The 57,671-nt window shown below is 37.5% G+C and carries 58 protein-coding genes and 6 tRNA genes (2 of these 64 cut by a window edge); 20 read left to right on the forward strand and 44 right to left on the reverse strand.

Features of this window, described 5'->3' with window-relative positions; translation table 11 throughout:
* The 11 genes from NITER_RS06885 to NITER_RS06935 form a co-directional block, all read right to left on the reverse strand.
* On the reverse strand, window positions 1-692 hold the beginning of the coding sequence (locus NITER_RS06885) for an NADH-quinone oxidoreductase subunit G (RefSeq protein ID WP_084275243.1). 1,795 nt of this gene lie to the left of the window's left edge; the window shows 692 of its 2,487 coding nt (coding positions 1-692); its start codon is at window positions 690-692; its stop codon lies beyond the left edge, outside the window.
* Entirely contained in the window at window positions 689-2,962 is a 2,274-nt protein-coding gene (locus tag NITER_RS06890) for an NADH-quinone oxidoreductase subunit G (protein ID WP_084275242.1), read from the reverse strand. Before NITER_RS06890 ends, NITER_RS06885 begins: the two co-directional genes overlap by 4 nt.
* Window positions 2,963-2,971: 9 nt before the next feature.
* Complete coding sequence (locus NITER_RS06895) at window positions 2,972-5,014, reverse strand: FAD-dependent oxidoreductase (protein ID WP_084275241.1); 2,043 nt, start codon at window positions 5,012-5,014, stop codon at window positions 2,972-2,974.
* A gap of 12 nt (window positions 5,015-5,026) precedes the next feature.
* Entirely contained in the window at window positions 5,027-5,269 is a 243-nt protein-coding gene (locus tag NITER_RS06900) for an NADH-ubiquinone oxidoreductase subunit E family protein (RefSeq protein WP_084275240.1), read from the reverse strand.
* A gap of 18 nt (window positions 5,270-5,287) precedes the next feature.
* Window positions 5,288-6,520, reverse strand: a complete 1,233-nt coding sequence (gene nuoD / locus NITER_RS06905) for an NADH dehydrogenase (quinone) subunit D (protein WP_084275239.1) — start codon at window positions 6,518-6,520, stop codon at window positions 5,288-5,290.
* Window positions 6,521-6,530: 10 nt separating this feature from the next.
* The gene (locus NITER_RS06910) at window positions 6,531-7,322 is read right to left on the reverse strand and encodes an NADH-quinone oxidoreductase subunit C (RefSeq protein WP_143779627.1); all 792 of its coding nucleotides are present in this window, start codon (window positions 7,320-7,322) and stop codon (window positions 6,531-6,533) included.
* Complete coding sequence (locus NITER_RS06915; RefSeq protein WP_084275237.1) at window positions 7,322-7,831, reverse strand: NuoB/complex I 20 kDa subunit family protein; 510 nt, start codon at window positions 7,829-7,831, stop codon at window positions 7,322-7,324. Before NITER_RS06915 ends, NITER_RS06910 begins: the two co-directional genes overlap by 1 nt.
* On the reverse strand, window positions 7,813-8,202 hold the full coding sequence (locus NITER_RS06920) for an NAD(P)H-quinone oxidoreductase subunit 3 (RefSeq protein WP_084276565.1): 390 nt from the start codon (window positions 8,200-8,202) through the stop codon (window positions 7,813-7,815). Before NITER_RS06920 ends, NITER_RS06915 begins: the two co-directional genes overlap by 19 nt.
* Window positions 8,203-8,341: 139 nt before the next feature.
* Complete coding sequence (locus NITER_RS06925) at window positions 8,342-10,075, reverse strand: AAA family ATPase (RefSeq protein ID WP_084275236.1); 1,734 nt, start codon at window positions 10,073-10,075, stop codon at window positions 8,342-8,344.
* Window positions 10,075-10,923: a deoxyribonuclease IV gene (gene nfo, locus NITER_RS06930; protein ID WP_084275235.1), complete on the reverse strand. Its 849-nt coding sequence runs from the start codon at window positions 10,921-10,923 to the stop codon at window positions 10,075-10,077. Before nfo ends, NITER_RS06925 begins: the two co-directional genes overlap by 1 nt.
* Window positions 10,920-11,420 (reverse strand): hypothetical protein, encoded by a 501-nt coding sequence (locus NITER_RS06935; protein WP_084275234.1) that lies wholly within the window; start codon window positions 11,418-11,420, stop codon window positions 10,920-10,922. The genes nfo and NITER_RS06935 overlap by 4 nt, the downstream gene beginning before the upstream one ends.
* Between NITER_RS06935 and NITER_RS06940 the strand changes: the two genes are divergently transcribed.
* From NITER_RS06940 to NITER_RS06955, 4 genes are read left to right on the forward strand one after another with little or no spacing between them, the layout of a single operon-like run.
* Window positions 11,419-11,727 (forward strand): hypothetical protein, encoded by a 309-nt coding sequence (locus tag NITER_RS06940; protein WP_084275233.1) that lies wholly within the window; start codon window positions 11,419-11,421, stop codon window positions 11,725-11,727. The genes NITER_RS06935 and NITER_RS06940 overlap by 2 nt on opposite strands.
* Window positions 11,724-12,974, forward strand: coding sequence for a Vi polysaccharide biosynthesis UDP-N-acetylglucosamine C-6 dehydrogenase TviB (tviB, locus tag NITER_RS06945; RefSeq protein ID WP_281847546.1), 1,251 nt, complete (start codon window positions 11,724-11,726; stop codon window positions 12,972-12,974). Before NITER_RS06940 ends, tviB begins: the two co-directional genes overlap by 4 nt.
* Window positions 12,974-14,056, forward strand: coding sequence for an aminotransferase class V-fold PLP-dependent enzyme (locus tag NITER_RS06950; RefSeq protein ID WP_143779626.1), 1,083 nt, complete (start codon window positions 12,974-12,976; stop codon window positions 14,054-14,056). Before tviB ends, NITER_RS06950 begins: the two co-directional genes overlap by 1 nt.
* Window positions 14,029-15,795, forward strand: a complete 1,767-nt coding sequence (locus NITER_RS06955) for a polysaccharide biosynthesis protein (protein WP_084275230.1) — start codon at window positions 14,029-14,031, stop codon at window positions 15,793-15,795. The genes NITER_RS06950 and NITER_RS06955 overlap by 28 nt, the downstream gene beginning before the upstream one ends.
* Here the strand turns inward: NITER_RS06955 and NITER_RS06960 are convergent.
* The 4 genes from NITER_RS06960 to NITER_RS06975 are packed head-to-tail and all read right to left on the reverse strand — an operon-like array spanning window position 15,743 to window position 18,342.
* Window positions 15,743-16,225, reverse strand: coding sequence for a Mut7-C RNAse domain-containing protein (locus NITER_RS06960; RefSeq protein ID WP_084276564.1), 483 nt, complete (start codon window positions 16,223-16,225; stop codon window positions 15,743-15,745). The two genes, NITER_RS06955 and NITER_RS06960, sit on opposite strands and share 53 nt — an antisense overlap.
* On the reverse strand, window positions 16,204-16,941 hold the full coding sequence (locus NITER_RS06965; RefSeq protein WP_084275229.1) for a metallophosphoesterase: 738 nt from the start codon (window positions 16,939-16,941) through the stop codon (window positions 16,204-16,206). Before NITER_RS06965 ends, NITER_RS06960 begins: the two co-directional genes overlap by 22 nt.
* Window positions 16,938-17,675 (reverse strand): GGDEF domain-containing protein, encoded by a 738-nt coding sequence (locus NITER_RS06970; protein ID WP_084275228.1) that lies wholly within the window; start codon window positions 17,673-17,675, stop codon window positions 16,938-16,940. Before NITER_RS06970 ends, NITER_RS06965 begins: the two co-directional genes overlap by 4 nt.
* A gap of 10 nt (window positions 17,676-17,685) precedes the next feature.
* Window positions 17,686-18,342 carry a S24 family peptidase gene (locus tag NITER_RS06975; protein WP_084275227.1) on the reverse strand — a complete coding sequence of 219 codons (657 nt, stop codon included), beginning with the start codon at window positions 18,340-18,342 and terminating at the stop codon, window positions 17,686-17,688.
* Between the two features lie 95 nt (window positions 18,343-18,437).
* Between NITER_RS06975 and NITER_RS06980 the strand changes: the two genes are divergently transcribed.
* On the forward strand, window positions 18,438-19,718 hold the full coding sequence (locus NITER_RS06980) for a DNA polymerase Y family protein (RefSeq protein WP_084275226.1): 1,281 nt from the start codon (window positions 18,438-18,440) through the stop codon (window positions 19,716-19,718).
* Here the strand turns inward: NITER_RS06980 and NITER_RS06985 are convergent.
* Window positions 19,715-19,984 (reverse strand): RNA-binding regulator, encoded by a 270-nt coding sequence (locus tag NITER_RS06985; protein WP_084275225.1) that lies wholly within the window; start codon window positions 19,982-19,984, stop codon window positions 19,715-19,717. The two genes, NITER_RS06980 and NITER_RS06985, sit on opposite strands and share 4 nt — an antisense overlap.
* A gap of 282 nt (window positions 19,985-20,266) precedes the next feature.
* On the opposite strand from NITER_RS06985, the gene NITER_RS06990 reads away from it, so the two are divergent.
* Window positions 20,267-22,156 (forward strand): methyl-accepting chemotaxis protein, encoded by a 1,890-nt coding sequence (locus NITER_RS06990; protein ID WP_159445307.1) that lies wholly within the window; start codon window positions 20,267-20,269, stop codon window positions 22,154-22,156.
* 2 nt (window positions 22,157-22,158) lie between these two features.
* The gene (locus NITER_RS06995; protein WP_084275223.1) at window positions 22,159-23,466 is read left to right on the forward strand and encodes a chemotaxis protein CheW; all 1,308 of its coding nucleotides are present in this window, start codon (window positions 22,159-22,161) and stop codon (window positions 23,464-23,466) included.
* On the opposite strand, the gene NITER_RS07000 is transcribed toward NITER_RS06995, so the two are convergent.
* From NITER_RS07000 to cheB, 3 genes are read right to left on the reverse strand one after another with little or no spacing between them, the layout of a single operon-like run.
* Window positions 23,463-24,284 (reverse strand): CheR family methyltransferase, encoded by an 822-nt coding sequence (locus NITER_RS07000; protein ID WP_084275222.1) that lies wholly within the window; start codon window positions 24,282-24,284, stop codon window positions 23,463-23,465. The two genes, NITER_RS06995 and NITER_RS07000, sit on opposite strands and share 4 nt — an antisense overlap.
* Complete coding sequence (locus NITER_RS07005; RefSeq protein WP_084275221.1) at window positions 24,277-24,801, reverse strand: hypothetical protein; 525 nt, start codon at window positions 24,799-24,801, stop codon at window positions 24,277-24,279. Before NITER_RS07005 ends, NITER_RS07000 begins: the two co-directional genes overlap by 8 nt.
* On the reverse strand, window positions 24,776-25,858 hold the full coding sequence (gene cheB / locus NITER_RS07010; RefSeq protein WP_084275220.1) for a chemotaxis-specific protein-glutamate methyltransferase CheB: 1,083 nt from the start codon (window positions 25,856-25,858) through the stop codon (window positions 24,776-24,778). Before cheB ends, NITER_RS07005 begins: the two co-directional genes overlap by 26 nt.
* A gap of 568 nt (window positions 25,859-26,426) precedes the next feature.
* On the opposite strand from cheB, the gene NITER_RS07015 reads away from it, so the two are divergent.
* The 6 genes from NITER_RS07015 (at window position 26,427) to NITER_RS07040 (ending at window position 29,402) form a co-directional block, all read left to right on the forward strand.
* Entirely contained in the window at window positions 26,427-26,687 is a 261-nt protein-coding gene (locus NITER_RS07015) for a type II toxin-antitoxin system Phd/YefM family antitoxin (RefSeq protein WP_084275219.1), read from the forward strand.
* Window positions 26,662-26,937: a type II toxin-antitoxin system RelE/ParE family toxin gene (locus tag NITER_RS07020; protein ID WP_084275218.1), complete on the forward strand. Its 276-nt coding sequence runs from the start codon at window positions 26,662-26,664 to the stop codon at window positions 26,935-26,937. Before NITER_RS07015 ends, NITER_RS07020 begins: the two co-directional genes overlap by 26 nt.
* A 35-nt stretch (window positions 26,938-26,972) precedes the next feature.
* The gene (locus NITER_RS07025; RefSeq protein ID WP_084275217.1) at window positions 26,973-27,716 is read left to right on the forward strand and encodes a site-specific integrase; all 744 of its coding nucleotides are present in this window, start codon (window positions 26,973-26,975) and stop codon (window positions 27,714-27,716) included.
* Complete coding sequence (locus NITER_RS07030; protein WP_159445306.1) at window positions 27,689-28,078, forward strand: tyrosine-type recombinase/integrase; 390 nt, start codon at window positions 27,689-27,691, stop codon at window positions 28,076-28,078. Before NITER_RS07025 ends, NITER_RS07030 begins: the two co-directional genes overlap by 28 nt.
* 16 nt (window positions 28,079-28,094) lie before the next feature.
* Window positions 28,095-29,042, forward strand: a complete 948-nt coding sequence (locus tag NITER_RS07035) for a hypothetical protein (RefSeq protein WP_143779625.1) — start codon at window positions 28,095-28,097, stop codon at window positions 29,040-29,042.
* Window positions 29,043-29,186: 144 nt separating this feature from the next.
* Window positions 29,187-29,402, forward strand: coding sequence for a helix-turn-helix domain-containing protein (locus NITER_RS07040; protein WP_084275214.1), 216 nt, complete (start codon window positions 29,187-29,189; stop codon window positions 29,400-29,402).
* Window positions 29,403-29,518: 116 nt separating this feature from the next.
* On the opposite strand, the gene NITER_RS07045 is transcribed toward NITER_RS07040, so the two are convergent.
* The gene (locus NITER_RS07045; RefSeq protein ID WP_143779624.1) at window positions 29,519-29,782 is read right to left on the reverse strand and encodes a helix-turn-helix domain-containing protein; all 264 of its coding nucleotides are present in this window, start codon (window positions 29,780-29,782) and stop codon (window positions 29,519-29,521) included.
* Between the two features lie 157 nt (window positions 29,783-29,939).
* Here NITER_RS07045 and NITER_RS07050 point away from each other — a divergent pair, with 157 nt between their 5' ends.
* The 7 genes from NITER_RS07050 (at window position 29,940) to NITER_RS07080 (ending at window position 35,761) form a co-directional block, all read left to right on the forward strand.
* The gene (locus NITER_RS07050) at window positions 29,940-30,368 is read left to right on the forward strand and encodes a hypothetical protein (protein WP_084275213.1); all 429 of its coding nucleotides are present in this window, start codon (window positions 29,940-29,942) and stop codon (window positions 30,366-30,368) included.
* Window positions 30,355-30,579 carry a hypothetical protein gene (locus tag NITER_RS07055; RefSeq protein WP_084275212.1) on the forward strand — a complete coding sequence of 75 codons (225 nt, stop codon included), beginning with the start codon at window positions 30,355-30,357 and terminating at the stop codon, window positions 30,577-30,579. The genes NITER_RS07050 and NITER_RS07055 overlap by 14 nt, the downstream gene beginning before the upstream one ends.
* Complete coding sequence (locus tag NITER_RS07060; RefSeq protein ID WP_143779623.1) at window positions 30,542-30,841, forward strand: hypothetical protein; 300 nt, start codon at window positions 30,542-30,544, stop codon at window positions 30,839-30,841. Before NITER_RS07055 ends, NITER_RS07060 begins: the two co-directional genes overlap by 38 nt.
* Window positions 30,834-31,682, forward strand: a complete 849-nt coding sequence (locus NITER_RS07065) for a hypothetical protein (RefSeq protein WP_084275210.1) — start codon at window positions 30,834-30,836, stop codon at window positions 31,680-31,682. Before NITER_RS07060 ends, NITER_RS07065 begins: the two co-directional genes overlap by 8 nt.
* A complete protein-coding gene (locus NITER_RS07070) occupies window positions 31,679-33,181 on the forward strand; it encodes a DNA primase family protein (RefSeq protein WP_084275209.1) in 1,503 nt (500 codons plus the stop codon). The genes NITER_RS07065 and NITER_RS07070 overlap by 4 nt, the downstream gene beginning before the upstream one ends.
* Before the next feature lie 776 nt (window positions 33,182-33,957).
* Window positions 33,958-35,010 carry an integrase core domain-containing protein gene (locus NITER_RS07075; protein ID WP_281847556.1) on the forward strand — a complete coding sequence of 351 codons (1,053 nt, stop codon included), beginning with the start codon at window positions 33,958-33,960 and terminating at the stop codon, window positions 35,008-35,010.
* 514 nt (window positions 35,011-35,524) lie between these two features.
* Entirely contained in the window at window positions 35,525-35,761 is a 237-nt protein-coding gene (locus NITER_RS07080) for a hypothetical protein (protein WP_084275208.1), read from the forward strand.
* A 414-nt stretch (window positions 35,762-36,175) separates the two neighbouring features.
* Here NITER_RS07080 and NITER_RS07085 read toward each other — a convergent pair.
* From NITER_RS07085 to NITER_RS07200, 24 genes are all read right to left on the reverse strand, one after another.
* A tRNA-Arg gene (locus NITER_RS07085) sits at window positions 36,176-36,249 on the reverse strand.
* Window positions 36,240-36,530, reverse strand: coding sequence for a cupin domain-containing protein (locus NITER_RS07090; RefSeq protein ID WP_084275207.1), 291 nt, complete (start codon window positions 36,528-36,530; stop codon window positions 36,240-36,242). The genes NITER_RS07085 and NITER_RS07090 overlap by 10 nt, the downstream gene beginning before the upstream one ends.
* Window positions 36,523-38,601, reverse strand: a complete 2,079-nt coding sequence (gene fusA / locus NITER_RS07095; RefSeq protein WP_084275206.1) for an elongation factor G — start codon at window positions 38,599-38,601, stop codon at window positions 36,523-36,525. Before fusA ends, NITER_RS07090 begins: the two co-directional genes overlap by 8 nt.
* A gap of 99 nt (window positions 38,602-38,700) precedes the next feature.
* A complete protein-coding gene (gene rpsG / locus NITER_RS07100; protein ID WP_084275205.1) occupies window positions 38,701-39,171 on the reverse strand; it encodes a 30S ribosomal protein S7 in 471 nt (156 codons plus the stop codon).
* 103 nt (window positions 39,172-39,274) lie between these two features.
* Window positions 39,275-39,646, reverse strand: a complete 372-nt coding sequence (gene rpsL, locus NITER_RS07105; RefSeq protein WP_084275204.1) for a 30S ribosomal protein S12 — start codon at window positions 39,644-39,646, stop codon at window positions 39,275-39,277.
* 91 nt (window positions 39,647-39,737) lie between these two features.
* Window positions 39,738-44,261 carry a DNA-directed RNA polymerase subunit beta' gene (rpoC, locus tag NITER_RS07110; RefSeq protein WP_084275203.1) on the reverse strand — a complete coding sequence of 1,508 codons (4,524 nt, stop codon included), beginning with the start codon at window positions 44,259-44,261 and terminating at the stop codon, window positions 39,738-39,740.
* The gene (gene rpoB, locus NITER_RS07115; protein WP_084275202.1) at window positions 44,239-48,399 is read right to left on the reverse strand and encodes a DNA-directed RNA polymerase subunit beta; all 4,161 of its coding nucleotides are present in this window, start codon (window positions 48,397-48,399) and stop codon (window positions 44,239-44,241) included. The genes rpoC and rpoB overlap by 23 nt, the downstream gene beginning before the upstream one ends.
* Before the next feature lie 116 nt (window positions 48,400-48,515).
* Window positions 48,516-48,899, reverse strand: a complete 384-nt coding sequence (gene rplL / locus NITER_RS07120) for a 50S ribosomal protein L7/L12 (protein WP_084275201.1) — start codon at window positions 48,897-48,899, stop codon at window positions 48,516-48,518.
* Between the two features lie 20 nt (window positions 48,900-48,919).
* Window positions 48,920-49,432: a 50S ribosomal protein L10 gene (gene rplJ, locus NITER_RS07125; protein ID WP_084275200.1), complete on the reverse strand. Its 513-nt coding sequence runs from the start codon at window positions 49,430-49,432 to the stop codon at window positions 48,920-48,922.
* A 75-nt stretch (window positions 49,433-49,507) separates the two neighbouring features.
* Window positions 49,508-50,215, reverse strand: a complete 708-nt coding sequence (rplA, locus tag NITER_RS07130) for a 50S ribosomal protein L1 (protein WP_084275199.1) — start codon at window positions 50,213-50,215, stop codon at window positions 49,508-49,510.
* Window positions 50,216-50,271: 56 nt separating this feature from the next.
* On the reverse strand, window positions 50,272-50,697 hold the full coding sequence (rplK, locus tag NITER_RS07135) for a 50S ribosomal protein L11 (RefSeq protein ID WP_084275198.1): 426 nt from the start codon (window positions 50,695-50,697) through the stop codon (window positions 50,272-50,274).
* 18 nt (window positions 50,698-50,715) lie between these two features.
* Complete coding sequence (nusG, locus tag NITER_RS07140; protein ID WP_084275197.1) at window positions 50,716-51,246, reverse strand: transcription termination/antitermination protein NusG; 531 nt, start codon at window positions 51,244-51,246, stop codon at window positions 50,716-50,718.
* Between the two features lie 12 nt (window positions 51,247-51,258).
* Window positions 51,259-51,438 carry a preprotein translocase subunit SecE gene (gene secE, locus NITER_RS07145; RefSeq protein WP_084275196.1) on the reverse strand — a complete coding sequence of 60 codons (180 nt, stop codon included), beginning with the start codon at window positions 51,436-51,438 and terminating at the stop codon, window positions 51,259-51,261.
* Window positions 51,439-51,453: 15 nt separating this feature from the next.
* Window positions 51,454-51,529, reverse strand: a tRNA-Trp gene (locus NITER_RS07150).
* A 38-nt stretch (window positions 51,530-51,567) separates the two neighbouring features.
* On the reverse strand, window positions 51,568-51,720 hold the full coding sequence (rpmG, locus tag NITER_RS07155) for a 50S ribosomal protein L33 (protein WP_084275195.1): 153 nt from the start codon (window positions 51,718-51,720) through the stop codon (window positions 51,568-51,570).
* Between the two features lie 39 nt (window positions 51,721-51,759).
* Window positions 51,760-52,959 (reverse strand): elongation factor Tu, encoded by a 1,200-nt coding sequence (gene tuf / locus NITER_RS07160; RefSeq protein ID WP_084275194.1) that lies wholly within the window; start codon window positions 52,957-52,959, stop codon window positions 51,760-51,762.
* Between the two features lie 88 nt (window positions 52,960-53,047).
* Window positions 53,048-53,122, reverse strand: a tRNA-Thr gene (locus NITER_RS07165).
* A gap of 87 nt (window positions 53,123-53,209) precedes the next feature.
* Window positions 53,210-53,286, reverse strand: a tRNA-Gly gene (locus NITER_RS07170).
* Between the two features lie 4 nt (window positions 53,287-53,290).
* Window positions 53,291-53,376: transfer RNA gene (locus NITER_RS07175), tRNA-Tyr, on the reverse strand.
* Window positions 53,377-53,406: 30 nt separating this feature from the next.
* A tRNA-Thr gene (locus NITER_RS07180) sits at window positions 53,407-53,483 on the reverse strand.
* A 45-nt stretch (window positions 53,484-53,528) separates the two neighbouring features.
* The gene (locus NITER_RS07185; RefSeq protein WP_281847559.1) at window positions 53,529-54,587 is read right to left on the reverse strand and encodes an integrase core domain-containing protein; all 1,059 of its coding nucleotides are present in this window, start codon (window positions 54,585-54,587) and stop codon (window positions 53,529-53,531) included.
* A 79-nt stretch (window positions 54,588-54,666) separates the two neighbouring features.
* Window positions 54,667-56,607 carry a transketolase gene (gene tkt / locus NITER_RS07190; RefSeq protein ID WP_084275193.1) on the reverse strand — a complete coding sequence of 647 codons (1,941 nt, stop codon included), beginning with the start codon at window positions 56,605-56,607 and terminating at the stop codon, window positions 54,667-54,669.
* Entirely contained in the window at window positions 56,600-57,472 is an 873-nt protein-coding gene (locus NITER_RS07195; protein ID WP_281847561.1) for a polyprenyl synthetase family protein, read from the reverse strand. The genes tkt and NITER_RS07195 overlap by 8 nt, the downstream gene beginning before the upstream one ends.
* Window positions 57,473-57,671: the 3' portion of a YbaB/EbfC family nucleoid-associated protein gene (locus NITER_RS07200; RefSeq protein WP_084275192.1), read on the reverse strand. The gene runs 113 nt beyond the window's last position; 199 of the gene's 312 nt are visible here — the last part of the coding sequence; its start codon lies beyond the right edge, outside the window — the gene reads right to left on this strand; its stop codon occupies window positions 57,473-57,475.

A 57,671-nucleotide genomic window follows, 5' to 3' on the forward strand; every position in this document is an offset into this window, starting at 1 on the left:
TAGTGATAATCTTCGCTTACTAAAGCACCCACTGGACATACACTGATACACTCACCACACCAGGTACAATCAAGCTCATCACCAGCTACTGCACCAATGATTGATTTTTGGAGCTTATTCCACATGGCGTATGCATCTTTTGGCATCTGCTCTTTCCATGATTTATCAAGTGCATCACCACCTCGTGGAACAGTTTTGAGTGCTGCATCACCTATCATATCTTTACACACAGTTACACAACGCTCACATACAATACACAAAGAGGAGTCATAATGGATAAAGTTCCACTTTTTCACTGGGCGATATGTATCGCGTATAGCATAGTGCTGTTCATCCACTCCCATCTCAAGAGTATAATTTTGCAGCTCACACTCACCACTTTGATCACACACACCACACTCAAGCGGATGGTTGACATCATACACTTCCATGATAGCGCGGCGCTCTTTAATGATATTTTCTGTCACTGTCACAATACTCATACCATCTTTTGCTTTAGCGTTACATGCATATACCTGCTTACCATCAGCTTCTACAAGACAAAGCCTACAAGCAAGTGTTGGTGAGCAGTTTGTCAAATAGCAAATAGCCGGTATAAATATACCGTTAGCTCTTGCTACATTGAGTACATATTCACCTGCAACCGTTTCACACTCTTTACCATCTATTGTAATTTTAATTTTCTCACTCATAGCTCATCTCTCTTTGTGATTTTTACTTTTTCATAGCGATATGAATCTTGCATTGCAAAATACTTCTCACCCATATCACTTACACCCAATAGTGCAATAGTCCCTTTGAGCTTTTTATCAATTTTAAATTTTTTATATATCTCTCCATGGCGTGAATGAATCACTACATGATCGCCATCTTCTAATTTCGCTGCTACACTAAACTGCTCAGAGCCTACTAAATCGCACTCCCATGCAAGCTGATGCGCTTTGTTCGTAAAAGGGCTAAACTGTAAAACAGGTTCACATCTATAGATTACTGTACCATTAAATTCTGGCAACTCCTCTATTGGCTCTGCATTTTTTCTTGATAGATTCACTTTTTGTATCTTTAATACATACCCTCTTTGCTCTGTCCCATCATTCAAAAACTCATTTGGCAAGTCATCAAATGCAACTTCTTGATACCCTTTTTCTTGCGGAAGCTCCTGGGTAAACTCTATTGTATACTCTTTATCACTCACTCCCAAAGCTCGTGCTATATCATTAAGTACATACCCCTCATATGGCAATGCAACATTTGTTGGTACTACTCGCTTATCGATATTTGTAAATGTACCCTCTTGTTGATTGAGTGCTGGCATATCAAGATCCCCATCTCCCAAAGCACTCAATGTAAAATCGCCTTTTATGTTATAGCCTATTGTATACTCCCCTGCCTCATCATCAAGTTCACATATTAATGCTACTCCCAAGCTATTTGTCTTTGGTGGTATAAGCATCACTTGAAAATCTGTAAATCTCTCTATTATCCCAGCCAACTTCGCTATATTCTCTGCCCTCGGATGAGTGTAGAGATCCTCGCCAAGAATGAGTGTAAAATTTGTTTCACGTAAACGTTTTTTTCTTTGCAGCCTTGCAATAATTTCACCAATCTCTTCTTCACCTACGCTTGACTCTGCACTCAAGTAGCCAATATCGAGACTTTCAAACCACTTTTTCCCTACTTTTTTCTTTGCTTCATTATCAAGCAATGCATCAAGTAGCATCGCCAAGACCGCTTCTTCACTTCCCACTTCATATTTGACAAATTTTGTCACAATAGGTTTAAGAAGATCATCTTCAATCGGATGCATATTGATAATTTCAGCTTTACGATGTTTATGAGCAACAGTATAAGCGTAGCGTACAGCAGGATTGTCTGAAGAGCTAAATGTTCCAAGAAGTATAATAAAATCACTTTTCTTTATACTTTCTAAATCTGCTGTATAGAGGCTTTTCCCACTATAAGATCCGTAGTTTTGTAAAAATTTTTGATATGCACGTGCCTCTTTATTAATGAGCTTATAACCAAATTTCTCTTTCAATTTTTGCAAAATGAAGGCTTCTTCATTGGTAATGAAAGAAGTAAACTCTATGGTATCTGCTTTTTGAAAAGCTGCTATTGCATTTTCGAATGCTTTTTCATCTTTTTTTGCTCTATTTTCAAAATCAAATCCAAATCTACCTGCACCACAAAGCGTTGCAAATTCAAACTCATTTTTTACACGATAGATTTTTGGATCTGGGTTGAATATAGAATCGTGCTTAACTTCATAATAGAGATGGCAAGCTGCACTACAATGCGCACATGAAGCTGGAATACGTCTGAGTTCCCAAGCGTTTGAAGTGTATTTGAAATCTGAGCTAATAAGAGCTCCAACAGGACATACCGCTATACACTCTCCACAAAAAGTACAATCGAGAGTTTCGGCATTTTTTGGAATGATATGTGATTTATATCCCCCAAAGTAGATATCAATCGCATCATCACCTATAACTTCGTTGCAAACATGCACACACTTTTCGCACAATATACAAAGACTTGGATCATACTGGATATATTTCCAATATTGTATAGGACGATACTGATCTTTTGCTGTAAATTCTTGTGAACCAACGTTAAATTCCAGAGTTTTATTCTGCAGATCACACTCGCCGCTTTTGTCACATACACCACACTCTAGTGGATGGTTGACATCATAGAGCTTCATAATATTTTGTCTATGCTCATACAGCTCGGGCGAGTTAGTTATTACATTAATATCTGGTGTTACAGGAGTTTGACAACTCAGTACAAATCCATCCACTCCCTCAACCTCTACAACACAAAGTCTACATGACTCAATTGGCTTCACTTTTGAGAGATAGCACATTGTAGGGATATAAATGCCTTCCCTTCTGGCTACCTGTAAAATAGTTTCGCCCTTTTGTGCTACAACCTCTTTGCCATCTATATAAAATTTCACCATCATCAGCCCTTACACTGCAACCATTGCTATATAATAACACCGCATGCATCGCTCTGCTTCGGCGATCGCTTGCTCTTGTGTAAAACCGAGATTGACCTCTTCATTTGTATATTTACGTTCATCAACTGTGAGTTTTTCGCTCACTTGGCGAGGAATTCCAGGCAGCCAGCCTCGAATCTTCTCTTTTTTATCATAAACTTTGAGTGCTCTGAGATGATCTTCCATAATTTCCTCATCAGTTAAACTCACCTCACCTGTGAGAACATATCTGCTTATAACACTTGCAGCTCTCTTTGCCTGCCCCACAGCGTTAACAATTGTCATTGGGCCATATTCGCAATCACCTGCTGCAAAAACGCCTTTACGTGAACTCATATAGGTTTTACCATCTGTTTTTATTGTACCCCAACTTGTAAGCTCTATCTCCCACTCTTCTGGAAGGTGTGAGAGATCTGCACTCTGGCTTACTGCAGGCACCAGATAGTCACACTCAATAGTAAAATCTGCACCCTCAATTTTTTGTAGTTGCGGCCTTCCACCGTTTGGATCAGGGATGAGCTCAAAGCGGTTAACTTTTAATGCTTTGAGATTATCATTTTCATCAGTAATAATCTCTTCTACTGCAGAGTAAAATATAAATTCAACTCCCTCTTCTACAGCTTCATGGTACTCTTCATATGTTGTGTTACGAATAATTGTAGCTTCATCACGGCGATAGAGCATAATTACTTTTTTCGCATTAGCTCTTACCGCACAACGTACAACGTCCATAGAAGTAAATCCCCCACCAACACACACAAGGGTTTTTCCAGTCAGATCCACATACTCTTTATCGAGATGCTGCTGTTTTCTAATCTCCTCAGGGACTGGTATTCCATACTTCACATAGAGATTGATACAGTCAAGAAAGTTAATAGCCGGCCAGTATCCTTTGATTTCTGGGCGCTCATTTTTTGCTCGCACTTTTTTACTAATTCTCGTTCCAGTGGCAACCAATATAGCATCATACTCTTTTTCAAATTTTCTCATATCCTCAGCAGTAACGCGTTTACCTGTGATAAACCGCACACCTTCAAGGGAATGAACCGCTTCGATATCTTTGTTGTATTTATCAACAGGCATACGATACTCTGGTACCCCAACAGCAACTTCGCCACCTAGTACCGGTAACTCTTCATATACATCGCATGCTACACCTTCAAGCGCCATATAATATGCACCTGCTAATCCTGCAGGGCCTGCTCCAATGACAGCAACCTTTTTGCCATTAAGCGGCTTTTGCTCCTTTGGATGAAGCCAGAAAAGACCATGCTCATCCTCAAAATCAGCCCCAATTCTTTTGAGTTCCATAATAGAAATAGGCTCATCAAGATTGGCTCGCCTACACTCATCTTCACATGGATGGGGGCAGACGCGCCCACATGTATGTGCTAGAGGCATAGTCTTTCTTGTTGCTTTGAGACTATCGTCATAGCGCAAATCGCGAACACCCTCAATGTAGGCTGGAATATCAACATGAGCAGGACATGCATCCATACAAGGTGCAGTAACTTTTGCAATATAGCTAATCTCAGGATTGTTATAGTACTTTGATGGTTTTTTATTTGTTATAAGATCATAAATCTCATCAGAAAAGTGTGTCAAAATATCAAGAAGCGGCTTTGGAACAGTGCGTCCAATTTCACATTTACTTGTCTCCATCATAGTGCGAGAGACCTCTTTGAGGTGCTCTACGTCGCTCTCTTCGCCCTCACCTCTTGCAATCTTGTCAAAAAGATCATATAAAATTCTTCCACCCCATCTTCCTGGAGCACATCTTCCACAAGCTTCAGAATAGATTTGATATTGGGCAGCATATTCAGTTGCGAGTTTTACCACATCTACATCTTCATCGAAAAGAGCAAAACCTGCCCATCCAATAAATGCTTTGGATGCAAGATCAATATTGTAGTTGACCGGAAAATTATAAGCAGATTCTGCCCACTCTTCCTGTGGTTTTCCTCTGTTGTCGATCAACTCATCTTTCCAGCATGAAAAGTATACTTTACTCACAATACTACCCTCTTATTTTTTTCTGACAACTATCGTCCAGTCAACCTCATTGAATTTCAATGAATTAAGAAGTTCATGCCCTTGCTCTTTGATAACATCAGCACTTTTTTGTACTGCATCAAAATTGCTTTTGCCATTTGTTACTACTTCAAAGAGAAAAATTGCTACTTCTCCACTCTTTACATTTTTATCAAGAAGTTCTACCATACGATCATAAAAGTCCTCATGGAGATGTCTCAAATCATATCTGACCATAACTGTTCCTTATGCGCTTTATCTATCAATCTCACCAAATACTATATTAGTCGAACCAATAATTGTTACCACATCTGCAAGATAGTGCCCAGGTAAGAGATCTTGTAAAATACCTGTATGCCAAAAGCTTGGTGCTCTAATTTTTAAGCGGTAAGGATATGGCTCTCCTTCACTACGTATAAAAAATCCAAGCTCTCCTTTAGGCGATTCTGTTGGTACATAGACCTCTCCCACTGGTGGACGCATACCCTGCGTCACCAATACAAAGTGCTGCATCAAAGAGTAGTTCTGCGTCATAATGTCCTCTTTTGGAGCACTTATATATTGTGGTACATGCGCCATGAGTTGCGGCTCTGTATCTTTATACATTGGGATGAGTTGGCGAATAATTTTTATACTTTGACGCATCTCTTCCATATAAAGAAGGTAGCGGCCATAGCTATCGCATCTATCACTTACAGGAATATCAAAATCAACTTCATCATAGAGCTCATACGGCTCCTCTTTGCGTATATCATACTCTATTCCACTTCCTCTGAGCATAATTCCACTACATGCCCACTGCTTTGCCATTTCTGGTGGAATAACTCCCACCTCTTCAAGACGCATTCGCCAGATGCGATTTTGTGTAAGGAGTCCTTCATAGAGTTCAATCTGCTCAGGAAGTTTATTTAAAAACCAATTAAGACGTTCCATCCAGCCTTCTGGCAGATCAAGAGGTACTCCTCCAATGCGTACAGAACTGTGAGTAAGCCTTGCACCACAGTAATCTTCGATTAAATCCATTGCATGTTCACGCTCTCTAAAACAGTACAAAAAGACACTCATCGCACCTACATCAAGGGCATGTGTTGCAAGCCAAAAAAGGTGTGAAATGATTCTATTGAGCTCAAGCAAAATCATTCGGATAACTTTAGCTCTGCGTGGCACCTTATCTTCTATACCAAGCAGACGCTCTACTGCTAATGCAAAAGCGTAGTTATTGGAAGTTGCAGCAATATAATCCATACGATCTGTTGTAGGCAAAAACTCATTGTAAATCATGTTTTCGCCCATCTTTTCCATACCACGGTGCAGATATCCAATATCAGGAACTGCCTTGGTTATCTGCTCTCCATCCATCTCAAGAATGAGTCTGAGCTGTCCGTGGGCAGATGGATGCTGTGGTCCAAAGTTTATGATCATTTTATTGTCATCACGCTCGAAAACCAGGTTTTCAAAATATGGCTCTAATCTATTTCTTTGTTGCATATTCAAGCCCTTATCGTGTTTTATCTACTATTTTTGCTTTTTTAAGATCAAATGTCTCAACAAGTGGCGCATCCTCATTGAAACTCTCAATCTGCTCTGGCTCACTATTTGGATCTGCACATCTTGGCACTTCATGATAGATTCGTGCAAAATTGCAGGTATCTGTTGTGCTGATATAAGCCGGATCTCTTTGCTCCGGACCGATTACATCTCGATACTCTTTTCCAAAAATCTTATCCACTTCATACCATTGTGCTGCCTCATCACCATGGAGTGGATATGCTTTGCGTAAAGGATGACCAACCCAATCTTCAGGCATTAAGATGCGTTTGAGATATGGATGGTTGTTGACTTTGATGCCAAACATATCATACATCTCTCGTTCACTCCAGTCTGCACTGCGAAAAAGAGGCTCGACACTCTCAATGGCCTGATCCTCTTTAATACGACATTTTACGCGCACACGTTTTCGCTTACTCATTGCAAGAAGTTGATAAAAAATCTCAAACTCTCCATCTTTTGCTAAGTAATCGATTGCGCTCATTTCAGAAAGAACATCATAACCACACTCTTCTTTGAGATGTTTAAGCGTAGCTACATTATCCTTTGCATCAACAATGATTACCATCTGCCCCCGTTCAATATAGGCATCTTTGACTTTTACACTTTTTTTGAGACTTGCTAAATCAGCTTTAAAAACTTCATCTTCTACCGGCTCATGAGGAATTTTTGGAGCCACCCAAAAGCGATCGGTATAGTACGATTTTTTTTGTACGTTATCTTTTGGTCTATAAGGTCTCATTATACAAGCCTTTTAGGTTTTTGTTTTTGAAAAATAGAGCGCTTGCGCAATTTTTTTTGTAAAAGCATTACAGCGTACTGCAACGTTTCTGGTCTTGGAGCACAGCCAGGAAGATAGATATCTACAGGGATTACTCTATCTACCCCTTGTACAGTTGCATAAGTATTAAACATCCCACCAGTATTTGCACAGCTACCCATAGATATAACCCATTTTGGCTCTGCCATTTGATCGTACAGTCTACGAATAAATTCAGCATGCTTTTTCGTAAGTGTTCCAGCAACAATCATAACATCAGATTGGCGAGGACTAGCCCGAAAGATTACACCAAATCGGTCAAAATCGTATCGGCTTGCACCACTTGCCATCATCTCGATAGCACAGCACGCAAGTCCATAGGTAAGTACCCAAAGAGAATTGGTACGTCCCCAATTGACTAATTTGTCTACAGTTGTGAGTGCAACGGGTAAACCCGCATTTGAAGCAAAATTTACTTGATGCTGTGCCATTCCAAAGCTCCTTTCTTCCATGCATATACAAAACCTATAGCCAAAAGCAAAATAAAGAGTATCATCTCAGCAAACCCAAACCAACCAAGTATTTTAAAGTCTATCGCCCAAGGAAACATGAATATAATCTCAACATCAAACAGAATAAAAAGAAGTGCAATGAGATAAAATTGCGCAGAGATTCTGTTTGGTTGCTTATCGGGCTCAGGACCACACTCATATATTGCAACTTTGAGTTTTTCTGTATCAAGACGTGCCAATCTTCTACTGACAAATCTCGCAGCTGCAGTTGTGGCCGTAAAGGCTATAGCTGTTATAACAAAGAGTAAAAACGCACCAAAATAGGGATGCGCCACATCCATATGACTCATCATCTATGCTCCTTTAGTAAATGGGCAGTCGCCTAATATATCTATCTGCAAGTGTAACAAAAAGAATTTTAAAAGAGTTTGAGCATTCTTTTCTATTCAAAAAGATAATATTGTCTGTTTCTGAATGTTACATAGATTACTATCTATGCAAAAACCCCATCGATTTTTCATCACCAAAAGCTGAGATTTTCTCTTTTTGGATCTCTTCTATAAAATCACTCATAGTAAAAATCGGCTCCTCTTTGATAGCCACTTTATATGCAGTATTTTTTATAATGATATTAATTTGTCCACCAGTAAGATCATATTGTGCCAAAGTATTTATATCAAACCCTTGCTCATAATCTGCTTCTTTGGGTAACATCATCTCCCACAGCTTCACACGCTCTTGAAAACTTGGTTTTTTAAACTCTATTTTATAGTTAAAACGGCGAGAAAATGCACTATCGATTGTCTCAAGCAGATTTGTTGTAGCAATAAGCACTCCTTCAAAATTTTCAATCTGCTCTAAAAAGATGTTTTGCATCTGGTTATGCATTTTATCAGCACTGCTTCCAGGAGATTGGCTACGAGCACTTAAGAATTGATCTGCTTCATTGAGTAGAAGTACCGGCTCACTTTTGGCTTTTTGACTAAGATCCCTATAGGTATCAAAAATCTTGCGTACATTTTTTTCACTCTCACCCACATACATAGAGAGAATTTTAGAGCAATCAAAACTAAGAACTGGCTTTTTAAGAGATTTTGCTAGTGAAAGCGCTGTAAGCGTCTTTCCCGTTCCTGGAGGACCATAAAAAATGATCCTTGCATCAACGCCTCGTTTTTTTGTTTTAATACCCCACTTTTTGAGTCTCTCAGCTACGCGTCTATCCATCTGTCGCAAAAGGGCATCGAGAGTTTTTCTCGTCTCGGGATGCAATACCACATCATCGAGGGTAGTTTTTGGCTCAATGAGCTCAAAAATATCTTGCTCTTTTATGAGGTTTTGGAGTTTGAGTTTTTTACTACGCTTACGATCTGGATGGACTATGCGCTGCATGATATCTTCTACAACAAAAAAGCTTCGAGAGAGATTACCAAAAGGGGTAAGCACCTCATCATAATCAATGAGCCCATTGGCTATAAGTTTTGCATGCTCTTCAAGAAGGGATCTATTTTCTATACGTTCATACTCATTAAAACTAATAAGATCAATAAGTGCATTCATCTCTCTTAAACCACCCTCGTTCCCTGCATACTCCTCTTTAAGTAGAGCCAAAAAAATAATCTGCTCTTTTTGTGAAAGAGCATACTCTTGGAAGAGTTTTTCTACCTCAAGCTCTTTTGTTGTTACTTGCAATCTCTCTTTGATACGGTTTTCTAAAAGATTGAGTTTGTTTTTGAGTCTATTAATTGTAGGAGCATCTGTGCTGTAATTTTGGCGTGCCTGTGCAATTTTTTGATAGATCTCTATGCGAAAAAATTGATCCTCAAAATATTCAAGATGATCCTCATAAGGCTTTATTTCAGGCAAAGCAAGCTCTACATTACCCTCTTCCAAAAGACGCAAAAAGGGAACACTCAGAGCAATTTCACTATGAAGAAGCTCTAACTTCGTAAAGTCATTGGATTTGAGTGAGCCAAACCCACCTTGTACTATCCATCCTAAATCTAGTAGATTTTTTATCAAATGGAGCTTATCAAGATAGATAAACCTCTCCTCTCCATAAATGTCATTCAAAACATCAAAAACATTTACCTCATCTTCACCATTGATGTACTCTTTGGTAAGATATTGCAAAATTTTCGCTTCCTCTTCACTCACCTTGAGGTGCGGGAAAATTTTGGCTTTTTTTACATCTTTGACCTGTAAAAAATCTTTCAAAAATTCCATTAACTCTCCATAAAAGAATATAAAAGTGCTATCTCTTTGTCCCAGATAGTATCATCAATCGTTTCTAAAATCAAGGGGATATCTTTGATGCGCTCATCTTGCATGATAAAACGAAATGCATCAAGACCGATCTCCCCTTTGCCAAGAGAGTGGTGGCGATCTACTCGGCTTGCAAATTTGGCTTTAGAATCGTTAATGTGCATTCCCCGTAGATACTGAAATCCAACAATCTTATCAAACTCTTGCATTGTCTTTTCATAAGCCTCTTTTGTGCGCAAATCATACCCAGCTGCAAACATATGCGCAGTATCAAGACATACTCCAACACGTGATTTATCAATAGATTTATCGATAAGATAGCGTAGATGTTCAAATTTGTATCCTAAATTGCTTCCCTGTCCCGCTGTATTTTCAATCACAAGTGTCACAGAGCTACTTTGCTTGAGCGTCTCATTCATAGCCTCACTAATACGATCCAAACACTCCTCTTCACTTATCTTTTTAAGGTGACTTCCGGGATGAAAGTTGAGCTTATCAAGTCCTAACTGCTCGCAACGTTGTACTTCATCTATAAATGCATCTAAGCTCTTTTGCCACTTCTCATCTTCTGGATGGCCTAGATTAATGAGATAACTATCATGTGGCAATATATGTTTTTTTTCAATACCAACCTTTTCCACATACTCATTAAATTTTTCAATACTCTCACTTGTCAAAGGTTTAGCTTTCCACTGTCGCTGATTTTTTGTAAAGAGTGCAAAGGCTTTCGCACCTATCTTTTGTGCATTTTTAGGAGCATTTTCTACTCCTCCACTGGCACTTACATGCGCACCTACAAATTTACTCAATCCAACTCCTTTAGCTTTATCAATATTTTATTTTTACTATCTTTAAAATACACACCCTTTTTAGTGACCCGGTAGATTATAGCAAAGCGCTCATCCAAGATCTCTTGGAAAAATCCATCACCTCTTTTTTCTAAGTTTTTACCAGCAAATATTGGCTTACTTTCTAGAATATTACGTATAATATAAGACGGATAAAAGGGAGAAAGCACTTTTTCATTAAACATCGCATAGGACATGCACCGTCCATTTATACAGACTCTTTTACCTAAAATAAGCTCAAACAGAGGCTGTCCAGCACCATATGCTTGGAGTTTGAGACTTCTTCCTCGTTGCAAAAAACCACTAGCAGCAACTTTTATACTTTTCGTTTTAAAAACAAAACGCACTGGCTCACTTGTAAACTTTTGCTTTATAGCACATCCACTAAAAAATAAAACAATTATCATCAATATATTGAGAGAGTTTTTGCTATAATGCGAAGAAAAAAGATGTGGCATGAGCAACCTTGAGTTTTTTTTCTATCTCTTTGTTTATAGTTTCATTTTAACATATCTTGTTTTAGGCTTTATCATTAGTTTTGAAGCAATGCTAGCCCTCTATAATGTAAAAAGCGCAATTGAGTGGATACGCGAATGGCATAAACCTTCAACGTTTAAAACTATGCTTATTATTTTTTTACCAATGCTCCATCTTGCCTACTTTTTTCTTGAACTCCTCCCATATCTTTTAGGAATCAATAAAGATATCCGCCCTTTTGATCTTGATCGCATTTTTAATATTGTTTTTCCCAAGGAGAGTTTTTGAAACTGGCCATCATCGGCCTCGGTTACGTAGGCCTGCCATTAGCAGTAGAGTTTGGCAAAAAGTATAAAACTATTGGATTTGATATTAATGTCAAGAGAATCGAAGAGCTACAAAACGGCATAGATAGAACATTAGAAGTAAGTAAAGAAGAACTCCAAGAAGCTAAAAACCTCTCATTTACCTCTTCAATAGATGAGATTAAAGATGCAAATATCTATATCATCACTGTTCCAACCCCCATAGATGAGCATAAAAATCCAGATCTTACTCCTCTCATCATGGCTAGTAGAACAGTTGGCAGAGTATTGAAAAAAGGTGATATTGTTATCTATGAATCTACTGTCTTTCCAGGATGTACTGAAGAGGTGTGTGTACCAGAATTAGAGCGTGAAAGTGGTCTTATATTTAATAAAGATTTTTTCTGTGGCTACTCTCCAGAGAGAATCAATCCAGGAGATAAAAAACATCGCCTTCCAACTATTAAAAAGGTAACAAGTGGCAGTACTCCAGAAATTGCAAAAAAGGTAGATGAGCTCTATAAAAGTATCATCACAGCCGGAACTCATCTAGCACCAAGCATCAAAATAGCAGAGGCTGCAAAAGTGATAGAAAATGCTCAAAGAGATATTAATATCGCATTTGTTAATGAACTGGCTTTAATTTTTGATAGATTAGATATAGATACACTCGATGTATTAGAAGCTGCTGGCACAAAATGGAACTTTCTACCCTTTCGTCCAGGTCTTGTTGGAGGACACTGCATTGGAGTAGATCCCTATTACTTGGCTTATAAAGCAAAAGAGGTAGGATACCATCCACAAATAATACTTGCTGGTAGAAGAACCAACGATGAGATGGGCATCTTTGTAGCCAATAAAGTAGTAAAACTCCTCATCCATAAAGGACACAAAGTAAAGGGGAGCAAAGCATTAGTACTTGGAATAACCTTTAAAGAGAACTGTCCGGATATTAGAAATAGTAGAGTCATTGATGTCATTAACGAACTGCAAGATTTTGGCATTGAAGTAGATGTATATGATCCTTGGGCAGAGAGTGAGGAAGTCAAAAGAGAATATAACCTTGAGCTTTTAACAAACGAGCCAAACTTTGCAGAGTATGACTCAATTGTTTTAGCTGTAGCCCATGAGCAGTTTAGAAAGCTTGATTATCAAAAGATACCGAAATCAAGTGTGGTTTTTGATATTAAGGGTGTGCTGCCAAAAGATATAGTGGATAAAAGGCTTTGATGAAAATCTATCTCTCCCCTCCTCACATGAGCGGTAAAGAGCTTGCATATATTGAAGAGGCTTTTGCAAGTAACTACATTGCTCCAGTGGGAGAATTTATCGATCGATTTGAAGAAGTAGTCAAAAAATATACAAAAGCTCCTCATGCTCTTGCACTTTGCAATGCTTCTGCTGGCATTCATTTAGCTCTTAGAACTCTTGGAATCAAAGAGGGTGACAAGGTAGCAGTAAGCGATTTTACATTTATAGCATCTCTCTCACCAATTCTTTACCAAAAAGCTACACCAATCCTCATAGACTGCGATACAAGCTGGCAGATGGATCCAGAAGCACTAGAAATAGCACTCAAACGTGAGCACCCCAAAGCTGTGATAGTTACCCATCTCTATGGGCAGAGTGCAAATATAGAAGAGATTGCGAATCTATGCCAAAAGTATGGCGCGTACCTCATCGAAGATGCCGCAGAATCACTCGGTGCAACATATAAAGGCAAGCACACAGGAACGTTTGGAATCTTTGGAGTCTATTCTTTCAATGGCAATAAGATCCTCACAACCAGTGGTGGAGGCATGCTAATAGGAAAAGATGAAAAATTGATGCAAAAAGCCAGGTTCTTCTCCACACAGGCAAAAGAACCAGGATATCCATGGTATGAGCATAAAACCTATGGATATAACTATCGCCTTAGCAACATTCTTGCAGCAATTGGTGTAGCGCAAATGGAAGTATTAGATGAGCGCATTGCAAAAAAGAGAGAAATTTTTGCTTGGTATCAAGAGTATCTTCAAGATAGCGCAACTTTTATGCCAGAACTCCCTGAAAGCTTTGGTAATAGATGGCTTACAACTGCACTCTTTGAAACTGATCCGTTACGTATCTATGAATACCTTTTAAGCAAAGGTATCGAATCGCGTCCATTATGGAAGCCTATGCATCTACAACCACTCTGTAAAGATTATAAATTTTATGGAAAAGGAATGAGTAAACAACTCTTTCAACAAGGACTCTGTCTTCCTAGCGGTACACAACTCACAAAAGAGCAGGTAGAGGATATATGCGAAAAAATCATAACAGTTTGTTAAAACCAACAACAGCTAAGAGAGTCCTTTTTTTTATAATTGCAGATGCAATTTTTTCACTTTTATCTCTTCTTTTAGCCTATACTCTCCGTTATAGTTTTTCTATTCCTCCTATTGCTTGGCACGATTTTTGGAAGATCTATCTTGTTATAACTTTCATAAAAATTGTTTTTCTCTACCTCTTTAAGCAGTACCACTTTACTTGGCGCTACTATGGTCTTAGTGAAGCGCGCAAACTTCTATTAGCACTCATAGGAGCGTACAGCGTTGCTATTTTCCTTCTTTTTCCTTTACATGAAAAAGTATTGCTTTTCCCTCGCAGCGCACTTTTTATAGATTTTTTCCTCTCCCTTGTCTTTTTAGCAGCTGTTCGCATTGCAAAAAGAGTATGGATAGAATCGACAAAACATAAAAGTATCAAAACATGTGCCATTTATGGTATATCACCCAACACAAAAAACCTCATTGATGCATTCTTTAGTGGTGAACTTGACTACAAACCCCTTGCAATCATCGATAATAACAGATCTGGCAACTTCCTTAGCTCTATACCGATTCTCTCTGAAGAGAAATTTTGGCAGCATCTCACTCCAGATGCACTTATAATTGCTACAAAACTGGAGCCTAAAAAATTACAAGATCTTGAAAAAAAAGCAAAAGAGCATGGTATTGATGAGATAAAGATCGCAACTCTTACAAAAGAGCCTCTACGTAATCTTGAAATTGAAGATCTCCTTGCAAGAAAACCGAGAGATTTGGACAGTAAAGCAATTGGAGAGTTTATAAAAAACAAGCGCGTGCTCATCACAGGTGCTGGCGGGAGTATCGGAAGCGAATTAGTGCAACAATGTTTTGCATATGGAGCAAAAGAGGTAATAGGTGTTGAAATAAGTGAATACAATCTCTATGTAATTAGTGAAAAACACCCTTCACTTATTCCATATCTATGCGATGTGACACAGTATAATGAAATTGCATCTATCATTCAAAAGTACAAACCTGATATTATTTTACACGCTGCAGCTTATAAGCATGTTCCCCTTGCTGAACTTAACCCCCAGGCAACTGTGAAAAATAATATTTTAGGTACTAAAAACTGTATTGATGCTGCAATTGCGCATGAAGTACCCCATTTTGTACTCATCTCAACAGATAAAGCTGTTAATCCAACAAATATCATGGGAGCTACAAAACGTGTTTGTGAACTTTATGCTCAAAGTGTACCATCACACAATACTACAATCTGCGCTGTACGTTTTGGGAACGTACTTGGCAGTAGTGGAAGCGTTATACCAAAATTTAAAGCCCAAATTGAGCAAGGAGGACCTATTACTGTCACGCACCCAGAAATTACTCGCTACTTTATGCTCACAAGTGAAGCTTGCCAACTCGTTTTACAGGCTGCAACTATCGCAAAGGGTAAAGAGATATTTATTCTAGATATGGGTGAGCCTGTTAAAATAGTAGATCTTGCAAAAAAGATGATGGAGATTTACAATAAAGAGGTACCTATCAAATTTATTGGACTTCGTCCAGGAGAGAAGCTTTATGAAGAGATTCTCTTAGAAGGGGCAGAAGAACCAACACGCTATGAATCAATCTATATTGCTAAACCAGATCCAATTGATTTTGCAAAACTTAAAGAAAAGATAGAAAAGCTGCTACAAACACAGGATCCACAAAAAATTATCACTCTTCTACAAGAGCTCGTGCCTGAATTTCACCACACACCTCATCGATAAATTTTTTCATCCTCAAAAAGTGGGTACCATGCCAGTAAATACGTCCACACACAGGGCATATCCAAAATTTATTACACCATCCAATTACTCTTTGAGGAAGTCTATCAATAATTTTTTCTTTTGATACAGGTTGCAAAAGAGCATTATCTACCAAACATCTCGTAAATGGCTCACACTGCTTTACTGCAAAATGGCGCAATATTTCATAGATTTGCCCTTTTATCTCTTTTTCTTTTACCAAATAAACCCTGTCACTACGCTGCGCTAATCCTCTATCTTTTGTCAAGATATATCTCTTTTCCTTCGCAGCAATTTGGAGTAATGTACTATCATCTATTTGGTTGAAATAGAGTGTATCAAATCCCAAGAGACGCATATATTTTGCCACTTTTGCCAAATGCACATCGGCTATAAATCGGATACTATCCACGGTTTGCTCTTTTTTGCATAAGTTTGAGATGGTACATCAAAAAGCTCATAGCAAAAAGGAGTTTTAGCATCAGCAAAAACAATTGCTGTGAGTCTATTACCATATACTGCTCCAGTATCTATGCCAAAGCTCCAGCGATCAACTCTAGGGTATAAGAAGGGTTGATGCCCATATACTACATACCCATATCTTCCATCATAGAGTTCACTCCACCAAAAGTGTATATGGGGATCAGCATCATCGAGGGCAACAAATCTTCCATGAACATCAAGATAACGCACACGCATCACTTGTGCTGCACTTTTTTTATCAAGCTTTGCAAGATTTGTTGATGGCAAAATCCCACCATGTATAACTGTTAATGCATTAAATTGGAGAAAAAGTGGTAGACTTTGCAAAAATACAAAATCCTCTTTATCAAGACTTTTATAGATCTCTTGCTCTTTGGCAGAGAGCTGCATCGGATTTGCAATCCCTTGAGTTAAAAAACGCTGTTCGTGATAGTAGTATCGTAAAAATTTATCTTCGTGATTTCCTCTTATAGCTTTAATGGAGTGTTCTTGCAAGTAGCAAAGAGTCTCTTTGGAGTATTGACCTTTTCCTATAAAATCCCCTACACTTACCTCAATATCCTCTTTTGTAACTCCTATTTTTTTGCGTAATAGTTTTAGTTCATTTAAGCAGCCATGAATATCTCCATAAATAATAACTCTTATACCTTCTCCTTCACCCTATTTCTCCCATCATTTTTAGCCTCATACAAAGCCTCATCAGCACGTACTATGAAGCTTTTTATTGTATCATTGTTTTTTAGTGCTGTTACACCAAAACTACAGGTCACCTGTTCAACTTCAGGAAATGTATATTCCTCTACTTTTCTCCGTAGCTTCTCAGCTACCATAAGAGCACCATTTAAATGGGTTCCTGGTAAAAGAACAATAAACTCTTCCCCACCCCACCGTACAAAATATTCAGATTCACGCAGATTACTTCGCACAACTTCACTCAACTCTTTTAAGACCTGATCACCTACAATATGGCCATATGTATCATTGATCTTTTTGAAAAAATCGATATCAAATAGAATAAGTGAAAGGGGACTTGAAACATGTTTTGCTTCGATAATCTTTAGCCCTATTATCTCATTGAAAGCTTCTTTGCTAAGTGCCCCTGTTAGGGCATCTCTTTTGAGTCTTCCTCGTTGCGTGGACTGAATTGTCTCTTTGTATTTTTCACTATGCTCCTCTCTTTTTTTCATTTCTCTCATCTCTTGCAATCTATATTCTGCTCTTGCTGGAAAATAGGCAAACAAGAGTATCATTAAAAGAGGAAGCAGAAGATAGCGAGGGAATATTTCTATTGGCTCCATAACCACATATATTTGTAAAGATCCAAGAATAATACCTATAAACAGATAGAGTAGAAAATATTTCGCATAGTATTTGAACACAATGTATCCTTTAGATCTTTTCAATACTCCCAATAACACGGCCTACTACTATTACACTCTCTGGCTCAACCTCTTCTATAGCATAATTTGCATTATCAGAAACTAATTCTACCATTTTATCGGTTCGCAGACGAATTCTCTTTATAAATAATCCAGCATTTGTAGATATGAGAAAAAGTCCTCCTTTTTTAATATCTTGTTGTGAAGTATCTACAAAAGCGATACTTCCGTCTTTCAATGTTGGTTCCATAGAATCGCCCAAAACATTGATGGCTTGAATATATTGCAACCCCTTTTTTCCTCCAAGAATCTCCACAATCTCTTCATCCAAAAAAAGTTTTTGTGAAACCAATTCATAGTTAAAAGCCCCTCCCCCAGCACTTGCATTAACCTCTTTAAAATATTTCACATATGCAAACTTCTCTGTCTCTTTATGCAAAGATGCAGGATCTTGATCATAAAGAAGCCAGTTGATACTAATGCGCCTCTTAGCACAAAAGTCAAGTAACTCTGGTAAAGGCAATCGCTTTCTTCTTTTGAGCATAGAAAAGTGCTCTGGCGTAAGACCGAGTACTGCTGCTACATCTTTATCATAAATTTTTCTCTCTCCAATCTCTTTTGAGATAATATCCTTTATCCGTTCCACAACTTCTTGAAAACCGAGCATACCTACTCCAATAAACATTTTGTTAATTATTCTAACATCTATTTAATAAATTGTTAATATTTTTAATAAGACTAAACAACTATAGGAGAAATACCATGAAAATCCATCTCGATCTTGATGCATTTTTCATATCAGCTGAACGCATTCGTAAGCTAAGTCTACGTAATATCCCTGCAGCTGTGGGAGGAAGGGGAGATCCCTTTATATTTAATAGTTTTAATAAAAATATAGATACAACCCATGCTAATAGTGGTGCCTTTGTGCCTTCTATTATGTATGATGCTAAAAACAGTTTTGAAGAGTATTTTATTGAAGGAGAGAAAATTCGAGGTATTATCATCACTGCAAGTTATGAAGCAAGAAAATATGGCATCAAAACCGGTATGACTATACGAGAAGCTCTCCAGATATATCCTTCGTTGCAAGTAGTCCCACCAAATCATCTCTACTACCATGAACTCTCACACAAACTCCATCTATTTCTCAAAAAAGAGCTCCCAGCAGTTGAGCAGTTTAGCATTGATGAGTTTTTTGCAGATCTCAGTGGGTGGGTAGATGAGAGTGAAATAGAGCCATTTCTCCACTCTCTCCAACAAAAAATTTTTAAAACCTTTCATCTTCCTATCTCCATAGGAGCTGCTAAGAGTAAATGGACAGCAAAACTCGCTACATCTTTTGCCAAACCTCACGGCATAAAAGTAGTGCGTGATGTAGAGCAATTTATATCTCCTATTCTTATCGATCAATTTCCAGGTATTGGAAGAGGCTATTGCAAACGCCTACGCAATTACGGTATTAAGACTTTAGGAGAGACAAAGGAAATAAAAGATCTCTTTTACAGCTGGAAAAAACCGGGTATCACCCTTTATAAAAGAATATGGGGTATTGATAACGAGCCAATAAATCACAAAAGCCCTAAAAAGTCTGTCGGTATATCGCGTACCATCGATCCACTCATCGATCGCCAAGAGCTGCAACGCCGTATAATTATTCTGGCTCGCCATTTAGCTTTTAGTGTCGCAAAACTACGTCTTACACCAAAGTTTTATCTTTTAAGCTTGAAATATGAAAATGGAAGCAAAGCAAAAGCTCATACTCTCTCACACAAAATCTTTAGCGAGCAATTACTCAAAAACATCGCTTTAGAACTTTTAGCTGTGTGTGACATATTACCAGTAGAGCCAGTTATTCGGATATCTTTGCACTGCTCGAGATTTTACGATCAAAAACTCTACAATATTTTCACATATGAGGGTGATAAAAAGTTGTACAATCTCTTCAATTCTACCAATATCATAAGAAAAAAGTTTGGAATAGATAAGATAATGTGGGGGATAGAGATGCAAGGCGGCAAAGCCGCCATGGAGAATAGTTAGTTAAATGTTCTTCGAGGTCTCTCTTCTCTTGGTCGAGCCTCGTTTACTTTTAGAACTCTTCCTTCAAATTCTTTCCCGTCTAGCGCTTCTATAGCTGCTTGTGCACTGCTATCATCCATTTCAACAAAACCAAAACCTCTTGCACGTCCTGTTTCTCTATCTGTTATAAGCTTAACAGAATTTACATCGCCATATTGAGCAAAAAGCTCTCTGACATCCTCTTCACTTGATCTGTACGGGAGATTCCCTACATAAATTTGCTTCATCGATTGTTCCTTTGAAAATAATGCATCCCAAAAATTTTTGGGTAAAAACATTATAGCTGTTTTTTAAAAAAAAAGATAGGGTATGTATAAGTCCAATACATATGGCACTCTTTGCATTTTTCTCTATCATTATGTAAAAAATTATAGCAATAAGTCTATCTCTTAATATGAAATTTATTTTTTTCTATATACTCATTTTTTTTAAAAAATATTCGATAATAATAAATAGCTTAAATTTATAAGCATATTTCATACATTAAAGTTCTATGAAAAGGTATGGTTATGGCATTTAAACAACATCGAAGTTATGAAACAAATCATGAGCAAGAAGAACAAATAGCACAGACACAGCAGGTAATAAAAGAGACTCCACAATCTGTGCAAACATCATCTATAGGAGATGAAACAGTACAAGAAGAGCTTGCTCGCATCTCACAAAACTTTATGAAAGAGATCGCAGAAGGATACACAGCTATTGAAGAGCTCAAACAGACTATGGAACAGATTGCCGCAGCTGCAGAAGAGAGTGCCGGTGCAGCAGAAGAGAGTCTTAGTGCTATTACGCAAATCAAAGAGAACTCTATAATGCTTGAAAAAGAGACAAATAAAATTGTTGGTATATCAAATGATTTGCAAGAGGTATTTTTAGAGACGCAAGAGAGTATTGGTGATACAAAAAATGGAATGGAGCAAGCCTCTGGGTGGGCCAATAACATTGTACAAAAGAGTCAAGAGCTTTTTGAAACATCGCAAGAGATCACAGAAGCAGTCAATATCATTCGCAATCTTGCCCTCATCGCCCTCAATGCAGCAATTGAAGCAAGTCGTGTAAAAGAAGAGGGAGAGTCATTTAATGTGATGGCACGTGAGATCCGCCTGGTCGCTTCAAAATCGAATGTCTATGCTCATAAGATTGAGCAGGTTGTTGATATTATTAAAGACAAAGTCGAAAAGAGCAAAAACGATATTTTGCAAGTAAAAGATGAGATGGAAAATTCATCCCAAAAAGCTGATAGTTCCCATCAAAAAATAGCTACTATGGTACAAACAATGGAGCAGTTTGTCAACGATATCGATGCACTGCTACAAAATATCCAAGAAGTAGTCAAAGAGATAGCTATATTACACAGAGGAGCAGAAACGATAGCTAGTGCAGCAGAAGAGAGCGCGAGTGCAGTAGCACAAGTCACAAGTACAATCAGTATGCAAAATACCGCTTTTTCTCAGATCGAAGAAGCAGCAAAAATGATAGATAATCTTATAGAGTCTATGCACACAAATGATAAAGAAGCAATAAAGCATGAACTCGCTACCGCCTCAGAAGAGCTTTCCAGCTCTGTTTTTGAACTCAACAACTCTATGGAGCAGGTATTGGAAGCCCTCATGCAGATAGAGACAGCTGCAGAACTTGCTAAAAACGATGCACAAACAAATGCACAAGTTGCCCAAAAATGTCTAGGACACATTAAAGATGGAGTGGATAAAGTAGAAAACATTTATGATGAAATTCAAAATGTACAAAAAGAGTTTCAAGAAATTATAGAACTCATCTCTAATGTACAGAATTCGACAAAACAAAACTATGGTCTTGCCAATGAGCGGAAAAATGATTTACAGTTTATCAAATCAAAAATTTTGACACTGAGTAATCTTATTAGAAAAATAGAGCTTGCAATTGTGCAGGTTGCTAGTATCTCTATTAATGGTGCATTAGAAGCGATAAGACTTGGCGAAAAGGGCAAAGGATTTCGAGAGGTCTCTAACGATATCCGTAATCTCGCTATCGATTCTGAAAACGATCTGGATAAAATTATTGAAATCATCGATGAAATTCAAGATCAAAATGACACAATGCTCGTTGATATAAACAATATTATTCTCATTCAAGATCGAGAGCTCAATAAATTAGAAAAATTAAAAACAGAGCTTTCAAGAAATATGCAACAACTTGAACACGTTCAAAAAACTATTGAAACTTTCTCTGAAGCAACAAACCAGATGCTCCAAGCTCTCGAGCAATCCCTCATAGCATCACAGCAGATACAAGAGGCAGCTGAACTTAGCTTTACAAACTCAACCCAATCAAAAGAAGCAGCGCAAATTATCAAAAATATTGCCAATCAGATGCAAAATGATATAAACCAGATCAATCTTGTTACCCAAAGGCTGTAGTTATGAAAACAACAGTTATAAAATTTCGCATAGATAATCAAGTATATGTCATTCCAACTGATTATATAAAACAGATCTTTTATGCACAAAAAATCGTCTCTATGCTTCACATGAATGATTATGTAATTGGCAGCGTACAGCAAGGTATCTCACACTATCTTCTTCTTTGCCTTAAAAAGATTCTTAATATAAATGAATGTAAGGAGATAATAAATAAACCTGTATTGCTTTTAGAGTTCCAAAATAATGCTTATGCGTTTTTGATTGATGAAATTTTAGCCTTAGAAGAGTTTGATCAAAATAGCTCGAGAGCAGGTAGTCTTTATGAAAAAGATGATGTTGTGTTTCAGGAACTACCTCTCCAACATATCCTTCAATCTCTTACTTTTCCACCGCTGCAGCAAAGCGAAGAAAAAAAAGTTTCCCAAAATACAAAAGAGCATTTTCGGCCACTGCTTCTTTTTACTTTACAAAACAGACTCTATGCTATAGATAACAGTTTTATTCACTCTATTGTTCCTATAACAAATATAGATCTCGTACAACAATTTCAACAAGAATGGATAGCTGGAATCTATAATTTTAAAAATAGCGCTCTTAAAGTTGCTGATTTGGCTAAAAAACTCTCTTTAGAGTCATCAAAAGAGGGTTCTGTCATCATTTTACAAGATGATTCACAAGTACTTGGACTTTTAATAGAGCGAATTGAAGGGCTTTTAGATATCGCTTATGAAGATATTATAATTGAGAGCGATCCACAACAACTCTTTGAAGGGTATTTTCACTATCAAAACAGTATTATTCCAATTATCTCTTCATCTATTATTCAAGATAGTATTAAAAAGTATGGACTTTTAATAAATACCCATAACACTTCTGTAAAAAAAGAGTACAGGTATGAAGAAGATTTTCTACTTATTTCACTCTTTCAAGAAGATTATGCTGTACCTATTGATAATATTATCACTATTTTAGAGCTTTCCAAAACTGATATCACCAATAATGCATTAACTACACATGAAAATATACAAGGACTTATACTCTATAAAAACAAAACCTACCATCTCTTAAATATTGCAAAAATGCTCAAAAAAGATTTTATCCCAACTGATGAATCAAAAATTTTAATTATTAAGACTAACGAAAGACATGAATACGCTATTATTGTTGATAGTATCAAAGATATTGTCTCTGTCTCTAAAGCACATATTGCTTATCTTCCAAATACAACATCACTGAGTGCAGGTATTGTTACTTTAGATACCAAATCATTCAATCTCTTTAATATAGGGTGGAAAACATTCAATTAGGCTTTTTGATAAATGATACTCTCTCCTTTTTTCACCCTTTTAAAAATCTCCATCTCTTCTGGGACCTTTTCGGCATGTCCCAAAAAGAGATATCCATGAGATTTTAAGAGAGCATGATACGTTGCTAATATCTCTTTACGTGTCTTTTCATCAAAATAGATAAGCATGTTGCGTGAAAAGATAGCATCAAACTTTCCTAGTTTTTTCATAGCATAAAAGTCCATCACATTCACAACTTTAAAAGTAAGCCCTTTACGAATTTCATCAATAATTCTATATTGCTTGCCATCTTGTATGAAATATTTTTGCAATAGATGAGGAGGGATCTTACTGATACTTCTTTGATTAAAAACGCCATTTCGAGCTTTTTTTATCATCATAGAGTCAATATCTATACCAATAAGCACAAAGTCTCTCTTTGCAAAAAACTCTTTAGTATACTCCATAATGTAGATTGCAATAGAGTATAGCTCCTCACCTGAAGAGCTAGGAGCTGTCAAAATATTAATTGAATCACGAGATGAGCGTAAAGAATCAAGTTCTGGCACAACCTCTTCCACGAGAGTTTTAAATTGATACTCTTCACGAAAGAAATAGGTCTCATTCACTGTTGAGAGATTGATAAGTTCTTGCAGTAGATACTCATCTTTTCTAAAAACGAGATGGTGATAGAAACTCTCAAAATCTTCAAAGCCCTGTTTTTGTATAAAATCTTCAAATTTTCTTTTATAGATTTTTAGGAGTTTATCATCATCTATAAAAATGCCCGTTTTTGCTGCTATAAAATCTCGAAGTTTTATCAAATCAAAATCATTCATGAGTCCTCTTTTGATCATATATCTCAAAAAACTCTTTTAAAATACGCAATCGTTCAAAAAGTTCCTCTTGCAACCTAATAGCATAGTTATGTACACTTTCACAATCTCCATATTTAACCAACATCTTAAGCTCTTCTTTTGAGATGGGATAATTTTGCAATAATTTAGCTGTGTCATAATGCTCACAACATGCCAGTATATATGCAATAGTATTATGTTGAATGCCTCTGTTTTGACATGCAAGTAGTTCTTGTAACAACTGCTGATCCTCTTCTCTTTTGAGGCAATTAAGTCGAGCAAATATATAGCTTGAAAGTTTTTCTATATCTTTTTTTTGACACTGCTGCAAAAGTGTACGAAGAAGATAATGAAACTCTTTATGCACAAGCATATAATCTATGGCAGCAAATACTTCTTCTTCACTATACTCTTCAAAGGCTTCAATATAGCGACTTGCCTCTTGAAACTCTTTAAATCGTGAAATTGGTATTTCAGCTTCTACTTTTTTTAACGCCATTACTACTCCCAAATGCAATTATCTCTTGTAAAATCTCATCAAAATGGAGCACTTTTACAGCTCCGCCTCTCACATAAGCCTCTTTTGGCATTCCATAAACTGTTGCACTCTCCTCACTCTCTGCAATGGTATAAGCTCCAGACTTTTTGAGTGCAACCATTCCATCTGCCCCATCATCACCAATACCTGTTAATAACATGGCCATAATATTTTTTGGATTCATAACCTCCAATGCACTCAAGAACATCTCATCCACACTAGGTACAAAAAAGCGATTACTAAAATTTGGAACCAACTTGCATACAATTTTACTCCCATCTCTACGAAAATGAAGATGCCTACCACCTTTGCCAATAATTATCTTTCCTGGCGTAAGTTCTTCGCCATTATTTGCTTCAACTACGCTATTTTGACTTATAGTATTTAGCCTTTGAGCAAATTTTTCTGTAAATGTATCTGGCATATGCTGCACAACACATACTGGATATGGATATGTTGCAGGAAGAGACCTTACAATAGCTTCAATAAGTTTTGGACCCCCAGTAGATGCACCAATGAGGACATATTTTTTGTCCTCATTTGGTAAAAATTTTGCAGGCTTTTCTATAGAATTTGGTTGGCGTAATGGCTTATTTTTCCTTCTTAAAAGAGATAGCTTATTGATCTTCATACTATCTCGCACTTTATTCTCAAGCTCTTTTATAAAACCCTCTTCCCCAGTTACAACCTTTGAATTTGGCTTTTTGATATAATCAAGCGCACCTAATTCAAGCGCTCTCATTGCAATCTCACCGTTTTCAATTACATAAGCACTAATGACTAAAACCCGTGTGGGGTTTTCTTGCATTATGGACTCTAAAACTTCAAGTCCACTTTTTCTAGGCATTTCGATATCAAGAGTTATAAAATCATATCTATTTGCTAAGGCTTTTTTTTCACCCTCTTCTCCATCTTTTGCTACTTCCACTTCAAATCCAAGCCTTTCTAGCTCCTTTTTTAAAAATCTGCGCACTAATGCTGAATCATCAATAACAAGCGCCTTTTGGCCCTTTTTCATCTATTTCCTTTTAAATTTTACTTACATAATATTATATCTTTAAAGAGCTATTTAAACAATGATGATTGTTCAGTTTATTGCTAAATTTTCTGTGAACCATAATTGAATGTAAAAAATTAAACTAAAAACGATGAGGAATTTCTGAAAATGTCAAAGAGAATGCGCAAAATTTTCCAAGATTTAAATTACATGTCCCGAGTGGGATTCGAACCCACGACCTTCGGATTAGGAAAATTAAGGTCTACCTAAGATTAAGATTGATTTCACTTGATGATAACGTATTTATGGGGATTCTTATTTTCTTATAGATTGCTTAAAATGGATATATTTTGACCAAAAGAGGTCACCCAAGAGGACACCCATTACAAAACTTAAATACTAAATTGCTACATTTTCTACCTATAAGATGAGGTGATATCAGCCTTCCTTAAATCTATAAAGAATCACAATGTACCATACCGCAAACTTTGCCCAATCGAGTATTTAACCTTAAAGGATATCCATACATATCAATGCAAATCAATCGTATGATATAATAGATTAAAAGTGCGATTATAAAGGATAAACAATGATAAGCGCAAATGATTTAAAAGTAAAAGGCATCAAAGCAATAGAAGCTGAACTCAAAAAGAAGCACGAGGCTATTATCACTTTTAGAGGGAAGCCAAAGTTTATTGTTTTGCCTTTAGAGGAGTATGAAAGAGCCAAAGAGCTTGATAAGCGCTATATTGAGTTTTTAGAAGAAAGAGCATTGGGAAAAGTCAAAGAGGTAACAGCAAAAGAGCATATACAAGAGCTTATGAATGAAATACAAAATACTACAGAGTGAAAAATACCTCAAAAGGGCTGCAAAGTTTTTTAAAAAGCATCCCAATCTTTTACCAAAATACCAAAAGGTCATAGAACAGCTGGAAAATGACCCATACTATCCCTCTTTGAGACTACATAAGCTCAAAGGAGATCTCAATGAGTACTACAGCGTATCGATAGATATGCGCTATAGGATTGTTATAGACCTCATTATCACAGATAAAGAGATAATCTTACTCGATATAGGAAGTCACGATGAGGTGTATTGATAACGGCAACATTACGGCTACACAAGAGGTAAACATTGGCAATAGATAATACAGCTAAAACGAAAATAGCCCCTAACCTTTATCTTATTGGAGACTACAAAAAAGAGCAGCCTACCAAGTTTGTATTGGACTTTAGACACCTCAAAAAGAGATACCGCAAGGTGGTCACTATCAATAATCCTCTATGGGATAAGCGCACACGCATAAATGAAGCTAAAAGACTGCTGCAAGAGTATAAAGAAGAAGTAAGACAGGAACGCAGACCAGATGAAAAAATAACCATTACACAGCTATTTAATCTCTACATATCGCAAAAACCGTCCACTTCATGGACGCAAGAGCAAAAGCGGTTTTTTGATAATCATATCCAACCGCATATTGGAAGCAGACGAGCCATTGACCTTAAGCCTTTTGAAGTAAGAAAAATAATAGCCAAAATGGATGCTGATGGATACTCTAAGGCGCATCAGGCAAAAGTTAAGCGTATTCTCAATCCTATGTATAAATTTGCCATAGAAAACGACATACTCATTAAAAATCCTATAGAAAGGATTATTATAAAAGTCCCGCTACAACGCAAAACCATTACGAATGCTGCCCAAAAGTTTATCGCAGTATATGACGCTATTAAATCTATCTATAAAGACGATCCATACTATCAGGCTATCTTTTTATTTGGACTATTTGGCAGACGCAAAAATGAAGTGCTGCATCTCAAATGGGAAGATGTAGATCTCATCAATGGCTACTATTGGCTACAAAAGACCAAAGCAGAGTAAAGCAGCGATTTAATCTACCACCAGTCATAATGGAGCAGCTGCTGCGGATACCAGATGAGCGGAAAAGCTATATATTCAAGTCACCTATCAAGCCAGATCAACCTATACAGGAGATAAAGAGACAGATTAAAAAGGTAAGAAAAGCAAGCGGTATAGAAGAGTATAAATTTCATGCCATGAGAAATTATCTCGTAACAGCTCTTTACGAAAAAGGTATACCTACTCCAATACTTAGCCAGCTACTGGGACACCTCAGCCCCGACACACTCAAACACTATTTGAGTATAGACACCTATAAAGCGAGTGAAGAGGGTAATAAAGAGGTTTATAAGCTATTAAATTTAGATGAATTTGGATTGTAAAGAAAGCGAGGTAACGATGACTAATAAAGAACTCAAAAAGCTAAAAGAGAATTTATTTAAAAGGGATCTATGTATCTATAAGGATATTGAGAAAGAATTAAAAAGGCTACAAAGCAAAGAGCTACGAGTAAGCTATTTTTACCAACAAATAAGGGATAGGAAACAATTAGAATTTTCTCTTTCATTTAGAGCCTCAGATACCAAAGAATTTAAAACAATTGCTGAACTTGCAACAAGATATTTAAATGAAAAATGCGAGGAGCTGCCATTAAGAAAAATTAATTTACTCCCTTTAGAGGATAAAAAATACTTGCTTTTACTTTTAGAATATTTATTCTTAAAACATCATTATGAAGAAGAAGGGGCATACTTCGAGAGAAATATAGCAGTTGATTTTATAAGTTTGCATCAAGATGTAATAGGTGATAAAAATATCAATTTAAAAAATATACAGGAAGTAGGAAATTTCTACAATACTTTATCCTATCCAATAGATGGTAAAGAAAATTATAAAAAAATGGCAGACACATTAACCAATGTTAATTTTTTGAACCTTATAAAAGTAAGCATCTGGAGAGAATCAACACCCAAAAGTGCCTATGTAAATATAGATTTTTCACAACCATTAGAGGTGATAATAGAGGTAATTAAAAAAATAAAAGAGAAAATAGACAATGACACTCAAAATACCCTAACACCTAATATTTTTGAAGCATATTTAGGTAAAAAAATAACTCAAGAGCCAACACCTCTTAATGAATTACTTTCATCACGAGAGACAATTTTTACAATAGAAGAAAAATTAACAGATTTAATTTATGTATTTGACTGCAAAAAGCTCAACATGACCCATGAATCCATTGCAAATAATTTATATGACTATTACCTCGATAAAGGCAAACAAATAGAACTAACATCACAACTAAATAGAGTGCAAAAATACAATAACTTCCTCTTCAAATAATTTTTTAATCGTAACTTTCAATCTTACGATTAAATCCTAACTCTCCATCTTATGATTAAATCCTAATCTCAAAAAATAGAAGTTTAAAATTCCTTTGCCTTTATTTCATAATAGCTCTATCAAAATCAAAATAAAGGAGCTATTATGACAACTATTCCAAACACATCTACAAACATACAAGACCTACAGGCTAAAGAGTTTCTATCACCAAAAGAAGTGGAGCTACTTTATGGCTTCAAAGAGAACACACAGGCTAAGTGGCGTATGCAAGGACTTATCCCTTATAGGAAGATTGGCAAGTTTATCAGATACCACCATCAAGAACTTAAAGAGTGGATGAATAAAGGGCGGATAGCCTAATTTACAGTTTCATATTTCAACGTAGAGCAATTTTTACGATGAGGTAACTAATGATAAGAGCTAATAGGATACAAGGCAATAGAAGCGATTTTAGAGGGGATTATGAAGATATCCAATCAATTATTTTCACCTTCTACAGGATTGTCTCTTTTTACTATATCGGTTTGAGAGGTGCTATTGACTGGATCATCACAAATAACATCTTTAACGTTATCAAGAGTTTTGGCTTTGATGTAGTTTTGAAGCCAGGACTCTACCCACGACGGAATGTTATCGCCCCAGTTTCTAACGGTGCTATAACTGATGCAGGCAGCAACTGCAAATTCTTTTTGATTCAATCCAGCTTTTTTGAGAAGTTGTTTGAATCGTTCTTTAGTCATATTGTGCCCTTAAAGTACGGATTTAATGCACATTATAGCAAAAAATGCACTAAATCAATACGGATAAAAATTGACAATAATGTACTTGTTTATTACAATATCTTTTAAATATGCACGGATTAAGTGCATATTGCTACAAAACTTCAAAGGAGCAACCATGACAAAATCACAAGCATTAGCAAAACTCTTGGATTTGCAAGAGGAAAATCACATCTTAAAGGATGAGGTGCGAGAGCTGCAAGAGGAATGCAAAGAGAAACAGGCGGTAATCGATGGCTTACTGGACAAGATGGAGTATCTCGAACGATTAGAAAAAGAGAATGAGGAGCTAAAGGCAAAGCTTGATTTAGCTTCAAATAGTGTAAAGGTAATGGAGGCTTATAGGGAGATTCAAAGATTGAGATTTGATTACCACTTCAAAGCAGAGGACTTTTTAGACCAGTTTGGAGCTATCAAAAGAGCTATAAAAGAGCTTGGAAAACTCCGAGACGAAACAGAGGATCTCTTTGTAAAACTTAATTTCGCAATACACGATGCAAGTCTTAATGAATCCAATAAAAAGGAAGGTAACAATGAAAACACCTAACCTCAACAGCCTCATTGAGGCAAGAGGCGATATAGAATTTACAGCTGAGACTATCAAAATGATAGTGGCAAAGATGGAAAAAGAGAATGTCAAAGTAAGCTATCGCCTTGTATTGGATAGATTAGCCGATATGCTCGATAGAGCCTCATTAACACTATGGAACATAGAATCAAATGAGATGGAGAGAGACAATGAATCTCAAAGAGTTTAGAGAGCAGATAAAGCAAAGCTTGGATCGTGAAAAAGTGGCGGCGATGCTGCAAGCATTAGGATATGAGGTTAACAGAGATTACAAATTTAAAATCAGGGATGAAAGAACGCCATCATCCTCTATCAGGAGAGATGGCTACATCAAGGACTTTGGTAGCGGATGGGGAGGCGATATCGTTGCATTTATCCACGAACACCATAACACACCACTAAAAGAGGCTACCCTTTGGGTGGCTCAATGTCTGGGGATAAAGTATGAGTAACCTACCTCATCCAATCGATCTCACCCAACCGCTACACAACACAACACCGAGCCAAAATTATACCAATAAAGAGGAAAAGCCACGCTTTGATTTGAATGAGTGGCATAGCAATTTTAAAAAAGCGTTGCAAAAGCAAGATCATATAGCAATCACAACACCTATACTGCCAGATGACTTTATCAACCCAACACCTATGATGTATGCGTTGATAGACAGAGACATTTGGAGACTGCCAGTAGGCAGAAAAATAAAGGATAAGTATTTGGGCTTTAGCAATAAATATAAGAGTTTAACCATATCTCTCTTTAGAGCTGATGAGGTGAAAGCAATCTGTATTAGAGAAGCAAAAGACAAAGATGGCAATCTTATAAAATGGAAAACCTATGGAAGCAAAAGATATATCCCTTATAGGATCTTTGATGAAGAAGATCCTACTATCTTTGTAGGATATGGCATTGGTGAGTTTTTGCTTTTTGAACTCCTGGAGCTTAACTACATGGTGCTTCAAAGCGACAGCATAGCTCATAGCCTTGCAAACAATCCATATACGCCAGGTATCAAAGAGAGATACATATTTGCTTTGCTTGATAACGATGACAGCTGCAAAGCAACTATAGAGCATATTCAACATCACTATAGAAGCTGCAGAGTCTATCCCATCGATTTTGAGAATATTTTGGATAAAGAGCTGCCAAAAGGTTATGACTTCAGAGACTTTTGCAACGAAAAAGCAAGAGAGATAAGAGGTGATGAATATTTTGCCAATCCTATAGAAGTAAAAGAGGCAATTATCGAAACGTTGGCAAATGAAATTGAAATTCTTACAGGGGCGAGGAAATGAGTTTAAGACTAAAAGAAGCAATCAAAAAGGCACAATCATTAGAAGATTGTGCCTCTGATGTGCCAGTAGGCAAATCAAGCAAAACAATTGATAAAAGTATACCGCATAAAAATCAAAACATCATCAAAAAAGAACTCATAGAAAAACTATTAAGCGATATTGAAAAGATTGATATTAATGAATTATGCAAAAAGTATGGATGGATACCAACCTATGATAAAGATGGCAATGAAAAGCCACCATTACAAAAACATATCAAAGTTGCAATTATTAAGCATTTGATAGATATTTCAAAGCGAAAAGATTGGAAAATAGCAAAGGATGGAGATTATATTTACATATATAACGGGCAATACTGGGTACCATTTATCAAGGACGATATCATTTACTTCTTAGAGCAGTTTGCTATAAAAGCGGGAGTTTCAATTATAGATGCTGCGGATGAGCAGTTTTTGGAAAAATTATATAAGCAGTTGCAAAAAGAGAGCTATTTTAATAATAAAAACTTGACTAACAAAAACCTCATCAATTTACAAAATGGAACATTCGATATTACAAAATTACAATTAAAAGGGTTTGATTATCAAGACTTTTTGACATATCAGTTGCCTTATCCTTATAAAGAGGGAGCTACCAACACTTTATGGGAGAAGTTTTTGGATGAAGTATTACCAGATAAAGAGACACGAAGAACACTACAAGAGGTGCTGGGAAGCATATTTATCAAAGATATAAAGTTAGAGTATATCTTCTTTTTATATGGCAAAGGACAGAATGGAAAAAGTGTAGTTATGGAAATTCTCACTGCATTATTAGGAAAAGAGAATATTAGCAACTTTTCACTTGACCAGCTCATGGAAGAGCATAATAGAGCTATGATTAAAGATAAGCTTGTAAATTTTGGAAGTGAGACCGATCTTAAAAAAATCAATCCAAACATCTTCAAAGCCTTAGCAAGTAACGAGCCAATACAAGCGAGACTAAAATATGGTAATTCCTTTATGATGGAAGATTACGCAAAATTGATATTCAATGTTAATAAATTCCAATTTAATGATATTGAGCATACAGAAGGATTTTTTAGGCGGTTTTTGATAATTCCATTTGATGTAAAGATACCAGATGAAAAAGTGGATAGAAAACTCCATCTTAAAATCATCAATGCAGGCATGGAAGGAGTTTTGAATTGGATCATAGAGGGAGCTACAAGAGTAATAGAAAATGAAGATATTTTTATATCCGATAAGTGCAAAATAGCAAGGGATAAGTTTTTCAAAGAAATAGATAATGTAAGACAGTTTATAGAAGATAACGGCTATCAGCCAAGTATCTATAATCGTATGAAAGCTTCAGAGCTTTATGGAGAATATAGAAACTATTGCGCACAAAATAATTTTAAAAGCGTTAGCAGCAGAACCTTTAAAGAGAGACTGCAAGCAATAGGTATTGAATGGAAAAAATTTAGCGATACAAATTACTATTTAATAGAAAAAAAATAAGTGAGAAAAAAAGTTTTTAAAAATCGCCCATTTCGTCCACAATATATCTAAACAGCCCAATTTTAGGGCATTACTGATATGGATGTAAGATAAAAAAACGTCCATAAATCGCCCATAATACACCCATAAACAATCCATATAGCCAACCTTCTATATGATGAAATCATTTCAATATAAATAAATGGACGTTTGCTGGATGATAAATGGACGATTAATGGGCGCAAAAAATATGAATCGTCCATATTTAAAACTACCATAAAATCGGTATTTCAAAAGGTTTATGGACGATATGGACGCAAAAAACAAAACATTTTTTCTATACTATAGTTTTAATCAATTTTCGTTTTATGTCTCATGGTATATTTATGTAAGGTATCAATCTCAAAAAAAGCGACATTTAGAAAAAAATTTGAATAATCGAGAGATGTTGGGGCGTTGGAGACCCCTAAGCTTATTGCAGCTGCAAAGAACCTAATTTCATTAGGATTTAACTCAGCTCATTCCACTTATTGGGTGAGTGTGTGCGTATTACTTCATGATTGATCCATCCAGTAGAACCGCAAGACATCGATAGTAGCTCACTCTTTATTGGATGAAATATGAAAGCCTTTTATTTGGATACTTAACTAAAAAATGCCAGGGGCTTGCACCACCGTCAAGCCCGATTATCCAGGAAGAACCTAAAGAGCTACAAACCGCTTTTAGGAATACTCCTATATGTGTCTTGATCTGCATAAGTTCAAACACATATGGCACTCTGAGAGGGAGAGTGAGGAGTGCAAATCAAATACACGTTGCCAGGGCTCAAAGGATATAAAAGATTAGAGAGGATATACTACAATTCGCTTATGATAAGCGAAGAGGCAAAAAGAAGAAAAAAGATATTGGAGTTTTGGGAAAAATATGGACTAGCAGCAACAACTGAAGCTTTTGGAGTAAGCAGAAGAACACTCTTTCGATGGAAAAAGAGTTTCAATGATGCAAATGGCGATATAAAAGCCTTAAATCCAAAATCACGCAAACCAAAAAGAGTAAGAGAGTCAAAAGTACCAAGAGAAGTTATTAATGAGATAAAGAGATTAAGAAAAGAGTATCCCAATATCGGCAAAGCAAAACTCTACCACCTGCTTAAACCTTTTTGTGAAGAAAAAGAACTTAAAACTCCCTCGGAATCCACAATAGGAAGAATAATCGCAAAAGCACCAGATACAATGAGACTTTTTCCCTACCGCATCGATACAAAAGGAAAAGTGAAACCAAAAAAGAAGACACAAAAAAACAGAAAACCAAAAAACCTCAAATCCAAACCATTTGAACTGTGGGCAGTCGATACCATCCAAATAGTATCAAACGGTATAAAACGATATATCCTTACTATGATTGACCCACTCACACGTATTGCATTCGCAGTGGCGATTCCATCCAAAAGAGCAAGACATACTGCATATGCTCTTGAAGCTTTAATTGATGGAATAACTTCCATCAAACAAAAACGTAAACTTGCAATTCTTTCAGATAATGGCAGTGAATTTAAAAAAGAGTTTGATGCTCTGCTTGAACAAAAAGGCTTTACACACTACTGGACATATCCAAGGAGCCCTAAAATGAATGCACACAATGAAAGATTCAATAGAACAATTCAAGAACAATTTATTCAATACTATGAAGATTTACTCTTTACAGATTTGGATGAATTCAATAAAAAATTAGCAAAATGGCTCATCGATTACAATACCAAAATACCACACTCTTCTCTTAATTTTAAATCTCCGGTACAATACCTTCTTGAAAATCATTATGAGTGCCATATGTATTGGACTTATACATGATCTATTTCATTTGGCTTTGATACGTTACAATAATCTATTGTATATTACAAAGTGCGATATATTGATTTTACAGCACAGTTTCATAGTATGTAAAGAGTTAAGCTAATGATTACAGCTGCAACGGTAAGCGATGCAAGGATCACTCCAGCTACTACCCCCTCGATAATTCCCTCTATTGTCGCTCTCAATGTATTTATGGCTCTCATATCTGCATTATAGCGTAGTGCCTTGGATGTCCACATAATGGACACCATGAGGCGCATTTTTGCAAAGGTACTGAGTAAAAAACAACGAGGCGGGTAGTGCAAGCCCCGACATTTTTTTAGCTGAAGTAAAAAATAAAAAGGTGATATATGAAAGAGGTATATGGTACTGATGCTGATCTTGGATGGTAGTTATATTTAGTCAACTCTTGGACTCAACAACAGCATAGAAGCCCCTACATTATCGGCTTTTGCAGAAGTTTACTAACTATAACCGAATTAACACTAACGCTATAACCAAAGGCAACGCAATGGAAGTTATCGTTTTGCTTATCATCTCCTACTTAATTGTGAGCATACTCCACGCAAGAGCCGAGTATGTACTTATCCCCCTGGTGTGGATCGTCTTGCTTGACTCCTCTAAAGAGGTAACTGCACTCACAATCTTTGCAGGAGTAACTCTATCCTTATTGGTGCTGGGCTGCTGCAAGATGGCAGACGACATAAAAAAATCCATTAAAAGATGGATGGCAAAAAACTTTTTTTAACTCTATTTACCAACTTTATTCACTCCTACTCTTTAAGGTTAAAAAAATAAAGATGTTTGAAAAGCATACTTTTCAATACTATTAGCCCCATTTTTTACCGCTTATAGACTTCAAAAATCTAAGTTTAAGGATACGAACCTTAAATGGATTGATTTTTATCTCTATTGATTAAGATTTATAACCATTTATAGATTTAGAAGCTTAATTCTTAAAAAAATGATATAGCTCTTTTGATTTATGATAATTGCTTATGATGTATATGTATTGATTTCGTTACTAATAATAGCATAATTCTATAATCATAGGAAAAGTTTATGAGTAGTTACAAGTTGTGATTAAAAAGAGGACACCCAGGAGGACACCCACCGCTTTCTTAAACTTTTCAAAACCCTCTAAAATATCGATTTTATGGTATGTCCCGGGCGGGATTCGAACCCACGACCTTCGGATTAGGAATCCGATGCTCTATCCTGCTGAGCTACCGGGACGCACAAACATATATTGTACCAGTAGGAGTAAAGGCACTATGAGGAGTATTTGGCTCGCTCTCTAAGCGATCACCTGGCTGTAATCTTATCGTCTTACCATCTTGTGTAATTTCTAAAACACCATCAATTATCCATCGCACTTCATAGTGTGGATGTGAATGCACTGGATAGCTTGTATGTGGCTCGTCATGCCATGTGAAGATATTGAAGAAACCCTCCTTTTGGAGAGTCTCTTTGATTGTTTTTTCGTCTCTTATACCGGTTTTTATAACCTTAGCCATTACGTTTTTTGATGATCTCATCTGCAACGTTTTTAGGTACCTCTTCATAATGATCAAATTCCATAGAGTAAGTACCTCGACCCTGTGTGAAAGATCGTAAATCAGTTGAATATCCAAACATCTCTGCAAGTGGAACCATAGCAGTTACGATTTTGTTACCTGCTCTATCTTCCATGCTTTGTACTTGACCACGTCTTCTGTTGATATCACCAATCACATCACCCATGTACTCTTCCGGAACTTCGACCTCTACTTTCATGATTGGCTCAAGAAGTACCGGATTTGCTTTTTTCGCTGCTTCTTTAAAAGCCATAGATCCAGCGATTTTAAATGCCATTTCACTAGAGTCAACATCGTGGTAGCTTCCATCATAAAGTGTAGCTTTTACATCAACTACTGGATATCCAGCTACAACACCGTTTTGCATTGCCTCTTGGATACCTTTATCAACTGCTGGGATATACTCTTTTGGAATAACACCACCGGTGATGTTGTTTACAAACTCATACCCTTTACCAGGCTCTTGTGGTTCAAGTTTGATAAATACATGACCATATTGACCACGACCACCAGACTGTTTTGCATATTTGTACTCTTGATCAACAGGAGCTTTGATAGTTTCTCTATATGCAACTTGTGGCTGACCAACTTCTGCATCTACTTTAAATTCACGCTTCATTCGATCAACGATGATTTCAAGGTGCAATTCGCCCATACCAGAAATAATTGTCTGACCAGTCTCTTCATCAGTATGAACTCTAAAGCTTGGATCCTCTTCTGCAAGTTTCGCTAATGCTGTAGCCATTTTCTCTTGGTCTGCTTTTGTTTTTGGCTCAACTGCAACAGAGATAACTGGCTCTGGGAACTCCATCTTTTCCAAAATAACTGGATGATTTTCATCACAAAGAGTATCACCAGTTAGTGTATATTTAAGTCCAACAACTGCACCAATCTCACCTGCTGGAAGCTCTTTAATCTCTTCACGCTTATTTGCATGCATTTTGAGAAGTCGACCAACGCGCTCTTTTTTCTCTTTTGTTGAGTTAAGTACATAGCTTCCGCTAGCAATCTGTCCTCTATAGACTCGAATGAATGAGAGCTGTCCAACAAATGGGTCTGTCATAATTTTGAATGCAAGTGCAGCAAATGGCCCATTGTCTGTAGATTCAACACTTACTTCCTCTCCCGTTTTTGGATCAATTCCTTTGATCCAGCTAACTTCTGTTGGGGCTGGAAGATAATCAACAACTGCATCAAGGAGTGTTTGTACCCCTTTATTTTTAAATGCACTACCACAAAGCATTGGCGTGATAGTCATATCTAGAGTACCTTTTTTGATACCTTTTTTGATCTCTTCTATTGTAAGCTCTTCACCACCAAGATATTTATCTAAAAGCTCTTCATCAGTTTCAGCAACAGCTTCGATAAGTTTTTCTCTATACTCTTCTGCTTTTTCTTTAAGATCTTCTGGGATATCGATTACTTCATATTTTGCTCCCATTGTCTCATCATCCCAGACAATTCCTTTCATCTCTACAAGATCAACAACTCCACGGAAGTTGTCTTCTGCACCTATAGGAATCTGAATAGGAACTGGATTAGCTTTGAGTCTTTCACGAATCTGATTTTCAACATTGAAAAAGTCTGCTCCAATTCTATCCATTTTGTTTACAAAAACGATTCTTGGAACATGGTATTTATTTGCCTGTCTCCATACTGTCTCAGACTGAGGCTGCACACCACCAACAGCACAAAAAACTGCTACAGCACCATCAAGAACACGCATACTTCGCTCAACTTCAATTGTAAAGTCCACGTGTCCTGGAGTATCGATAATGTTAATTTGGTGATCTTTCCAAAAACATGTAGTTGCAGCAGAAGTAATGGTGATACCGCGCTCTTTTTCCTGATCCATCCAGTCCATTGTCGCAGCACCTTCGTGCACCTCACCTATTTTATGAGAGATTCCTGTGTAGTAGAGAATTCGCTCTGTCGTAGTGGTTTTTCCTGCATCAATATGTGCAGCAATACCTATATTTCTAACCTTTTCTATAGGAGTCTTTCTTGCCATCTGTTATCCTTTATCGTTTTTGGAGAATTATGTTTTTATATGTGTAGTAACGAGAGAAGTTCTCTCGTTCTTTGAAGAAATCCGTAATATCGGTTTTTTTTACCATCTGTAGTGTGCAAATGCTTTATTGGCTTCTGCCATTTTGTAAGTATCTTCTTTCTTCTTATATGCTGCTCCGCGTTTATTCGCAGCATCAAGAAGTTCATTTGCCAAACGCTCAGCCATTGTACGTTCATTTCTGTTTCTGGCTGCATCCACTATCCATCTAATTGCTAGAGATTGTTGCCTTACTGGTCTTACTTCAACCGGTACTTGGTAAGTCGCCCCGCCTACTCTTCTACTTTTTACTTCAAGCAAAGGTTTAACATTTTCAATCGCTTCATTAAAGACATCAATACCTTTTGCTTCTTTGTCTTTTTCTTCAATTAACTTCAATGCATTGTAAAAAATCTTTTGTGCAACACTTTTCTTTCCGTCCCACATCAATTTATTAATAAACTTTGTTACCAATTTACTGCCATAAATAGGATCCGGCATTACTTCTCGTACTGGCGCTCTTCTTCTTCTCACTTCTAGCTCCCTTCAATTTTTTAATTTACTCAGACGACTAAGCCTCGCCTGTGGCTATGAGTGAGTCATTAAATCTCTTTAATTTCTCACTATTTTTTTACGATTATTTTGGTTTTTTAGTACCGTATTTTGATCGTGATTTCTTTCTGTTTGCAACACCCGCAGTATCGAGTGCTCCTCTAACAATGTGATATTTCACACCTGGTAAGTCTTTTACCCTACCACCACGTACTAGAACAATAGAGTGTTCTTGGAGGTTGTGACCTTCACCTGGAATATAGCTAATTACCTCATATCCTGAAGTAAGTCTTACCTTTGCAACTTTACGAAGTGCAGAGTTTGGTTTTTTAGGTGTAGTAGTATAAACTCTTGTACATACTCCTCTTCTTTGAGGGCATTTTACAAGAGCAGGCGATTTAGACTTTTTAATGACCTTTTTTCTCTCTTTTCTTACCAACTGGTTGATTGTAGGCACGTTCTCTTCCTTTCTCTAAAATTAGTGGCTAATTATATGGAAATTTAAATTATATTTAGCTTAAATTAAACTTTATATAAGTTTGACGAGGTTACTCCTCGCCACCTACTTTTATCTCTATATCCTCTTTACGATAAAGACCTGTACCCACAGGAATTAAACGACCAATAATAACGTTTTCTTTGAGATCTTCGAGATAATCTACTTTTGCACTAATGCTCGCTTCAGTAAGTACTTTTGTTGTATCTTGGAACGATGCTGCACTGATAACTGAGTCTGAACTTACTGCTGCACGTGTAATACCGACAAGTACCGGTTCCGCAATAGCCGGTTGTCCTCCAAGTCTTTGGATTCTTGCATTCTCTTTTCTAAACTCTTTTTTACTCACAAGATCGCCAGGGATAAATTTTGTATCCCCGCTGTCGAGAATTTTCACTTGTCTGAGCATTTGAGAAACAATTATTTCTATGTGTTTATCCGCAATGTTAACACCCTGGCGTCGATAGACTTGTTGAATCTCAGTGACCATGTAGTACATTAATGCTTTTTCACCAAGAGTACGTAAAATATCGTGACCACTTATTGTACCGTCTGTAAGTCTCTCACCAGCATGGACAAACTCGCCATTATGCACAAGAATTTGTCTGTTTTTATCGATTAAGTACTCTACTGTTTGTCCAGTATCTGCAGTTATGATAATACGTTGCTTACCGCGACTCGGTTTTCCAAAACTTACAACTCCATCAATTTCTGCCACAACTGCTGGATCTTTTGGACGTCTTGCTTCAAAGAGCTCACTTACTCTTGGAAGACCTCCTGTAATATCTCTCGATTTCGCAGCTGCTTTTGGTGTTTTTGCCAATGTTTGCGCTAACTTTACTTCTTGTCCGCTTTGCACATAGATAGCGGTTTTAGGCTCTAGTACATATCTAATTACATCACTACCATCTTTTGGTGCCAATACAATAGTTGGCTTATATTCAGGCGGAACATACTCGTTGATTGTCAGCCTTGTCTCACCAGTAAACTCATCAACCTGCTCGACAGCTGTTACACCTGCAATAACATCTTCAAATGTAACAACCCCCTCCTTTTCTGCAATAATTGGTATAGAGTATGGATCCCACTCTGCTATAACTGTTTTATCTGTTTTTGCAGGTACTGCAATAATGGTATCTTTCGATACTTTTTGGTTATCTTCTACCTCGATAATAGAGCCTCTTGCAATGTAGTGGCGCGCTGCTTCTCTTCCTTCCTCATCAGCAATGACAGCAAAAAGCCCTTTTTCATCTATCTTTTCACCTTTTTTCACTTCATGGAAGCGCTCAAGATAATCGCCTTTGAGTTTATAAAATTTCACTTCACCTTCTGCGCCACTGATAATTTTTTGCGTTACAGGAGCACCGTCACGCACTTTAAGTTCAGCTGCATATGGGATACGATTAGGAACATTCCATCCCTCTTTGATGATTTCAACAATGCTTTCGCCCTCTTTTACTTGCGTTCCACTCTCATAAGGAAGATAGAGTTTACCTTCTATTTTACCACTTACTCCAGCAAGCTCATTTGGTTTTGCAAAATCTCCCTTTTTAAAGCTATAGCGTACTTTCTCATCGCCATTTTGCAAAGTAATGAGCACTTCATCGTGAACACTCTTAATTTCAAGTGTACCATCAAAAAGTGCTTTTACTTTTGGCTCAACAAGTAAAACTCCTGCGTTACGTCTATTTGCAACAATAATTTTGCCATTTTCGGCTTCATATGTTTTGAGATTGTAGTAGCGTATAAAACCCTCTTTGGTTGCAACTACTTGTCGCTCTTCAGCTGCTCTACTAGCAGTACCACCAACGTGGAAAGTTCGTAGTGTCAACTGTGTTCCTGGCTCACCAATTGATTGTGCTGCAATAATTCCTACGGCTTCACCCGGTTTGACAAGTTTTCCTTCTCCCATATTGAGTCCATAACACTTCGCACAAACACCCTTTTCGGCTTTACAAGTAATAGGTGTACGAATAACAACGGACTTTATTCCTGCTTCCACAATTTTCTTCGTTTTCTCCTCATCAAGGAGTGTACCCTCTGCAAAGAGGATCTCTTTGGTAATAGGATCTATAACATCTTGTGCCAAAACGCGACCATAGATTCTATCTTCAAGCGGCTCAATAAGCTCGTTACCTACTGAGATCTCTGTAATCTCAACGCCTTCATGCGTTCCACAATCATCAATTGTAACTTTGACATTTTGTGCAACATCAACAAGTTTTCTTGTCAAATATCCTGCGTTTGCAGTTTTAAGAGCCGTATCTGCAAGACCCTTTCTTGCTCCGTGAGTTGAGATGAAATACTCTAAAACGTTAAGTCCCTCTTTAAAGTTAGAAATAATTGGTGTCTCAATAATAGTTCCATCAGGTTTTGCCATAAGCCCGCGCATACCAGCTAGCTGTCTAATCTGCGCTGAGCTACCACGTGCACCAGAGTCTGCCATCATATACACAGAGTTGAAACCATCTTTATCGTTTTTCATAAGCTCCATCATCTCATTTGCAACAGCATTTGTTGTATCTGTCCAAATATCGATAATTTTGTTATAGCGCTCTTGCTCTGTCAGTAAACCCGCTTGGAACTGCTGTTGGATCTCTTTTACTTTTCTTTTTGCCTCTTCGATGAGTTTTTTCTTCGCCTCAGGCACTTTGATATCGTATGCACTAATTGAAATCCCTGTAAGAGTAGAGTATTTAAATCCAAGCTCTTTGAGATTATCCAAAAATTCAGCTGTAATTTTTGGTCCAGCCTCTTTAAATACATAATCAACAAGTGTAGCAATATCTTTTTTCTTCAATACCCTATTCCATAAATCCACTGGAACAAAATCTGGCAATATAGATTTTATAATGAGGCGTCCTGCAGTAGTATAGACTACATGTCCATCTACTTTTGTACGTACTTTTGCATTTATATCGAGATTTCCAGACTCTAATGCAATCATAATCTCATCAACATCTGCAAAAAGCTTATTTGTACCCTTTACTCCCTCTTTCTCTTTAGAAAGATAGTAGATACCAAGTACCATATCTTGCGTTGGTACTGCAATTGCACGTCCTGATGCAGGAAGCAAGATGTTCATGGAGCTGAGCATCAATATTTTACACTCAGCAATCGCCTCTTCAGTCAAAGGCACATGCACTGCCATCTGGTCGCCATCAAAGTCTGCGTTGAATGCAGAACAGACAAGTGGATGGAGTTGAATAGCTTTCCCATCGATGAGGACTGGGTGAAATGCCTGGATTGATAGTTTATGGAGTGTCGGTGCACGGTTGAGAAGTACAGGATACTCCTCAACTATCTCTTGGAGGCACTCCCATACTTCATTTTCTCTATCTTCTATCATCTTTTTAGCAGTTTTGAGGGTTGTTGCATAACCCTTTTCTTCGAGTTTTGCAAGAAGATGAGGTTTGAAAAGTTCCAAAGCCATCAGTTTTGGAAGACCACACTGATCCATACGCAAGTTTGGTCCAACTACAATAACGGAACGTCCTGAAAAATCGACACGTTTACCAAGAAGGTTTTGGCGAAAACGTCCCTGTTTTCCTTTGATAATTTCACTCAAAGATTTGAGTGGTCTCTTGTTTGCACCTTTTACTGCATTTCCACGGCGACCATTATCGATCAAAGCATCGACTGCTTCTTGAAGCATTCTCTTTTCATTGCGTACAATAATCTCAGGTGCATCAAGATCTAAAAGACGTTTGAGACGTTGGTTACGGTTAATTACACGGCGATAGAGATCATTGACATCACTTACTGCAAATTTTCCTCCATCTAGTGCCACAAGCGGACGCAAATCTGGTGGAAGTACAGGAATGACTGTAAGCATCATCCATTCAGGTTTGTTTCCACTATTGAGAAAACTCTCAATGACTTTGAGTCTTTTTACAACTGTTTTTCTTTTGGCTTCAGAGGTGGTATTGCGCATCTCCTCTTTAAGCTGCTCAAAAGCTTCAATGAGATCGAACTCCTCAAGCAGCTCTTTTACAACTTCTCCTCCCATACGCGCATCAAAACCTGTATCGCCAAAATGCTGCATCAATTGCTGATACTGCTCTTCATTTAAAACATCATACTTTTTAACAGGGTTTTTCTTCTCAAAATCGTAGTAAGCTTCACCTGGCTCTTTTACGATATAAGCCTCATAGTAAAGAACCCTCTCAAGGTCTTTCATTTTCACGCCAAGCAAGGTTCCAATACGGCTTGGCAAAGAGTTGACATACCAAATATGTGCTACAGGAGTAACAAGCTCAATATGTCCCATGCGGCTACGGCGCACTTTACTGACAGTCACTTCAACGCCACACTTTTCACACACAACGCCTTTGTAGCGCATCTTTTTATATTTACCGCACAGACACTCATAATCTTTGATTGGACCGAAAATTTTTGCGCAAAAGAGTCCATCACGTTCAGGTTTGAGCGTACGGTAGTTGATTGTTTCTGGTTTTTTTACCTCACCATGAGACCAACTAAGAATCTTTTCTGGACTTGCAAGGCGAAACTGGATCGCCTGGATATCTTTTGGTCGTTGCTCTTCACCTATTTCAATTGGAATCAGTCTCTTCATCTTCTTTTTCCTCATTTAAAATTTCTACATCAATTCCTAGTGCTTGCAACTCTTTTGTTAAAACGAACAGTGTTTCTGGAATTCCTGGCTCTGGAATCGGCTCAGACTTAGTAATAGCTTTATAAGCAGCTACACGCCCCTCTACATCATCTGATTTGATAGTAAGCATCTCTTTGAGCGTATGGGCTGCACCATGCGCTTCAAGTGCCCAAACTTCCATCTCACCAAATCTTTGCCCACCAAAGAGTGCTTTACCACCTACTGGTTGCTGTGTAACAAGTGAGTATGGTCCAGTGGAGCGAGCGTGAACTTTTTCATCTACTAAGTGATGGAGTTTAAGCATGTACATATATCCTACATTAACACGCTCTTTAAACTTCTCACCTGTGCGCCCATCATAAAGCTCTGTTTTGCCGTCAAGATCCATTTTTGCCATTTCATAGAGTTTTTGGAACTCTCCAGCAGTTACACCTTCAAAAACAGGTGTAGCAAATTTTACACCTTTGCTCCAATCTCGTGCATATTTGATAAGTTCATCATCACTCATCTTCTCGATTGTCTCTTTAGCATTCATGAGTTTTGCCACGTCGGCAATCTCAATCATTTTAGCACGCAACTCATTGATAAAATCTGCTCTTTTAGCCTCAAAAATCTCTTGAATCTGCTCACCAAGACGCTTTCCAATAAGTCCTAAGTGTACTTCGAGAATCTGTCCAATATTCATACGTGATGGAACCCCAAGAGGGTTAAGTACAATATCTACAATGCGACCATCTTTTGTATATGGCATATCGGTTTCAGGGACAATAACAGAGACGATACCTTTGTTACCGTGACGCCCCGCCATCTTATCACCTACTTTGAGCTTTCGCTTTGTCGCGATAAAGACTTTCACAAGTTTTACAACGCCACTTGGTAAGATATCCTCTTTTTCTAAGATTGAAAGCTTCTCTTCATGCTCTTCTGTAAGTTTTCTCTTTTCGTTTTGGAAATGTGTTTTTATCTTGTTATAACGAGCTTGTACCTCGGCTGGATAGGATTTTACAAGTGCATTGAGCGCAAATCTATTGATACTACTGAGCTCCTCTTTTGAAATAACTTCGCCCGCTTTAAACTCTTTATCTTTGATTTTTGCATCTTTTTCTAAAGGCTCTTTAGAAAGGAGTGAAATGATTTTGAGCATCTCTTCTCTATCTATCATCAAGAGCTTATCATGATGCTCTTTTGAAAGCTTCTCCTTCTCCTCTTCATAGGCTTTGATGCTGCGAGGATCTTTTTCATACCCTTTTTTGGTAAAAATCTTCACATCTACCACAACCCCTTCCATAGATTGTGGGCAGTAGAGTGATTTATTGACAACATGACCCGCTTTTTCCCCAAAGATTGCGCGCAAGAGTCTTTCTTCTGGGCTTGGACGTACTTCTCCTTTTGGAGATACTTTTCCTACAAGGATCATTCCTGGCTTCACATATGTACCAACTTTGACAATACCACTCTCATCAAGGTGCGCAATCTCTTCCTCTTTGACATTTGGAATATCACGAGTAATCTCTTCTACACCATGTTTGAGCTCTCTTGCTTCAACCTCTTTTTCATAAATATGCACTGATGTAAACTCATCATCGCGAATAATACGCTCACTCACAACAATAGCATCCTCGAAGTTATACCCATTCCAAGGCATAAAGGCTACGAGCATACTTTTACCAAGGGCAAGTTCAGCATTGTCCATGTTTGGACCATCAGTAATTACTTGTCCCGCTTCTACATAATCACCTTTTTTGACAATTGGCTTTTGTGTAAAGCAGGTATTTTGGTTAGTTCTGAGATTCTTTTGGAGTTTATAGTGATCGATATATGCTCCATCTTCATCTTCCCCAAGAATATAGATATTTTCATTATCGATCTTTTCTACTACTCCACTCCTTTTAGCGCGAATAGACTCCCAAGCATCTCGCGCCACTACTTTTTCCATACCAGTTCCCACCATTGGCGCTTCAGTTTTGAGAAGTGGTACAGCTTGGCGCTGCATGTTTGAACCCATCAAAGCCCTGTTCGCATCATCATGCTCCAAAAATGGAATGAGACTCGCAGCAACACCAACTACCATGCGCGGAGTGAGGTCAATAAGCTCTACTTTACTTTTTTCAACTAAGATAATCTCTCCATCTTTTCTTGCTTCTACATAATCACCTTTAATCTCATTGCCATCAATAATCTCGGTATTGGCTGGAGCAATAATTTTTCCCTCTTCTTGTGCCGCTGTGAGATAGACGATCTCATCAGTTATTTTTCCATCTTTTACAACTTTGTAAGCTGCTTCAATAAATCCAAGATCATTTACTTTCGCATAAGTGGAGAGAGTATTGATAAGACCAATATTTTGGCCTTCTGGTGTCTCAATAGGACAAATTCTTCCATAGTGTGTCGGGTGAACGTCACGCACTTCAAACCCAGCACGCTCTTTAACAAGTCCCCCTTCACCAAGAGCAGAGAGACGTCTTTTGTGTGTGATTTCGCTGAGTGGATTTGTTTGATCCATAAATTGAGAAAGCTGCCCTGTTGCAAAAAACTCTAAAACAGTATTTGTAATCATTTTTGAGTTTATGAGATCGTGTGGCATAAGCTCATCTAAATTGCCACTTATTGTGGTCATTTTATCACGAATTGCTTTTTGCATCTTCACTAGACCAGAGTGAAGTTCATTTGCCAAAAGCTCACCAATTGCTCGAATACGTCTGTTTCCAAGGTGGTCGCGATCGTCAATACGTCCCTGCCCATTTTTTACTTTTATGAGATACTGTACTGTCTTTATGATATCTTCGCTTGTAAGTACAGTTACATATTGAGGAACATTGAGATCGAGCTTATGGTTCATTTTCATTCTACCCACACGGGTAATATCATTTTTTTCTGGATTAAAGAAGAGATCTTTTACAAAGGCTTTGGCAGTCTCTTTTGTAACAGGCTCTCCAGGGCGCATTACTTTATATATTCTAATAGCTGCAAGATCATTTTCATCTTCTATGCCTTCTGTCTGTTTGAGAAGCTTCAGACTCTCTTGATCAGCAAGAAATGAATTGATAATTGCCTTATCTTTTCCAACTGCCAAATCGTTGACAATTTCAAATTCAGTAATTCCGCTTTCAATAATTTTTTTGAGTTTTGTCTCATCAAGGTTGGTCAATGTATCAAAAAGTACTTCGCCACTTGTTTGATCAATTATTGGTGCAGCAAGATAGCGATCCATCAAAACTTCAAGAGGAAATTCTACATATTGCAGCCCCTCTTCAATAAGTTTTTGGGCTTTTTTCTTAGTAAGGCGCTTACCCTCTTCTATAATAAGATTGCCTTTTTCGTCGCGAACCTCAAATTCTACTCTACCGATAAAATCTTCTGGTTTAAATTCAATTAAAAATTTATTATCTTTTGCAATTATCTTTGTAATAGGATAAAAAAGTTTTAAAATATCTTGTTTTGTATATCCAAGTGCTCGAAAGAGAATAGTAGAAGGGATTTTTCTTCTTTTATTGATACGTACATACAAAATATCTTTAGGATCATATTCAAAGTAAAGCCATGCTCCACGATCTGGAATAATTTGCGCAGTATCAATCATAGTTCCACTAGAAGTCGTGGCTTCTTCCTCTTTAAATATAACGCCAGGACTACGATGGAGCTGGTTTACAACAACACGCTCAACACCATTAATAATAAAAGAGGTTCTATCAGTCATGTAAGGAATGTCACGAACATAAATGGCTTGTTCTTTGACATCTTTCACACCAATTTTCTCTCCCGTTTTCTCATCGCGCTCCCAAAGTACAAGCCGAATGTTCATTTTTAGTGAAACGCTATATGTAATGCCACGTTCCATACATTCGCGAATTGTATATTTTGGTTTAACAATTTCGCTTCCAGCATATTCAAGCGAAATTCTATTTTGTGGATCATGGATAGGGAAAATTGATCTAAAAACCTTTTCAATACCGCTATTTTCTCTATCTTTGGCATTTGCCATTAAGAAGTTTTCATAACTGCTTTTTTGAAGTTGTAAAAGGTTTGGAACCTCTAAGTCTTGGGGGATTTTGGAAAAATCTACCCTGAGTCTGCTTCCGGATTTTAAACTATTTAGCATAGGCTAACCTCATTTTCGTAGTTTTTACCGCATGGTATATGTAGAAGGGGGAGTATTTTATCGCAAATTTGTTTAAGAAGAGGAAAGCTTCCTCTTCTAAGTATTTATTGAAAGTCTTATTTAATTTCTACTTTAGCGCCAGCTTCTTCGAATTGTTTTTTAAGCTCTTCAGCCTCTTCTTTGCTTACACCCTCTTTAATTGTAGTTGGTGTATTTTCTGCAGCTTCTTTAGCCTCTTTAAGTCCAAGACCAGTTACTTGTCTAATAACTTTAATAGTATTAATTTTCTTAGGACCAGCATCAGTCAATACTACGTCAAATTCAGTTTTTTCTTCTGCAGCAGCACCACCTTCAGCACCACCAGCAGCTACAGCTCCAGCAACTACAGTTGGTTGTGCGCTAACACCAAATTTCTCTTCAAACTCTTTTACAAGTTCACTAAGTTCCAAAACACTAAGGTTTGAGATATATTCGATTACATCTTCTCTTGTACAAGCCATTCTTCTCTCCTTTTATTTTTTTAGCTTTCTTTTTGTTGTCTTATATTTTCAAGAACAGTAACAAAGTTTTGTTTAGGCGCATTCCATACATAGAGGAGATTGCGCAATGGAGCAGTCCATACAGACAAAAGCATTCCAAGTAGCTCTTCTTTGCTTGGAAGCTTGCTATAAGCTTCAATTTTGCTCGCATCAGCAACTTCGCCTTCAAAATAGCCCTGTTTGATTTTGAAGTTCTCTTTGTGCTCTTTAGCAAAATCAGTTACAGTTTTGGCAAGATCTACCAAATCATCTCCCCAAACCAAAACGTTTGTCTCTTTGAGCACAAAGTCTTCAACACCGTTGTTTTTAAGAGCAATCATTGCTAGAGTGTTTTTTACAACTCTGACTTTGAGCCCTTTTTCCTTTGCTGCGCGTCGGAGTGATTCAAGTTCAGCAACACTCATCCCTTTATAATCACAATCGACGATCGCGGCAGCATTTTTGAACTCTTCGGTGAGGTAAGATACAACCTCTTCTTTTTGGCTACGTGTCAAATTTTTTTACCTCCTTTCCGACAGAAGACTTCAAGCAGGTCTTATGGATGCCCGCTATCTTCAGTCTAAGATAAACTACGCTTTAATATCCATTAACTCTTGTGGATTAAGTTCTACCGCAGGGCTCATTGTCAACGATAATGCAGCATGGCGAATATAACGTCCTTTTGCAGCAGCAGGTTTGAGTTTATTAATTTGTGCAACAAAAGCTTCGAGATTCTCTTTTAAAGCTTCAGGTGAGAAACTTGCTTTGCCAATACCAGCATGAATGTTTCCCTTTTTATCAACTCTAAAATTTACTTGACCCGCTTTTGCATTTTTTACTGCTTTACACACATCCATTGTAACAGTACCAGTTTTAGGGTTTGGCATAAGGCCTTTAGGTCCTAAAATTCTACCGATTTTTCCAACTAAACCCATCATGTCTGGAGTTGCTATAGCAATATCAAAATTTATATTTCCATTTTGGATCTCTTCAACTAAATCTTCAGCACCAACTATGTCAGCACCACACTCTTTTGCCTCATCTGCTTTTGCACCTTTAGCAAAAACAGCAACTCTTACAGTTTTACCTGTTCCGTGAGGTAAAACTACTGAACCTCGTACCATCTGATCAGCATGTCTAGGATCAACTCCGAGTCTGAGAGCAAGTTCAACAGTTTCATCAAATTTAGCAGATTTTAGATCTTTTACTTTCTCTACTGCTTCTTCTACTGAATAAAGTTTACCTTTTTCAATTTTATTTAATAGTTCTTGATATCTTTTAGAATGTTTTTTCGCCATTATTCACTCCGCATAATTTTTTTGCTACCACTTTATTTGAGATCCAGTGGTTGGGATCAATCTACTATTTCAACACCCATACTTCTGCAACTACCTGCAATAATGCGCTTTGCAGCTTCTATATCAGTAGTATTAAGATCAGGCATTTTTGTTTTTGCAATCTCTTCAAGTTGTGCTTGTGTTATTTTGCCTACTTTATTTTTAAGCGGGTTGTCACTCCCTTTTTGAATACCTGCAGCTTTTTTAATCAAGTCAGTTGCAGGGGGCTGTTTTGTAACAAATGTAAAGCTTCTATCACTGTATACAGTTATAACAACGGGGATATTAAACCCCATCATATCTTTTGTTTTTTCATTAAAAGCTTTACAAAATTCCATAATGTTCACACCACGCTGTCCAAGGGCTGGACCAACTGGAGGTGATGGATTGGCTTTACCAGCCGGAATTTGCAGTTTAAATTGGTCTACTATTTTCTTTGCCATTTTCTTCCTTTCTTTAACTTAGATAATCTTTTCAACTTGCGTATAGAGTATCTCTACAGGAGTACTTCTTCCAAATATTGAAACATTGAGTTTCAACTTCCCATGCTCCATATCATACTCTTCAACGACTCCTGTAAAGTTGGCAAATGGGCCCTCTGTAATACGTACCACTTCTCCTGGCTCGTAAGATATTTTTGGTTTTGGGGCGCCTTTTTTCTCAGTTTTCTCTAGAATCTTTTTCACATCTTCTTCAGAAATAGGAGTAGGTTTTTTAGATTCACCAATGAATCTCGACACTTTTGGCAATGTCTGAATCTTTTGCCAAAGATCTGTATCAAGATCAATATTTGCAAAAACATATCCAGGGTATATGCTTCTTTCGGTTATCTTTTTCTTCCCATTTTTTACTTCGATGACATCTTCTGTTGGAACAACAACTTCTTTAATTTTGTCTTCGAGATGCAGCTCTTTGGCCATATTTTCAATTGCAGTTTTTACAGCTTTTTCACTTCCTGCATAAACCTGAATTGCATACCACTTGTGTGCCATAAAATTCCTTAATTACATTATATGTGACAGGACAAAAGACATTGCCCCATCAACTATAGCCAAGAAGAGCGCAACAACTGAAACGACTATAAATACAGCTATGTAAGCGTTTTTAACCTGCTCTTTAGTTGGAAAAATAACTTTTTGAATCTCATTGCGAGCATTTTGTAAATACTGTATAAACTTTTCCATATTTTTCCTTAGATATGGCAGGGCAGGAGGGACTCGAACCCCCGGCCAACGGTTTTGGAGACCGTTGCTCTACCAACTGAGCTACTGCCCTATATTTAAAACGAAGGAGGGAAAAACCCTCTTCTAAAATTATAGTTTTGCTTCTTTATGGAGCGTATGCTCTTTGCAAAATTTACAATATTTTCTTATTTCGAATTTTTCTGGATGCGTTTTTTTGTTTTTGGTTGTATGGTAATTTCTTCTTCCACACTTTTCACATGCCAAATGAATTTTGTCTCTCATAATCAGCCCTTGCTATAAAAAGGGGCGAAGCCCCGAATATTATTCGATAATTTTACTTACAACACCTGCACCAACAGTTCTACCACCTTCACGGATAGCAAATCTTGTTCCCTCTTCAAGAGCAATTGGTGCAATGAGTTCAGCGTTGATTTTTACGTTATCGCCAGGCATAACCATTTCAACGCCCTCAGGCAATGTAATAGTTCCTGTTACATCTGTTGTACGTACATAGAACTGTGGTCTATATCCGCTGAAGAATGGTGTATGACGTCCACCTTCCTCTTTTGTAAGTACGTAAATTTCTGCTTCAAATTTTGTATGAGGTGTGATTGTTCCTGGTTGAGCAAGAACTTGACCTCTTTCAACCTCTTCTTTTTTAGTACCTCTAAGAAGTACCCCTACGTTGTCACCAGCTTCACCTTGATCTAGCTCTTTTCTAAACATCTCAACGCCAGTAACAGTTGTCTTTTGAGTTGGGCGAAGACCTACGATTTCGATTTCATCACCAACTTTTACAACACCTCTTTCGATTCTTCCTGTAACAACAGTACCACGTCCAGAGATTGAGAAAACATCTTCGATTGGCATCAAGAATGGTTTATCGATATCGCGCTCTGGAGTTGGAATATACTCATCAACTGCTTCCATAAGCTTAAGGATCTTTTCACTCCAAGGACCAATTTCACCATTTTTTGCTTCTTCTAGCGCTTTAAGTGCAGAACCAGCAATTACAGGAACATCGTCTCCTGGGAAGTCATACTCATTGAGAAGCTCTCTTACTTCCATCTCAACAAGTTCAAGAAGCTCAGGATCGTCTACCATATCTTCTTTATTCAAGAATACCACGATATAAGGAACACCAACTTGGCGTGCAAGTAGGATGTGCTCACGAGTTTGTGGCATAGGACCATCAGCAGCAGATACAACTAAAATGGCTCCATCCATCTGTGCAGCACCAGTGATCATGTTTTTAACGTAGTCAGCGTGCCCTGGGCAGTCAACGTGAGCATAGTGTCTTTTATCTGTTTCATACTCTACGTGAGAAGTAGCGATAGTAATCCCTCTTTCTCTCTCTTCAGGCGCATTATCGATTTGATCATAATCTCTTTTTTCTGCATAACCTTTTTCTGCCAAAACAGCAGTAATAGCAGCTGTCAAAGTTGTTTTACCGTGGTCAACGTGGCCAATAGTACCGATGTTGACGTGAGGCTTGGTTTTGACGAATTTCTCTTTTGCCATTGCTTTTCCTCCGTTTGTAATTAAAATTGCGGGCTAATTATATCCAAATTACCACCCAAAAACAAATATGCTCGCTAGCTGCAGTGAATGGAGCCCAGAAGCGGGATTGAACCGCCGACCTCTTCCTTACCAAGGAAGTGCTCTACCACTGAGCTATCTGGGCATAGCATATCGGTTCGTTGTAAATATAAATTGGAAGCAAAACTAAAGTAGGAGTTGTAGCTACATTTAGTTCAGCTCCCAGTTTATATGGAGCGGGAGACGGGACTCGAACCCGCGACCCTCAGCTTGGAAGGCTGATGCTCTAGCCAACTGAGCTACTCCCGCAAAATGGTGGTGGGAGGAGGATTCGAACCTCCGAAGGCGAAAGCCAGCAGATTTACAGTCTGCCCCCGTTGGCCGCTTGGGTATCCCACCCTTTTACTGGTCAAACGCTGAAATTTTAAATGGAGCCGGTGAAGGGACTCGAACCCCCGACCTGCTGATTACAAATCAGCTGCTCTAGCCAACTGAGCTACACCGGCGTTGATTGATAACGAGTGGAATTATACAAGAGATTTTTTTATGTGTCAAGAGTTTGTATAAGTCCAATACATATGGCACTCATAATGATTTTCAAGAAGGTATTGTACCGGAGATTTAAAATTAAGAGAAGAGTGTGGTATTTTGGTATTGTAATCGATGAGCCATTTTGCTAATTTTTTATTGAATTCATCCAAATCTGTAAAGAGTAAATCTTCATAGTATTGAATAAATTGTTCTTGAATTGTTCTATTGAATCTTTCATTGTGTGCATTCATTTTAGGGCTCCTTGGATATGTCCAGTAGTGTGTAAAGCCTTTTTGTTCAAGCAGAGCATCAAACTCTTTTTTAAATTCACTGCCATTATCTGAAAGAATTGCAAGTTTACGTTTTTGTTTGATGGAGGTTATTCCATCAATTAAAGCTTCAAGAGCATATGCAGTATGTTTTGCTCTTTTAGATGGAATTGCTACTGCGAATGCAATACGTGTGAGTGGGTCAATCATAGTAAGGATATATCGTTTTATACCGTTTGATACTATTTGGATGGTATCGACTGCCCAGAGTTCAAATGGTTTAGATTTGAGGTTTTTTGGTTTTCTGTTTTTTTGTGTCTTCTTTTTTGGTTTCACTTTTCCTTTTGTATCGATGCGGTAGGGAAAAAGTCTCATTGTATCTGGTGCTTTTGCGATTATTCTTCCTATTGTGGATTCCGAGGGAGTTTTAAGTTCTTTTTCTTCACAAAAAGGTTTAAGCAGGTGGTAGAGTTTTGCTTTGCCGATGTTGGGATATGCTTTTCTTAATCGTTTTATCTCTTTAATAACTTCTATTGGAACTTTTGACTCTCTTACTCTTTTTGGTCTTCGTGATTTTGGATTTAAGGCTTTTATATCGCCATCTGCATCATTTAAACTCTTTTTCCATCGAAAGAGTGTTCTTCTGCTTACTCCAAAAGCTTCAGTTGTTGCTGCTAGTCCATATTTTTCCCAAAACTCCAATATCTTTTTTCTTCTTTTTGCCTCTTCGCTTATCATAAGCGAATTGTAGTATATCCTCTCTAATCTTTTATATCCTTTGAGCCCTGGCAACGTGTATTTGATTTGCACTCCTCACTCTCCCTCTCAGAGTGCCATATGTGTTTGAACTTATGCAGAGTTTTTGAAAAAAAATTTGGATAGCCATCGGCTATCCTAGAAGACTTTGTGCTTTTATAATAATATTTTCTATTGTAAACCCGTACTCTTTAAATAGAACATCTGCTTTTCCACTAGCGCCAAATCTATTTTCCATACTTATTACATCATCTGCAAAACGGTACCATTCAATTCCTGCACCTGCTTCTATTGCTAGCACTTTTGTTTTTGGATCAATGACAGTATCCTGATACTCTTTGTCTTGTTCTAAAAAGAGTTCCATACAAGGCATACTGACGATATTTGCATTAATTCCTTTTTCTTCAAGATGACAGCCAGCTTGTAGTGCTAACATCACTTCGCTACCTGTTGCTATAAGTGTAAGTACTGCATTATCCCGTTTTTTGATGATATATCCCCCAAAGCGTGGCTCTCCAAAATCTCGTTGAGGTTTAAGAGTTTTAAGTTTTTGACGGCTTAGAACAAATCCACACGGCTTATCCAGTTGCAAAGCTACTTTCCAGCACTCTACATTTTCTGTTGCATCAGCAGGTCTAAATGTATAAAACTGTGGTAAAGCTCTAAACGTAGTTAATTGCTCGATTGGCTGGTGCGTTGGTCCATCTTCACCTACACCTATACTATCATGCGTCCAGATGAAATAGTTTTTGAGTTTTGAAAGTGCTGCTATTCGTACAGCGGCTTTTTGATAGTCACTAAAGACAAAAAATGTTGCATTAAATGGTATGAGCAAACCATACGCTGCCATTCCGTTACAAATTGCTCCCATTGCATGCTCACGCACTCCAAAGTGAAAATTTTTTCCATTTGGGAAATCTCCCATACCTTGCAAATATGTTTTATTTGATGGAGCTAAGTCTGCACTCCCCCCTACAAATGCAGGTAGTGCTTTTGCAATCGCATTGAGAATTTTTCCATTGCTATCACGTGTTGCAATCATGCTTCCTGCCTCAAATTCTGGCCACTCGATTGCATCAAAATCTGGATTTTGCAGTCTCTGTAAAATCTCATTTTGCTCTTTGTATGGAGACTCTGTGATGAGTTTTTTCCACTCTCGCTCGGCAAGCTCCCCTTTTTCTACTGCACAGCGAAAACGTACTAATACATCTTCTGGTACATAAAATTGCTCATCAGGTGGAAATCCAGCTTTTTCTTTAGCGCATCGAATATCATCTTCACCAAGGGGTGCTCCATGAGAGTGCGGATCTCCTTCATATTTGCAGCTTCCTTTCGCTATTGTCGTATGAGCAATAATGAGTACCGGTTTTTTTCGTTTTTTCGCCCAGCGCAACGCTGCATCTATATCCTCATAGTCGTGTCCATTAACTTCAGTAACATCCCAGTTTTGCGCTTCAAATCGCCTCTTTACATCTTCATTCCATGCTAAAGAAGTATCACCCTCAATTGTAATATGGTTACTATCATAAATCATTATTAAGTTATCAAGTTCAAATCTTCCTGCTAATGCGCACGCTTCATAACTAATTCCCTCTTCCAAGTCTCCATCACCACAGAGGCAGTAGACATTGTGGTCTATAATTTTTGTTGTTTCTGTATTGAGAAGACGTGCAGCATACTTGCTCGCCATTGCCATACCGATAGCATTCGCTACACCTTGTCCCAGAGGACCAGTTGTTATTTCAACTCCAGGAGTATGTCCATATTCTGGATGGCCTGGTGTTTTGCTTCCAAACTGTCGGAACTCTTTGAGATCTTCTAAGCTTACATCATATCCCCAAAGATACAGAAGCGAATAGATAAGCCCTGTTGCATGTCCTCCACTAAATACAAGACGATCGCGATTAAGCCATTTGGGATTTTTTGGATTGTGACGAAGGTGTTGTGAAAGCACAACTGCAATATCTGCGAGTCCTAACACTACACCAGGATGGCCACTATTTGCCTTTTGGATCATATCAAGACCCAAGAATCTTATCGTATCAGCCATTTTTTTGAACATCTTTTTATCCATTACTTTCCTTTTTGTGTCTATAAAGATATTGTTGTAAAAGCTTTTTTAATTCTTCTTGAACATTTGCTGGAACGGTGCCAAGATCTTCTTCTATTTTTTTTGCAAGTGCATCTGCTTCTTTAATGGCACCTTCAAGTCCTAAGAGATTTACAAACGAGTTTTTTAAAGCATCATTTTTCGTAGTTTTCCCTGCTTCTGCTTCACTCATTATCTCATCAATAATATCATCTTGAATTTGAAACAGCAACCCTAATTGTAAACCAAAATCATAGAGGTTTTTTTCAATCTCTTCACCAAGATTTGCAATTACTGCCCCCATTTCTAATGAAGCAGCTATAAGTTTTGCAGTTTTATTCCTATGGAGAGTTTTAAGCTCTTCGAGTGTTAGTTTCTCACCCTCAAAATGGCAGTCAAGAATCTGTCCGTGCACCATTCCATGCACGCCACCATTAAAGCTTAAAATTTGTACAAGTTTTATCTTCACATCATTATGCAACGCTGCTTTTACAAGAATATAGAATGCATGAGTATTGAGTGCATCTCCAACAAGAACAGCTGTTAGTTCATCAAATTTTTTATGTAGCGTTGGTTTGCCTCTGCGAAGATCTGCATCATCCATTACGGGAAGATCGTCGTGAATCAATGAATAGGTGTGAAGTATTTCAATCGCCAAAGCAGCATCTAATGCAGAAGGAATCAGTAAGGGATTTGCGGCTTTGACCACACTCAAAAGCAATACTGGTCTAAACCGTTTGCCACCAGCTTGTAGCATAAAATTGAGGGCTTCTTTATAATAAGGGTGATAAGTTTGAATGTCAATAAGATTTTTTTGAAGATGTTTTTCAAAAACTTCAGCTAGGTCCATCTATTTCTGTCCAAAAAGATCAGGGTTCATTAGATTCATTGCCATTGATTTTTTCTCTTCTTCTACCATTTTGAGTACATCATTTATTGCACTAATGAGCAAAATTTCCAAAGACTCCTTATCTTCAAGAAGTGAATCATCAATCGAGATATCTATTATTTCACCTTTTCCATTTGCAGTCACTTTTACAAGCCCACCA

Origin of the sequence: Nitratiruptor tergarcus DSM 16512, assembly GCF_027946175.1 — a bacterium.
GTDB lineage: Bacteria > Campylobacterota > Campylobacteria > Campylobacterales > Nitratiruptoraceae > Nitratiruptor > Nitratiruptor tergarcus.

What these genes read in the sequence shown, in the direction of transcription:
- NITER_RS06890 (WP_084275242.1), bottom strand. Translation starts at nt 2,962, where the DNA reads ATGGTGAAATTTTATATAGATGGCAAAGAGGTTGTAGCACAAAAGGGC.
- NITER_RS06900 (WP_084275240.1), bottom strand. Translation starts at nt 5,269, where the DNA reads ATGGTCAGATATGATTTGAGACATCTCCATGAGGACTTTTATGATCGT.
- nuoD (WP_084275239.1), bottom strand. Translation starts at nt 6,520, where the DNA reads ATGCAACAAAGAAATAGATTAGAGCCATATTTTGAAAACCTGGTTTTC.
- NITER_RS06910 (WP_143779627.1), bottom strand. Translation starts at nt 7,322, where the DNA reads ATGAGACCTTATAGACCAAAAGATAACGTACAAAAAAAATCGTACTAT.
- NITER_RS06915 (WP_084275237.1), bottom strand. Translation starts at nt 7,831, where the DNA reads ATGGCACAGCATCAAGTAAATTTTGCTTCAAATGCGGGTTTACCCGTT.
- NITER_RS06920 (WP_084276565.1), bottom strand. Translation starts at nt 8,202, where the DNA reads ATGAGTCATATGGATGTGGCGCATCCCTATTTTGGTGCGTTTTTACTC.
- NITER_RS06925 (WP_084275236.1), bottom strand. Translation starts at nt 10,075, where the DNA reads ATGGAATTTTTGAAAGATTTTTTACAGGTCAAAGATGTAAAAAAAGCC.
- NITER_RS06940 (WP_084275233.1), top strand. Translation starts at nt 11,419, where the DNA reads ATGAGCAACCTTGAGTTTTTTTTCTATCTCTTTGTTTATAGTTTCATT.
- NITER_RS06935 (WP_084275234.1), bottom strand. Translation starts at nt 11,420, where the DNA reads ATGCCACATCTTTTTTCTTCGCATTATAGCAAAAACTCTCTCAATATA.
- NITER_RS06950 (WP_143779626.1), top strand. Translation starts at nt 12,974, where the DNA reads ATGAAAATCTATCTCTCCCCTCCTCACATGAGCGGTAAAGAGCTTGCA.
- NITER_RS06955 (WP_084275230.1), top strand. Translation starts at nt 14,029, where the DNA reads ATGCGAAAAAATCATAACAGTTTGTTAAAACCAACAACAGCTAAGAGA.
- NITER_RS06975 (WP_084275227.1), bottom strand. Translation starts at nt 18,342, where the DNA reads ATGCTCGGTTTTCAAGAAGTTGTGGAACGGATAAAGGATATTATCTCA.
- NITER_RS06980 (WP_084275226.1), top strand. Translation starts at nt 18,438, where the DNA reads ATGAAAATCCATCTCGATCTTGATGCATTTTTCATATCAGCTGAACGC.
- NITER_RS06985 (WP_084275225.1), bottom strand. Translation starts at nt 19,984, where the DNA reads ATGAAGCAAATTTATGTAGGGAATCTCCCGTACAGATCAAGTGAAGAG.
- NITER_RS06990 (WP_159445307.1), top strand. Translation starts at nt 20,267, where the DNA reads ATGGCATTTAAACAACATCGAAGTTATGAAACAAATCATGAGCAAGAA.
- NITER_RS06995 (WP_084275223.1), top strand. Translation starts at nt 22,159, where the DNA reads ATGAAAACAACAGTTATAAAATTTCGCATAGATAATCAAGTATATGTC.
- NITER_RS07000 (WP_084275222.1), bottom strand. Translation starts at nt 24,284, where the DNA reads ATGAATGATTTTGATTTGATAAAACTTCGAGATTTTATAGCAGCAAAA.
- NITER_RS07005 (WP_084275221.1), bottom strand. Translation starts at nt 24,801, where the DNA reads ATGGCGTTAAAAAAAGTAGAAGCTGAAATACCAATTTCACGATTTAAA.
- cheB (WP_084275220.1), bottom strand. Translation starts at nt 25,858, where the DNA reads ATGAAAAAGGGCCAAAAGGCGCTTGTTATTGATGATTCAGCATTAGTG.
- NITER_RS07015 (WP_084275219.1), top strand. Translation starts at nt 26,427, where the DNA reads ATGATAAGCGCAAATGATTTAAAAGTAAAAGGCATCAAAGCAATAGAA.
- NITER_RS07020 (WP_084275218.1), top strand. Translation starts at nt 26,662, where the DNA reads ATGAAATACAAAATACTACAGAGTGAAAAATACCTCAAAAGGGCTGCA.
- NITER_RS07035 (WP_143779625.1), top strand. Translation starts at nt 28,095, where the DNA reads ATGACTAATAAAGAACTCAAAAAGCTAAAAGAGAATTTATTTAAAAGG.
- NITER_RS07040 (WP_084275214.1), top strand. Translation starts at nt 29,187, where the DNA reads ATGACAACTATTCCAAACACATCTACAAACATACAAGACCTACAGGCT.
- NITER_RS07045 (WP_143779624.1), bottom strand. Translation starts at nt 29,782, where the DNA reads ATGACTAAAGAACGATTCAAACAACTTCTCAAAAAAGCTGGATTGAAT.
- NITER_RS07050 (WP_084275213.1), top strand. Translation starts at nt 29,940, where the DNA reads ATGACAAAATCACAAGCATTAGCAAAACTCTTGGATTTGCAAGAGGAA.
- NITER_RS07055 (WP_084275212.1), top strand. Translation starts at nt 30,355, where the DNA reads ATGAAAACACCTAACCTCAACAGCCTCATTGAGGCAAGAGGCGATATA.
- NITER_RS07060 (WP_143779623.1), top strand. Translation starts at nt 30,542, where the DNA reads ATGAGATGGAGAGAGACAATGAATCTCAAAGAGTTTAGAGAGCAGATA.
- NITER_RS07065 (WP_084275210.1), top strand. Translation starts at nt 30,834, where the DNA reads ATGAGTAACCTACCTCATCCAATCGATCTCACCCAACCGCTACACAAC.
- NITER_RS07070 (WP_084275209.1), top strand. Translation starts at nt 31,679, where the DNA reads ATGAGTTTAAGACTAAAAGAAGCAATCAAAAAGGCACAATCATTAGAA.
- NITER_RS07080 (WP_084275208.1), top strand. Translation starts at nt 35,525, where the DNA reads ATGGAAGTTATCGTTTTGCTTATCATCTCCTACTTAATTGTGAGCATA.
- NITER_RS07090 (WP_084275207.1), bottom strand. Translation starts at nt 36,530, where the DNA reads ATGGCTAAGGTTATAAAAACCGGTATAAGAGACGAAAAAACAATCAAA.
- fusA (WP_084275206.1), bottom strand. Translation starts at nt 38,601, where the DNA reads ATGGCAAGAAAGACTCCTATAGAAAAGGTTAGAAATATAGGTATTGCT.
- rpoC (WP_084275203.1), bottom strand. Translation starts at nt 44,261, where the DNA reads ATGAAGAGACTGATTCCAATTGAAATAGGTGAAGAGCAACGACCAAAA.
- rpoB (WP_084275202.1), bottom strand. Translation starts at nt 48,399, where the DNA reads ATGCTAAATAGTTTAAAATCCGGAAGCAGACTCAGGGTAGATTTTTCC.
- rplL (WP_084275201.1), bottom strand. Translation starts at nt 48,899, where the DNA reads ATGGCTTGTACAAGAGAAGATGTAATCGAATATATCTCAAACCTTAGT.
- rplA (WP_084275199.1), bottom strand. Translation starts at nt 50,215, where the DNA reads ATGGCGAAAAAACATTCTAAAAGATATCAAGAACTATTAAATAAAATT.
- rplK (WP_084275198.1), bottom strand. Translation starts at nt 50,697, where the DNA reads ATGGCAAAGAAAATAGTAGACCAATTTAAACTGCAAATTCCGGCTGGT.
- nusG (WP_084275197.1), bottom strand. Translation starts at nt 51,246, where the DNA reads ATGGCACACAAGTGGTATGCAATTCAGGTTTATGCAGGAAGTGAAAAA.
- secE (WP_084275196.1), bottom strand. Translation starts at nt 51,438, where the DNA reads ATGGAAAAGTTTATACAGTATTTACAAAATGCTCGCAATGAGATTCAA.
- rpmG (WP_084275195.1), bottom strand. Translation starts at nt 51,720, where the DNA reads ATGAGAGACAAAATTCATTTGGCATGTGAAAAGTGTGGAAGAAGAAAT.
- tuf (WP_084275194.1), bottom strand. Translation starts at nt 52,959, where the DNA reads ATGGCAAAAGAGAAATTCGTCAAAACCAAGCCTCACGTCAACATCGGT.
- tkt (WP_084275193.1), bottom strand. Translation starts at nt 56,607, where the DNA reads ATGGATAAAAAGATGTTCAAAAAAATGGCTGATACGATAAGATTCTTG.
- NITER_RS07195 (WP_281847561.1), bottom strand. Translation starts at nt 57,472, where the DNA reads ATGGACCTAGCTGAAGTTTTTGAAAAACATCTTCAAAAAAATCTTATT.